Here is a 57671-nt window from a genome sequence, read left to right on the forward strand (position 1 = left end):
CAGCACAATGTCATAAGTGCCTGCTTTTAAACCTGTAGTCAAAGCAGTTGTTGAAACCGGTAATCCGCCTTTGGTTACGCTGTATGTATAAGGTGCTTTGCCTGAAGTCGCAGTAATGCTGATGCTTCCTGTAGAATCACCTTTACATTTTACATCAACTTTTGTAGTAGTCAATGTCAAAACTGTAGCCTTGGTGCTCACAATTATATCTGTCGAAAATGCCTGACACGCTGGTGTAGCTGAATCAGTTACCCTAAATCTATAAGTACCGGCAACTGAAGTCACATAAGGGTTTGATGATGTCCCATATGAACCGCCATTGAAAGAAACTGCATACGTATAAGCACCAGTTCCTCCACCTGCAGATAAATTAATAGTCGTATTTGGTGTACATGTCACGTCTACAGCTGGTGTAGCGATTAGCGCCAATTGAGGAGCCACCACATAAGGTGTAGAAGCCACACAGCCAAAACCATCTTTTAAATATAAAGTATAACTGCCCGGCGTCAAACTAAAAGTTGGACTGCTTACATAATTAGTACCATCTTTACTGTATGTTTTAGTCCCTGTTCCTGTTCCTGTAATAGTCACCGAAACTGCTGTTCCTGTATAACATTGTGACGCTGGTGTAACAATTGTCGGTATATTTTCTGAACCAATGGTAACCGTTTTTTTCACGAAACAGCCATTATTGTCTTTTACATAAACATCAATACTGCTTGTCAAAACAGCAGTATCAACTGTTGCGGAAGTACCGTATGCAGTACTTGGAACCGTTGACGGGCTTGCAGCATAAGCATAAGTATATCCTGGTGAACCTCCTGTTATACCAGTAAATGTTAAAGTCGAAACTGTTGTTTTACAATTAATTTTAGTTCCTGAAACTGTATAATTAATAACTGTCGCCGCACCTACTGTTACTGGATTTGAACTACTGCTGCATCCTGTTGTCAGGTCGGTAACTGTTAAAGTATAAGTATTAGCCCCTAAACCAGTAACTGTTACTGTATTTCCCGATTTAGAAATTTGAGATACAGGAACAGTCGGGCTTATTGTGTAGCTGTAATTACCTGCACCGCTTGCTCCTGTTACTGTAAATGTGGCCGTTCCATCATTGGCACCAAAACATTTTTCATTCGTTTTTCCTCCAGCAACTGTTATTGCTGCTGCTGCATTTATTTTTTTAGTTGCCTGTTTAGTACAGCCATTGGCGTCCTTAACCTCAAAAACATAATCCCCAGGCAGCAGTCCTGTAAATGTTCCGCTTGATGCACCGATTGTATTTATGGTAGGTCCTGAAACGATAGTGTAACTAAATGGTGAAACTCCACCAACAGAAGTCAAAGTAATACTTGTTGTTGTAGCCAGACAGGTAATAGTAGCTGGTGTTGAGAAATTAATTCCCGTTGGAGGATTTAATTTTTTAACGGTAATATTTTGAGAAACCGTTGTACAGCCATTGGCGTCTCTTACCTGATAAGCGATAACCTGATCTGAAGTGCCATTGTCATTTACAACATAAAAATTATCTGGTCCAAATGCTCCGCCATTAAAACTATACTCATAAGCTCCAGTTCCTCCTGCAGCCGTAACCGTAACCGTAGCTGTAGTGCTGCACGTAGTAGTAGCTGGTGCAGCTGCCGAAGCTGATAATCCAACCGCTGGCTCTAGAATAGTAACCGGTGTAGATGCCGAAGTACAGCCCAATGCATCAGTTATCACAATGTCATAAGTGCCTGCTTTTAAACCTGTAGTCAAAGCAGTTGTTGAAACCGGTAATCCGCCTTTGGTTACGCTGTATGTATAAGGTGCTTTACCTGAAGTCGCAGTAATGCTGATGCTTCCTGTTGCATCATCTTTACATTTTACATCAACTTTTGTAGTAGTCAATGTCAAAACTGTAGCCTTGGTGCTCACAATTATATCTGTCGAAAATGCCTGACACGCTGGTGTAGCTGAATCAGTTACCCTAAATCTATAAGTACCGGCAACTGAAGTCACATAAGGATTTGATGATGTCCCATATGAACCGCCATTGAAAGAAACTGCATACGTATAAGCACCAGTTCCTCCACCTGCAGATAAATTAATAGTCGTATTTGGTGTACATGTCACGTCTACAGCTGGTGTAGCGATTAGCGTCAATTGAGGGTAAACTGTAACAGCTGCTGCTGAAGCAGTACACTGATTACCATCTTTTACCCAAACGGTATAATTACCAGGAGCTACTGTAAAAGTATTTCCAGGCTGGAAAGTACCAGTTTCGCCATTGATCCCGTAAGTCAGTGTTCCTGTTCCTCCTGTACCAGTAGCGGTAATAGTGAAATTGCTTCCTGATGCTGTACATTGGTTGCTCACAACCGCAGTCACAGATGGTATAGCATCTTTGATAATAGTTACAGTTCTTTTTGCAGTACAGTCATTAGCATCTTTAACATATACATCCCAAACTAAATCAGCTCCTGAGTTAGTATCTACAATTAAAACTGCACCAGTCACATAAGCTGATGTTGGAACAGTAGAAGGGCTTTTTGCATAAGCATAACTATAATTAGTTGTTCCTCCTGTTACAGCAACTGTAATTTTTGATTCGTCATTCTTACAATTTACATTCGTTCCTGCAGCACTTGTGATACTTAATGCAACGGCCGGCTGGGTAAGATTTACAGTATAAGTAGCAGGACAAGAAGTTTTTCTGTCTGTTACTGTAATAGTATAAGCTCCTGCTGGCTGAGAAGCAGTAACATTAATAGTGGTAATTGTTTCGCTTACGTTATTTGCACTTTGAATAATTACATTGGATGCATTTTTAATCACATAATCATATCCTCTGTCTTTTACACCAGTAACTGTAAACTGAATTGAACCTTTGTCTCCAAAACATTTAATCGGGGTAAGTACACTGCCTCCGGCAGCAATATCTGGTAAACTTTTTACATTATAATCTAAATCGAAACTACAGCCGTTTTTATCAGTAGCTCTGAAAACATAATCCCCTGGTTTAAGATTTTTAAATTCTCCATCAGAAACTACAGCAGAGCTATAACCAGCAGGTCCTGAAACTATTTGATAACGGATAGGTGACAATCCTCCAATAGCCTGAAACTTAACGTGTGCTTCGTAAGCTGGACATTCCAGACCTGTCTCGAACATTACATTAATACCAGTAATAAGTGTTTTAGGCGCAATCACTGTCGATAATGGACCAAATTGACAGCCGTTTTTATCCTTGATATAAGCAGTTACAGTTTGTGCAGTAGTTGTAGAAAAAGTGTTGTCAGGTCCAAAACTAGAAGTCCCGTTAAAACTGTATTCATAAGGTCCTACACCACCAGAGCCATTCACGGTAACTACAGCCGGAACCGTACCAGTACCGCTACAGCCTAATTCTGTTGCACCAATAGTTCCTCCAACAACAGCTGGATTTACAATTGTTACATCAGTCACTGCTGATTCGCAGCCTTTGCTGTCAATAACCTTAATATTATAAAGACCAGCAGCTAAACCTGTAAATTGATTTGTAGTTTGAGTAGTATATGTTGCTGCAGTGTTTAATTTAATTGCATACGTATAAACAGCGGTAAAACCATTAGCAGCAGTTACTGTAATAGTACCGTCGTTTTTATTATTACAGGTAATATCTGTTTTATCTGCCGTTAATGTTGGCGTTGTTTTTGCAGAAACCACAATGGGAGTACTCACTGCAGGACAGCTTTTACTATCTTTAACTGTAAACACATAAGATCCTGCAAGTGCCGTTGTATATGGAAAAGAAGCTACAGCGGCAGGAGTGGCTCCATTACGTGAAACTGTATAAGTATAAGGAGTACCATAGCCTCCTGTTATTACAGGATTTCCAATAGAAGCATTAACCAAACAGGTTAAATCCTGAATCAGAGAAAGATTCAATGTTAACTGTGGCTCTATTTTAATGTTGTTAATAGTAAAAGTACAATTATTGCTATCAGTTACAACAATAGTATGTGTGCCCACTCCTACCGTGTTAAAAGTATTGCCAGTTTGTGAAGCGCCACCATTTAAGCTGTAGCTGAATGGATTTAATCCTCCTGAAACTGTAACTACTAATTTGGCTTGATTGGTCGTGTCATAACACAAATCAGATGTTGCATCTATACTCGCAGTAAAACCAGAAGGATCTACAACATTTACAGGTGCTCCAATAGGACTAACACATGAATTAGAATCTCTTGCAAATACAGTATAATTACCAGCAGGCACATCTGTAAATTGAGCATTATTTTGAAATACTCTCACTACCGCACCGCCAGTAGTATTTCTTAATTCATACCAATACCCTGTCAAAGTTCCTCCACCGCCTACTGCTGTTATTGTTGCTTTTGTAGTACATGTTGGTTGTTTAGTTATAGAAGCTGTTACCGTCACAACAGCTGGTGCTTTGATTTCCTGTTTTAAAGTATATTGACAGGTACCTGTAGCATCACTACGAACAATAATCGTATGAGTACCAACTCCAAATCCTGGTATTGTTAAAGAAGCAAGTGTTGTTGTTTGAAAAGCAGCGCCGTTTACAGAATACTGATACCCTGAAGCACCAAAGTTTTCAGCAGCAAGAGTGATTGTTCCATTGTTTCCACCAAAACAGCTTACATTAGAAAACGTAGGTAAAGAAGCTTTAAATGCTTTACCTGCCTCAATTTTTACAGGAATTGAACTTTCATTACCGCATGCTTTTGGGACCTGATAAACATGAATATCATCGATTGCTAAATCATTTCCGCTTTCCTCCTGCAAATTTGATAAAATCTGAAATTCTAAAGAAGTATTATTTCCTGGGTTTAATTTAAAGATTGTACCTCCAGCTAAATCTGTAGTCGAATGCCATTTTTCATCCCTTGGAATTTCAGGAAAATCTACAGGAGTTCCTACTACAGCTCCATTTTTCACTAACTGAACCGTTAACTGTGGTGAAGCCAAACCATTAGAACTTTTCAACAAATTAATCATGTATAAGGACACGTTAATTTCTTGATTCGGTAAAACGTCATTGATAGTCTTACTGTATAAAACTGCACCTTTTGGAATAAGTTTACCAATATTAACTGCTAAAAATCTTCCATCTGTAATTGTTGGTGTACTATTTAAAACTGCTGTATGGTCTTTAGGCAAAATCCATCTAAAATCTGGATCATGATCAGGTAATAATGCTTTTGTAACAACATAATCTCCATCGTTCAGCAGCCATGGATTCCAATCTTCTGGAGTACGTCTGCAATCAGCAAAAGCAAGTGTATTACCATCCTGTTTTTCCCAGCAGTATGCAGTATTAATCCCTGGTGATTTGGTATCATTTCCTCTTCCAAAATCCTCCTGTAGTAAATTACTAAAGCTGGATACTGTTTTAACATTATATTTTACAATAATCGTGTGATCTCCAGAAGGAACATTATTAAAGATATTGCTGGTGATAGGCGTATTTGCTACTGGCGGATTAGTTCCCGTTTTTAAATAATACTCATAAGTATAAGTAGTACCTCCAGTTGATGTTGGATTACTTACTATTACTGTTGCAGTAGCGGTCCCATCACAATTATAAACTGTATTTATGTTATCATCAATATCTGGATCGGCTGGTTTTGGATCAAGAGTAACTGTATAAGGAATTTTAAATATACAGCCTAGAGCATCTTTAACAGCTAAATTATAAGTTCCAGCTTTTACATATTTTTGAGTGACATTTTCCCATAAATTACCACCATCAAAACTATACTGGTATGGAACTGTTCCTCCCTCAACATTAGTTATACGCAAAAGCCCCGTAGGCTCCCCTCCTTGTAAAGGTCCACAGCCTGCCAATTCACCAACACCTGCTGAAGCGGTAACTCCCGAAGTAGGACCATTAATCGTAACATTTTTAACTGGATCTAAAGGGCATATAACTGTTTCAGTACCTGGCCAGTTATTAATTGGATACGTGACACTAAAACGAACCAAAACTTTATACTGTCCTGCATATAGATTTGCAAATTCAATGCCAGTAGCACTGCCTTCAACATAAGTCGCTCCATTATTTATACTGTACTCCACTTTATAGCCCGCACTGCTGCCATTAAGGTCAATATTGATTTTAGCCTTCTCATCGTAACAGTTCGTGTTAGTATTTGTTACAGTATAAGTTGGTTTAGGCAATAAATCAACTTGCTGAGTTATCGTTTTTTCGCAATTATTTAATCCTACTACTCTGATTGTATATAAGCCAGAAGCTGTAACTTCAATTTCATTAGAGGTCTGAAAAGTTGAAGAACCATTTACGAAATAATAAAAAGTATTGCCATAATTTCTATCTTGCTGCGTCTCAATTTTAATAATTCCCTTATTACAAGCTGTTAAAGGAACTTTTATAGAAGGAGTTGCTTTTATTTCTCCTGCGGGATCGTTTATCGCAACATCATAATTAGTATAAGTACAACCGTCAGCTGTAGTAACTGTATATTTATATCTTCCTGATTCTAAACCTGTAAAAGTATAATCTGCGTTAGCTGTGTTCTGAAGTCTATCAACTGACACACCATTTTTAAAAATCTCGTAAGTATATGGTCCTCGCACATCATTTGCAGCTACCTTAATCTTCCCCTTATCATTAAAACATACCGGATGAGTTACAAACTGATCTACAGTAAAGTTTCTTTGTCTGATTACAATGTCTTTTATTTCAAAAACACATGGGTTTGTGCTTACTCCTTTTTGTTTAATAAAAACAGTATAAGACCCTCCTGCATTTATAGTAAAACTATTGCTGTTTTGATATGGCACAGATGGAGTATTACCGTTTGCACTGCTAATACTATATTCATAATCTGCAATCGGAATACCGCCTACTGTAATATTTCCTTTTGTATTACAGATTATATCCGAATGCGTTTCAGTTGCCTTCAGCGTATTTTGATATACATTAAAGTAAAAACGGTTGAAACAGTTTCCGGGATAATTTAATGTGAGTCTATATTCTCCAGAACTATCACCAGTAAGAGTATATGTGGAGCCCTCGCCCATTTTTTCCCAATTGCAGCTAGTATCTTCGTTAGCACAATTCGGATCAGTTACTGCGGAACATTTTGGATCTGTTTTACTTAATCGTTCCCAAACAATGGTAGCTCCATCAGATATATTGGCAGTAAGTAATCGGGTTGCATCTGCGCCGCACAAAAAGAAATAGGGCAATTGTTTTCCAGCACCACCACTTATACAGGTAACAATTTTATCTGGAACATTTGGAAGCGAAAGTAAAGGATTAGTAGTAGTTGTACCAGCACGGGCAACTGTTACTACTTCAGTTATAGACAAACACGGTGCTACAGCAGTATTGTAAACATAATATTTGCCAGGATTCGTTACTGAAAGAGTTTGCTCAATACCAAGTATTGTTCCAGTCGTTACACCAAATTTATCAAATGCTGCCGTAGACCATTTATAAGAAGAGTATCCGTTGGAAGCCTTAATGATCACACTATTCCCACACAGTACTTCACTCTTAGTAAATTCACAGTTATCAACTCCTACTAAAAAATTAGTAGCTTGTGGCACGCCTAAATTACAAGCTGTAAAGGAAGATAAACTAGGATCATCTGTAATTTGAGCTTTATTATCTGTTCCTGTATAAGTAGCATAAGCAGAGTTCCTGATTATATTGGAACAAGCATCACTCAACTGATTACAGAAATCAACTACTTTAACTTTTAATTCTATTAGATAACGAGGATCACTTACTTCAACATACTGCTTTGGAATGGTAAAAACAATTGTACGGGTTGCAGCATTATAAGTGTGAGTTACATTATACGTAACACCTCCAACAGTAATAGGCGCTGGCAACGAAGTAATATCATCTGGATATTTAAAGTTGATATTAATAGGCAGAACATCTTTGATCGTAAAATTTTGCGCTGGGTCATTTCCTATATTTTGAAACCCAATCACATAATTTAACTGCTGACTTAAAGTAACATCTTTATCCCCCATATTGACACGAGTGGGAGATGAATTATCAAAAACTTCTTTAGTAAGTACAATTTTAGGTTCAATAACATCAACTGCGAAAGCATTAAAATAAAAATAATATACATCTAAGGTACTTTCCAGCCTTATGCTTGCACTTGTATCACCATTTTTTATTACCGTATTTCCCCCATTTGGAATATTCAAAATTCCCGCATCAAACCCTAAGGTATTTGAACTTTTTGGTAAACGATCTGTAAAAAGCTCTGGAGTATTTGTAGCTGTTTTGATGTAAGATACTGAACTATTAAAAAAATTATTAGCGGGTCTGATAACAGTTCCTGCACTATTTGTAGCACTAATAGTTGTACCGTTAATTTTCAAAAGATCACCTGGAACACTATTGTCTCCCTCAATTGAACTAAAAGCATACTTGGCATGAACAGATCCGCTCGGAATCGTTTTAAAACCAGATACTGGAATTGTTAAATTATTATTTTGATCAATCGAAGCAAAACCATCAAACGAAGTAATATATTTACTAGGCATTGTTGGATCCTCATAAACAACGAATAAAGACCAACCAGCCGACAATCCTTCAAAATTTGGTCTTGCTCCTGTTGCAGATGAAACATTCCCAACTGTATATACCCCTTGTGGATTCGTTGGGATGTATGAAGTCACATTCGCATACGATAAGTACGGTGTTGAACCATTGGCATTAGCAGTAGTGGCAGAATATATTGAAGTCCCGGTTATATCTACGTATGACCCATTTGGCACTTTAAATTTAACTGCAGTGGTCGAAGCTGTTCCTTTTACAACAGCGCTCCAATATAAACCAGCATAGACCACCTTATAACAAGTAGTCGTTGAAGGAACTGTTAAAGTCGCACTGCTGGAATTTGTAGTTGAATTATCTCCATCAATATCAACATTAACCATTGGATTAATATCTCTATTTTGAGTTCCTGTCGTAGTATAATCATTTGATACGTGTCTGCTCAAAATATTATTACCTATTAAAAGCATATCACCTTTAATAGTTTTGTCAAATCTCGTAGCAAATGGCTTTTGAATTTGACCAAAACTGTAATTACTATTTAATAAAAACAGAATAAATACAAAAGAAAAAACTCTAAAATTGGAAGCTAATAAAAAATTTCTACTAAATAAAACCCTTTTAACTGCAACAGTAAAGAGATTATCAATTGCATCAAACAATTTATTGAGGTTTGAAATAAATTTCTCTGATACAGTATTGCTGCTGCTAGATAACCAACCAACAATTTGAAATTGGAAAGTTCTTATAGGCAAAAGCTTCTTCTTTGAACAAAGTTCTATCACATTTACATTTCGCAGGTTCTTCCACTTTTTTAATAGTGAAACACACAAAAATGAAAAGTTTTGGAAGAAAACTTCTAATAGGGATAATAGCCAATAACTAAATTTAGAAAAAGTAGGTTTTTTCATGTATTCATATATTTAATTCTATTCGCTATTAATATATTCATTGTGAGGCTGTGAATAAATTAAAAACGAATAGAATATTTTAATAATGTTGTTTTTTAACTCAATTTTTATAAAAATCCTTTAAAAAAGTGATTTTCTGTAATGAAAATTTGAATTAACGTCAGTTAAAATTGTTTCATTAACAATTATTTTTTATGATTTATATTACAAATAGTGTCTTAAAAAAATCTAAATTAAACATTTTAAAACAATATCAAATAGAAATACTAATTATTTTAATTTAATTAAAAATGAACCCCGAATTATTTATCAATTCTAACAATAACCATCTTGCCATTATAAGGTTTATTTCCTTTAGCTGCTAAGGCTTCTGTTGCTTCCTGAATGTTATCAAACTTGTCAGTATATATAAAATATTTACTAGTATTTATATCATAAAAGAAATTCACATTCGACTGTCCGGAAGCAACTGTTTTAGTAACAAATGTATCTCTTTTCGACACATCGCTGTGAACTGCCAATATCATATAATAGCCAGGTTCAAGATTTTTATTGTTTTTAATAATCTGCATATTTGCCTGATTATCTCCAAAATCAAAGTCATCAGCTTTCAATGGAACACTGCTCACTTTAGTAGTTGCCTTAATTTGTTTTAAAGTAGCCATATCTTGAGCTAAACGATCTTGATCATTTGAAGAAACAGCACGCTTGATTCTACGTTTTTTCTCAATTTCCGTCTCCACTTTGATTTTCTCTAAATTACTAATTAAGGCAGCATTAGATTGTTCGGCCTTAACTTGCTCTGCTTTTAAAGCTTCAATAGTTTTTAAATAATTTTGGTTTATTAGATCATTTTTAGGAGTCTTTTTAAGTCTTTCATTATAAAGCCTATTGAACTCAGCTAAATTATTAGCTTGAGCTTTATTTATTTCAGCAATCTGCGCTCTAATAGATTCTAACTCGGCATTCTCACCTGCAGTACTCTTGAACTCAACTGTTGTATTTTTAACTATTCCTTTATCACTCAAATCATTTTCTTCACGCATCTCTTTCAATGCTTTTTCTTTACTAGCTACCGATGCATCCAAACGATTCAGCAATTGTTCCTGTCTTCTTTTTGAATCTTCAAGAATATTTGTCAAATTATCCATTGATTTGCCATATTCATCTTTAGGAGTAGCATCTGCTTTAGCTTTGGCAAGCGCTTCAATTGCTAGTTTCGCCGCGGCCGCTGCTTCAATTTTATCTTGTTCTGCCTGAGCATCTGCTTTAACTTTAGCTGCAGCTGCTAATTTAGCTGCAGTAGCTTCTGCTTCTGCTTTGGCTTTAGCATCAGCAATTAATTTGGCTGCAGCTGCATCGGCATCAGCCTTAGCTTTCGCAGCTGCTGCAACTTTAGCTGCTTCAGCATCCGCTTTGGCTTTGGCATCTGCAATTAACTTCGCAGCTGCTTCGGCATCGGCCTTAGCTTTTGCATCTGCCGCAAGTTTTGCTGCTTCAGCATCTGCTTTGGCTTTGGCATCGGCAATTAACTTGGCTGCAGCTTCGGCATCGGCCTTAGCTTTTGCATCTGCTGCAAGTTTTGCTGCTTCAGCATCCGCTTTGGCTTTGGCATCGGCAATTAACTTGGCTGCAGCTTCGGCATCGGCCTTAGCTTTCGCATCTGCTGCAAGTTTTGCTGCTTCAGCATCTGCTTTGGCTTTGGCATCGGCAATTAACTTGGCTGCAGCTTCGGCATCGGCCTTAGCTTTTGCATCTGCTGCAAGTTTTGCTGCTTCAGCATCTGCTTTGGCCTTAGCATCGGCAATTAACTTCGCTGCAGCTGCATCGGCATCAGCCTTAACTTTCGCATCTGCTGCAAGTTTTGCTGCTTCAGCATCTGCTTTGGCTTTGGCATCAGCAATTAATTTTGCTGCAGCTGCATCGGCATCAGCCTTAACTTTCGCATCTGCTGCAAGTTTTGCTGCTTCAGCATCTGCTTTGGCCTTAGCATCAGCAATTAACTTGGCTGCAGCTGCATCGGCATCAGCCTTAACTTTCGCATCTGCTGCAAGTTTTGCTGCTTCAGCATCTGCTTTGGCTTTGGCATCAGCAATTAATTTTGCTGCAGCTGCATCGGCATCAGCCTTAACTTTCGCATCTGCTGCAAGTTTTGCTGCTTCAGCATCTGCTTTGGCCTTAGCATCAGCAATTAACTTGGCTGCAGCTGCATCGGCATCAGCCTTAACTTTAGAATCTGCTGCAAGTTTTGCTGCTTCAGCATCTGCTTTTGCCTTAGCATCAGCAATTAACTTCGTTGCAGCTGCATCGGCATCAGCCTTAACTTTCGCATCTGCTGCAAGTTTTGCTGCCTGAGCATCTTCTTTAGCTTTGGCATCGGCAATTAACTTGGCAGCTGCTGCATCGGCATCGGCCTTAACTTTCGTATCTGCTGCAAGTTTTGCTGCCTGAGCATCTGCTTTGGCTTTTGCATCGGCAATTAACTTGGCTGCTGCTGCATCAGCATCAGCCTTAACTTTCGCATCTGCTGCAAGTTTTGCTGCTTGAGCATCTGCTTTGGCTTTATTATCTGCAGCAAGTTTTGCCGCAGCTGCCGCTTTCGCTTTATTTTCAAGAGCTAATTTTGCATCAGCATCAGCTTTTACTTTATCGGCTGCCAATTTCTCCTTAGAAACAGGTTCCGTTTTCTTAATAGCTAATGCCGCCGCATCTGCTTTGGCTTTCGCATCAGCATCTAATTTCTTTTTATTTAAAATAGCAGCATCAGATTTGGCCTTTGCCAAAGCTGCCGCATCCGCTTTTGCTTTAATAGCAGCATCTAACTTTGCCTTATTTGCAGCAGCAATCTTAGCTTGCTGAGCTGCTTTGGCATCAGCGGCTGTTTTTGTAGCTGCTTTTGGAGTAGCCGCTACTTTCTTCTGCACTGGTGCCGGTTCGATTAAAGCACCTTCTTCTTCATCATCTCCGTAATCAAAATTTCGGCTCTTGATTTTATAAGCCAATACAATTATATGAGAAGCACCTAGCTGTGATATATCTCCTAGACCCATACCATACGAATATTCAAGTGCAATTTTTGGTGTAATATTAAGTCCAAAACCAGCTGTTGCTCCTAAAACAGAATTATATCCTGCTTGAGCCCAAACACCTTGGGGAATGGTAAACATAGCCGATCCAGAGAAAACTGTTTCTTCCTTATTTACTTCCGTTTTAATTAAACCTGAAAATTTACTTTTATCAAAAAAACCATAAGAATCAAGGAAACCCGTATACATTACGTGACCTGCGATTCCTTTATTCGGGTCATCTTTCATAATTCCGGAACCGAAATTATAAGTAACTAGATTATTAAATGCTACACCGAAGTCAAGAAAAGCAGTCCCATAGTTAATACCCGGACTGATTGTTAATAAAGTATTTGAAGGAATATTGTCTAAAGAAGGGTCTGGGAAATTTGAAACTACTTTACCAGAATTTAAACCACTTTTATAAGCGCTTAAATTAATACCGAAAGTCAAGTTATTATCTTCCTGTAGAAGAACATTATGAGCAAAATTAGCCACTAAACCAGTAGTGCTAAGTACACCTTGAGTCTGCTGAAAAACACCTAAACCAACTCCTTCATTTTCTTTGAATCGGCCAGAATAACTCAGCAAATAGGTTTTTGGAGCGTCCTCAAATCCTGCCCATTGGGTTTTGTTAAACAAAGTTATGTAAGCACTCTGCTGTCTTACAAAACTAAAAGTAGGATTAATAACAAACGAATTAAATTTTAAAGAGTTTCCTGGCGGTATAACATAAGATACGACACCGTCTTCTTTTTGTGCATAGAAAACATGGGTAAAACAGCAAAGAAAGAAAACGCTTAGTAAAATTTTTTTCATATTATTTCAGAAGAGTTATCGAACCCTTTTTGGCTGAATCGCCATTTGGAGTAATTATGTAATAAAAAACAGGATTAAAATTCTTGAACTCAATAGTAGCTTGAGGCCAGCCATTATAATTATCATAGTTGTCTGTTTCAAAAACGATCTCACCTAAAGAACTTAAGATAGCAACATGAGTATTTGTATTATTATAAACATCAGGAATAATCCAAGTATCATTTTGTCCGTCATTATTTGGCGAAACTACATTAGGTATTTTTGGAACATTGTAATCAATTACTGTACTATAATTAACTTTAAAAGACATTTCACAGCCGGAAATATTGACTTTATAATTACCTGAGACAGTTATGTCCAGACTACTCTGTGTAGCACCATTAATAGCATTATTATTTAGATACCATTGGTATGTGGGATTTGAAAAAGTACTAGTTGTAGTTACATTTAACGTTTCACCTTGTTCAATCGAAACAGTCTCACCTTCAGCAATAACATTTCCATTTGCACTAACAGATCCAGCAGATTTCAAATCTATTGTTGCGGTGTCATTACACCCTCCAAAATCTATAGTACAGCTATAAACTCCAGCAATATTAGTTTGATAAGTCTGGCTTGTAGCATTGGGTATTATGCTGCCGTCTTTACTCCAAATATAAGTATTACCAGCAGAAGCAGTCAACGTGGTCATATCGGAGTCTAAACAAAAAGGATTTCCTAAACTAGATGTGATTGAAACTCCACCAGCGCCACCAGAAGAACTTGTTACAGTAACACCCTGAGATCTAAAATTCTCATCAGTACAAGGCCCATAATTTAATTCTGCATAATATGATCCGCTTGTATTCACTACTATTGAACTACCTGTTTGTCCTGGGATTAAAACATCATTTTTGTACCAATTATATTTTAACTGCGAAAAATTAGCCGGAGATGAACCAGGATCTGCTGGCGTAGGATTGTATACTGCTAAAACAACACTTCCTCCGCTGCAAAAATTAATAGAAGATTTTTTATCAGCAATATAAAAAGATTTATTATAAGCCTTAAAATATGCTGGTAAAGATTTATCACTAGGTGTCCCAAATATTGTAAAACTGGAGCTTGTCTGACCCGTCGTAGTACACTTTACTCTCAATTGATATTTATCAGATCCTATTAAATCTGTAGGAACAGCAAAAGTTAATGTTTTATCTGTTGACGTATCTGGAGGAGTTCCAGCTAAAGGCTCCAAAGGAATTGTAGCTGTAGTAGTTGTAAATACTCCAGATGGATTAGATAACTCAACAACAAAAGTTTCATTTCCATTAAAACCAGTAAGTTTAAATTGCGCCTGATATTCATTAAATACTTTATTTGGATCAGTAGGATGCGGACCGCCTGCACATATAGAGTAGAAAGGTAACTTTTGAGGCGTAATAGTCTGCGCAGACAATATTGCCATTGAGGGCAGCAACACCAGCATTAAAAAAAACAAAAATGAATTAAAGGAAAATAAAAAAGTAGTTTTTCTATTCATAGGTTGATATTTATTGCATTTCATGGGGAGAAATGTCCAATTCGCTACACTTTAATAACGAGTCAACCAATAATTGGACATGTTCATTTCTTTTAATAGGATTTGGGAAACAAATGAAATAAACTCATTAAAGTAATAAAAATGAAAGCCAAACCAAAACTAAGGTTTAACTTTCATTTTTTATATTAATTCAAATACGAACTTTTATTTTGTAGAAGCAGTAATCTTAGTAAGAGCTAATCTAAAGTCAGGTCTCCTAGGATTTGCAAAATCATTAAATGTTTCAATATTTGAAGTTTTTGAATAAACAATAAAGAAAAGACTATTTCCATAATAATTTTCAAGATCCTCATTATTCAATGAACCTTCAGAAAATATATTTCCAATACAATTATTTATATACATTTCTTCAATTCTGATTTTAGCCAGATTTTTAGTATTGATCTCAATTTTAGAATCCAATACAACAGCTGGTTTAAAACCTGAAACTACACTTTTTTTAAGTACTAAAGTAGTATTTTCGGCAACATATACTGCTTCTTTTACTAAACCTGCTTTAATATCAGCTTCAATATTATCACTATCATTAGCCAAAGTAAGGTTGGAAGCTACAACAGAAGTCTGTTTTTTTGTAAAATCGATATTTTCTTTTTTAATATATGAAGAGATATCTAAACAACGAGAACCACTAGGATCACTTATATATGAAGATCGAATTGCTAATGAATTATCAATTTTAGCTTGTGTTCCCAATGAGAATCTAAAATCTGTGCCATTACACTTATAAGAAACTAATTTACTCATTATTGGTTCGCCTCCAAAAACTTCAAAAGCATCACCAGACGCATAACTCACCATTATATTTTCTAAGATTGTTTTATTACCAATCCCTCCAAGCAAAATAGCATTAAAATTGTCTGCACCTCTGGCTTTTTTACCAGCATATTCAACTCGAACAAATTTTAAAACTCCAGATGAACCTCCTGCGTTATCACCGCCGAACGTTGTCAATGATGGATCTAAATCGTCGTAATTATAAGAAGTATATAATCCAAATTTATTAATAGGAGCATCACCAAGAATTACAATTCCTCCCCAATCACCTGCTTTTTTAATACTTTTATTTGAGGTAAAAACTATAGGATCTGTCTCTGATCCTTCAGCTATAATTTTAGCCCCCTTTGTAATTATTAAAGTTCCTCTAGAATCAGAGTCCCCAATAATTATAGTACCTGGATCAATTGTAAGTACAGCATTATTAGTAACATATACATTTCCTTGGATAATGTAGACGTCTTTTTTAGTAAGCCTTGTATCTGACGAAATACTACCTGCAAGGATTTGAGTTGCCTCGCCATAATCAGCTTTTGCCGGTTTAAATTCAGTCCAGTTGTTCAACCAATTGCTTGGTCCAAAAATTCCTCTTTCTTGTTGAGCACTTACGTTACTAACAAGTGCAAGAAAAACCCATATAAATAGTAATTTAGTTTTCATAGGTTTGGGGATGTATTAAATTTTATTCTCAATGTAGGTGAGAGTTGAATACTCATAAAAGAGTTTAAGTGCGAACTTAGAAAAAATTAATTCTCTAAATATTTTTATTGTGCTTCTAGTTCTTTTAATGCTTTTAATGTCTGCTCATAAAATAAAATTGCAGAAACAAGCTGGCCTTTGTCACAGAATGGCAACATTTTTCTTAAATAATCAACAGAAATATCTAAGTAAGTTCCTGTTGCATCTTTTTCTAAATCTAAAGCTTTTTTATTGTCAGAAGTTTCAGGAATACCAAGATCTGCCATAGTTACCCCAGGCTTAGTTGCCATACCGATTTTCGGCATTATTCTTACAATAACCTTCATGCGCTCTATGTATAATTCTACCAATTCTCCTTTAGACATAGCCTTTAATGTTTTATCATCATTATACGTACGAATAGAAGCATTTGTACTGATAATACTTTGAGGCATATTTGGTTTTGCTTGTGCTATACATTTTGAAGAACTTAATGCTAACATGAAAATACTGAAACAAATAATTTTACCTTTCATAACTTGGGGTTTATTAATTAACTGAAACAAAACTATACAATTAACATTGAATTTGCAAGCCCCAAAAAACAAAATAGAAACAAATAAAAATTGAAACTATAGAAATATTATACATTACACCCATTAAATCAGCACTTTATACAATCATTTGTAATGTTAAAAAAAAACAAAAATATTAAAAAAATTAACTGATTAATAACTTAATACTTGTTAAATATTTTGTAAAAATTACAAAAACTATTATTCAGACATAAGTTACACAAAAGTTATTAACATTAAATAGTTGAAAAAAATCTAAATTCAAGACCCGAAAATTGATTCTAAAAAGTTGACTATTTAAAAATTCAAAGATTAAAGTTTACAGCATAAAATTTTTGAAACTATCATTTTCTTATATCTTTGCCGAATGCAATTCTCTAAAATTTTAGGTCAAGAATACATTAAAAATCATTTAATAAAAAGTGTCGACTTAGGCAGAATTCCTCATGCTCAATTGTTTATAGGCCCCGAAGGCAGCGGTACTTTAGCAACTGCAATAGCCTATGCGCAATATGTATTGTGTAATTCTCAGCAAGGTCTCAATGAATCCTGCGCAATTAAATTTGAAAAAATTTCTCATCCTGATTTACATTTTATATACCCGACAGTAACGACAGAAGAAGTAAAACAAAAACCAAAAAGTATTGATTTCATCACAGATTGGCGACAATTTATTTTAGAAAATCCTTACGGCGGATTATTTGATTGGTATGCCAAATTAGGTGTTCAAAATAAACAGGGAGAAATTCGTGTGGACGATGCACAAGAAATTTTAAAATCCCTTTCTCTAAAATCATATGAAGGCGGTCATAAAATTATGATCATCTGGATGGCAGATAAAATGAATATTGCTGCATCCAATAAACTGTTAAAATTACTAGAAGAACCACCTGAGAAAACAATTTTTCTTCTGATTACTGAAAACGAAGAAGACATTATTCAAACGATCAGATCTCGATGCCAAATCACCCATTTTAATCGATTAAGCGAGCAGATAATTGCAAATGCGCTTATTGAAAAAGAGCAAATAGAACCTAAAGCTGCGTTAAAAATTGCACATCAGTCACAGGGCAATTTTAATAAAGCACTCCAACTATTAAAAGAGGATGACGAAGCAACTCCTTTTGAACAGTGGTTTGTCACTTGGGTTCGGGCTGCATTCAAAGCGAAAGGAAATGCTGCCGCCATACAGGACTTAATTGAATGGAGTGAACAGATAGCGGCATTAGGAAGAGAAACTCAAAAAAAGTTTCTTCAGTTCTGCATCGAGATGTTCCGTCAGGCATTACTGCTCAATTATGAAGCCAAGGATCTTGTATACATAGAAACCAAAGTAGAGAAATTCAAACTGGCTAACTTTGCTCCTTTTGTAAATGGCAATAACATTAATGATATATTCAAAGAAATATCTGATGCGATGTACCATATAGAACGAAATGGTAATGCCAAAATAATTTTAACCGATTTATCCATAAAGCTTACACGTTTAATTCATAAAAAATAAACCCCATGAATAATATTGCCTCAATCTTATTATTAGTTTTTTTAGCAATTACTTTTCTTCAATCTTCACAAGATAAATTATTTCATTGGAAAGACAATTTAGACTGGTTAAAAGAACACTTTAAAAATACCCCATTAAAAAATCAAGTACCATTAGCTTTAGTTAATGTATTAATATTAGAATTAATTTCTGGGATTTTATGTACTGTAGGTTCCATAGAACTAGCATTAAACAGCGGAAGAATTTATGGATTATATGGAGCCATTTTTTCCAGCATAACTCTAATCATGTTGCTATTTGGACAGCGCTTGGCAAAAGATTACGATGGAGCCAGAACAATTGTTTTGTATTTTATCCCATCAGTAATGGCGGTGTACTGGCTAAACTAGATCAATATTTATGGCAATTCAATTGCTGTCGAAAACAAAAAAAAACACAATCACAAAACTAAATATGACGGCAAAACATCCTTCTGAATCCTTAACAATTTTAACCGATCTGGTTTTACCGAGCGAAACCAATCCTTTGAACAACTTATTTGGAGGAGAACTATTAGCCAGAATGGATCGTGCTGCAAGTATTGCTGCAGGAAGACATTCGCGCCGCATAGGAGTAACAGCTTCTGTCAATCACGTTGCTTTCAACAAATCTATTCCCCTTGGAAGTGTTGTCATTATCGAAGCCAAAGTATCACGAGCTTTTAAGAGTTCCATGGAAATTTATCTTGATGTTTGGGTTGAAGACCGTCAGTCTGGAAACAGAACAAAGGCCAACGAAGCAATTTATACTTTTGTGGCAGTAGACGATACTGGCAGACCTGTTGATGTTCCGCCAATTGAACCAGAAACTGAACTTGAAAAACTGCGGTATGATGCTGCTTTGAGAAGAAAACAATTAAGCTTAGTACTCGCTGGAAAAATGAATCCCAACGAAGCCACTGAGTTGAAAGCTTTGTTTACTCAATAAAAAACGTTTATTGCGACTTCAAAAAAAAGGAGTATTTTTACGAACACTAAATTAAATCTATACCAGTATTTTTGATTAAAATATTTGGCAAATCATATAAACAGAAGAAAAATGAAAGAAAAAGCTAGTTCAGAAAAAGTTGGTTCAGAAAAAGAAGCTAAATTAAAAGCATTACAACTTACTCTTGACAAATTAGACAAAACCTACGGAAAAGGAACTGTAATGAAAATGGGCGATAAAGCCATTGAGGAAGTAGAAACAATTTCATCTGGTTCATTAGGAGTGGATTTAGCATTAGGAGTAGGCGGTTACCCAAAAGGACGAATTATAGAAATATACGGACCAGAATCATCTGGTAAAACGACTTTAACATTACATGCAATTGCTGAAGCTCAAAAAGCAGGAGGAATTGCAGCTTTTATAGATGCTGAACATGCTTTCGACAGAAATTATGCTGAAAAATTAGGTGTTGATATCGAAAACCTAATCATTTCCCAGCCGGACAACGGAGAACAAGCCTTGGAAATTGCAGAAAACCTAATCCGTTCTGGAGCTATTGACATCGTAGTTATTGACTCGGTTGCGGCATTGACACCAAAAAGCGAAATTGAAGGTGAAATGGGAGATTCAAAAATGGGTCTTCATGCACGTTTGATGTCTCAAGCTTTGAGAAAATTGACAGGAACTATCAGCAAAACAAATTGTACCGTGTTTTTCATCAACCAATTAAGAGAGAAAATTGGAGTAATGTTTGGAAACCCTGAAACGACTACCGGTGGTAATGCCTTAAAGTTTTATGCTTCGGTACGTTTGGACATTCGCCGTTCTACTCAAATCAAAGACGGAGAAAATGTTTTGGGTAACCGTACAAAAGTGAAAATCGTAAAAAATAAAGTTGCACCGCCTTTCAAAGTAGCTGAATTTGATATCATGTACGGTGAAGGTGTTTCGAAAACAGGTGAAATACTAGACCTTGCTGTTGAATTTGAAATTATCAAAAAATCAGGTTCTTGGTTTAGCTATGGTGAAACTAAATTAGGCCAAGGCCGTGATGCTGTTAAATCATTGATTAAAGACAATCCTGAATTGGCAGATGAACTGGAAGAAAAAATCAAAACTCAGATTAAAGAGTTAGCCAACGAATAAAACTTAAAGTCCGCAGCCGCGGACTTTTTTTTTTAGAATTATTTTTAAGAAAATCTATAATTTACAATCTTTGTATAATAAGCCGAGGGCGAGAAATTAAATTTAAAAATTTCATTACAAAACTTATTTTCAATTCATTAAGAATAAAATTATATTTACATTAAAAATTAATTGGATGGAAAATTTAAAAGTAAAATGCCAGTTTATCACCTTACTACTTCTGATCAGTTTCAGCAGTTATTCACAATTCAGCGGTTGGAAAGATAAATTATCAGAAGCAGGAGCAGCACTTGGCGCAAAGACTTTAGGACTTGATAAAATCTTGAAAAAACCTGCAGCAATCAGCACCTCATTCGAAGATGTAAATAAAACCAATTCTAAACTTCCAGACTTTTTCCTGGTAAACAATCTTCAGCCATTATACCTTCTTCCTAAAGCACCGACAGGAGGCTACATATTATGTGACGGTTTTTATGAAATGACCAATAAAAGTTATTGCTTACATGCAGGAACTTTTGCTCCCTCAAAAGGAGATGGTTATATGTACGCACCAACTCTTGGTCCTAAACAAGAAATCGTAACTTCGATACTAAAAAATGCCGAAAAACACCCTGAAATAAATCAGCATGATATCCAGATACTTTTATGGACTATTATTGCGAGAACCCGTTTTGCTGATTACTCGGGCCAAGTAAAACTAACTGCAATTGCTTTACTAAGCACTCTTGAACTAACTCATCTTGAAGGCGGCGTGCTTGGAGTACTGCCTGAAAGTGTAATGAATAAAGCAAAATCTACTCTGCCAGAAAATATACAAGCTATTTTTCAAGCCGAAAATCAAATTCGCCAGCTTGTAGCTTCCGGTAATTACACATATGCCGAAATGGAAAAATATGCAATTCTGGCGGGCATGGCACCAGAGAGAACTGACGTTCCTAGCGGCATTTGGACTTTACACCCAGATGGTTATTATATCCGCTATTTCCCGTCGGGTTATTCTATTACTAAAGTTCAAATCTATGTTCCTAGAGAAATTATAGCTGCTGGTAAAACTGTAATATATGATGCAACAAATGATATTGCATGTCCAGCAAATACAGGTTCACAGCGACTGGCTCAAACAAATGAACCATTGAATCCTGATTATAAAGTTAAAATAAAGATCAATTGCAAATAAAACTAAAAAAGGCTGCAATAGCAGCCTTTTTTTATTCGAATTTAGAAGCGTCTTTCTCTTTAAACGCCATTAATTCATCTAAAATTATTTTTCGGACCTTTTCACGAAGTTCTTTTCTGTCTAACGGTTCGCCAGCTACGGAAACGGTTTCAACCGGCGATAAAATTTTTGCTCTCATCAAACCAGGACTTCCGCTATAAAAGGTATAGGATAATCTCTTTTTATTATCTGGAAAAATAAGGGGAACGATCGGCAGATGATGATCGGCTGCCAAACGGAAAGCTCCGTCTTTGAATGCATCTAATAAAATAGACTCATCATGCGGCACACCGCCTTCGGGGAAAATACAAATACTAAGACCTCTGTTTATTCTTTTCTGAGCCTGATCGAAAACTTCCATTCTGCTTTTAGAACAGCTTCTGTCTACTAAAATACTGGTTCTTTTATAGAAAAAACCAAACAGCGGAATTTTTGCCAGTGACATTTTTCCAACGAATACAAAAGGATTATCTACAACTGCAAGCATCAGCATAATATCAGTCATCGATGTATGATTGGCAACAAACATGTAACTTTTTTTAGGATCCAATTTTTGGACTTTTTCTACTTTATAATAGAAACCCATTCCAAAAAGAACACACTTGGCCCAAATACGGGACATTTTAAAAAAATATGGATAGCCGCTTTCGGTCAATATAGAAGCTACCAAAAAAGGAAGCATAATTAGTATAGGAATAAGCATTACAATGTAAAACCATACCCGCCAAACGGACCACAATATTTTTTTTATTCTTTTCATGTGTTGTTATAATTGTTCTATTTTGTCACATGTAATTCGCATATTACCGTCGGAATTGCCGACAAGATGACAATAATGCTCATTTCATACCGCCAAAAATAGGGAAACTTGTGGAAAATTTAGCAAAAGAATTAACTTTGCGTAAAAATAACATCCTTCATTATAATCATACGAGATTTAAAAAAATAAAAATGGCAAAAATACTTACAGGCGTTCAAAGTACAGGTACACCTCATTTGGGCAACTTATTAGGCGCAATTATTCCTGCAATCGAACTATCCAATAAACCAGAAAACGAATCATTTCTTTTTATAGCCGATTTGCATTCTATTACGCAGATTAAAAATGGTGAAACATTAAGAAGCAATACCTACAGCACTGCCTGCGCATGGTTGGCCTGCGGGTTGGATATCGATAAAGTTGTTTTTTACCGCCAGTCAGATGTGGCACAGACTGCAGAACTGTCTTGGTATCTAAGCTGTTTCTTCCCTTTTCAGCGTTTAACATTGGCACACTCTTTCAAAGACAAGTCGGATCGTTTGGAAGATGTCAATGCAGGATTATTTACATATCCGATGCTTATGGCCGCAGATATCTTATTATATGATGCAGAATTTGTTCCTGTTGGAAAAGACCAGTTACAGCATCTAGAAATCACCCGTGATGTTGCGTCCCGATTCAACCACCAAATGGGAGAAACCTTTGTCATCCCAGAAGCAAAAATTCAGGAAGACAGTATGCTGATTCCAGGAACAAACGGCGGAAAAATGAGTAAGTCAGCAAATAACTTTATTAATATTTTCTTGGATGATAAAGCACTGCGTAAACAGATCATGAGTATTGAAACAGATAGCACACCGCTTGAAGAACCAAAAAATCCAGATATCTGCAACTGCTTTACCTTATATAAGCTGCTTGCAGATGAAACTCAAATCGAAGCCATGAGAGCCAACTATCTTGGCGGTAATTACGGTTATGGCCATGCCAAACAAGCATTGTTTGAATTGATTCTGGAAAAATTCAAAACCGAAAGAGAAAAATACAACTACTATATTAATAACCTTCCCGAAGTAGATGCTCTATTGAAAAAAGGCGCTGCAAAAGCGGGTCTTGTCGCTGATGGCGTTTTAGCAAGAGTTCGAGAAGTTTTAGGCTTTGAGGTTTAAACAGCATTTCAAAAATAACACGAATTTCACTAATTGGCACGAATAGATTTGTGCTAATTAGTGAAATTCGTGTTTTATACTATATAGGTAAGTTTTTCTCAAACGCAGACCCAAAAGAAATAAACGAATCCGTACCTCCTACTCCTTCTATAATATGAATTTGTTCGTAGATAATTTTACGAAGTTCTTCATTATTGGCTGCAACAATTTTGATAAACAAAGCATATTTGCCCGAAACCCAATGACATTCTACAATCTCGGGAATTAATTTTAATTGTTCCGCTATTGAATATGAAAAACGGGCTTCTTTGGTCGTGATTCCTGTGTAAGTAATTGTTTCAAAACCATAGGTTTTAGCATTTAATTTTACCGAGAAACCAGCAATTAATCCCGATTCCTGAAGTTTTTTTACACGTAGATGCACAAGCGAATTGGACACTTTTAATTCCTTGGCTAGTTCAGAAAAAGGAATTCTTCCATTCTCACTCAATTTTCTTATGATTTCCTGATCTAAATAATCAGTATTTTCATTGTTTTTGGAGTTTAACATCGCTTACTTTTTTATTGGAAAATATAAAATTGACAATTCTAAAACATAAAACACTTTTAAATATGTCAAAATTACATATTTATTTCTCACAAAAGTCTAATTATAAATAATCGAAACACAAATATGTCATTTTATTCTATTTTTATCTAGTTTTGAGTCATAATAACAATTAAAAAATTCAGACAGAAATGGACAAAAATCAACTGCTTTCGAAACTTTGGGAACAATATGCAGCAATAACCCCATCTGCAAAAAAAATACATACTTTATTAGCAGATAAAGGTGAAACAATCCAAAATGATCATATTGCGATCCGTACTTTTAATGACCCTCGCATTAATATCGCTGTTTTGGAAAAACCTTTCTTAGCAGTTGGTTACGAAGCACGAGGTGAATATATTTTTGAATCCAAAAAACTGTTCGCGCAGCATTACGAACATACCACTGACAGCAGTGCACCGAGAATTTTTATCTCTGAACTGGAATTAGAAAAATGTTCTGATGAATTACAGCAAACCGTTAAAAACATTTTAGACGATTGTGATCAGAACGAATTTAGCAACCCAGAATTAGTACTAAGCGGTTCTATTTGGAAATCCAATTCTCATGCAATTTATACATCACTGCTGGAGGAATCCGAATATGCGGCCTGGATGTACGTATATGGTTTCCGTGCAAATCACTTTACTATTAATCTCAATGCATTGCAGCATTTTGAAAAATTGGAAGAGCTGAACAGCTTTTTAGAAGAAAACGGCTGGAAACTGAATGCTTCGGGAGGAAAAATTAAAGGAACTCCTGAACAGTTATTAGAACAATCAAGTACTTTGGCAGATTTATATTCAGTAAATTTTGAAGAAGGTCTATTTGAAATCCCATCCTGCTATTATGAATTTGCTTTGAGATACGCTATGGCGGATGGAAATTTATATCAAGGTTTTGTAGCTTCATCAGCCGATAAAATTTTTGAAAGTACAGATGTGAAACTACAGAAATAAAACGCACCAAAAATCTTCAATAACTTGTCAGATTTGCCGTTTATAGGGCTGGATTATGACAAGTTATTGTCTTTTTTAAAAATAATTGCGATTAAATTATGAAAACACCAGCCGAAAAACACTTTTTAAAATAAATAAAACAAAATTTAAAATTGCTTTTCGAGGATTAAATTTAATAATACTCGGTCAAAAAGACTATTTATAACAATAACCTCAATTATCGTTAAACGCGCCAGTATTATACCAATATATTTTCAGAATAGCAATGGAGGTTTTATCTTTGTGCAAAAAATTTACAAATATTTTTTATTTGTGACAAACACTAAAAAGATGACAGAAAATCAGGAAACATTTATATTCGATTTTGACAGTACGTTTATGAAAGTCGAGGCACTAGATGTATTATGCGAAGTAATTTACCAAGATAGTGCCGCTGGAACTCAAATTTTAAGCGAAATTCAAAGATTAACCGATCTTGGAATGGAAGGTAAATTGTCATTGAAAGAATCTTTGACTCAAAGAATTCAATTATTGCAGGCCAACAGAGATCATATTGGAACTGTAATTGAGGAGCTGAAAAAGAAGGTTACAGCATCTGTAATCCGAAACAGAACTTTCTTCAAACAGCACTCCGAAAATATTTATATCATTTCAAACGGTTTTAAGGAAATCATCATTCCAATCGTTTCAGAATACGGAATCAAACCAGAGCACGTTTTGGCCAATACTTTCAAATTTGACCATGACGGAAAAATTATTGGTTTTGATGAAAAAGACGAATTGTGCGAAAACCAAGGAAAAGTAAAAAAAATCAAATCATTGAATCTTAAAGGTGAGGCGATTATGATTGGTGACGGATATACTGATTATGAAACTCTTGAGGGCGGTGCTGTTTCTAAATTTTTCGCCTTTACAGAAAACGTAAGCCGTAAAATTGTAGTTGAAAAGGCCAGCCAGATAGCGCCGTCATTAGACGAAATCCTTTATGAACTGTCTTATAAAGCCTCTGTTTCTTATCCAAAAAATAGAATCAAAGTTTTATTGTTAGAAAATATACACCAAGATGCTGTTAAAATCTTTGAACATGAAGGTTACAGCGTTGAAACTATGAAAGGTTCGCTGAATGAAGACGAACTAATCGAAAAAATAAAAGGAGTTTCTATTCTTGGAATCCGTTCAAAAACAAACCTTACAGCCAAAGTTTTGGAACATGCCAATAAACTGCATGCTGTTGGAACATTCTGTATTGGAACCAACCAAGTAGATTTGAATGCTTGCAGCATGAAAGGAATTTCAGTTTTCAACGCACCATACAGCAATACTAGATCGGTTGTGGAATTGGCTTTAGGACAAATCATTATGCTGGTTCGTAATACTTTCGAAAAAAGTATAATGATGCACCAAGGTAAATGGGACAAATCAGCTACTAACAGTGTTGAAATTCGTGGAAAGAAATTAGGTTTGGTTGGATACGGAAGTATCGGATCACAACTTTCTATCGTAGCCGAAGCATTGGGAATGAAAGTATATTTCTATGATGCAGTTGACAGACTGGCTCTTGGAAATGCTAAAAAATGTTCTTCATTAAAAGAATTATTGGCACTTTCAGATGTGGTTTCTTTACACGTAGACGGACGCGCAAGCAACAAAAACATAATCGATGCTGATGCTTTCGAAGCAATGAAACCAGGCGTTATCTTCCTGAACCTTTCAAGAGGTCATGTTGTAGATATTCCTGCATTGGTTGCTAATTTGAAAAATGGTAAAATTCACGGAGCTGCAGTCGATGTTTTCCCTGAAGAACCGAAAAACAACGACGAGCCTTTCGTTTCTGAATTAATCGGAATGAAAAACGTAATCCTGACACCGCACATCGGAGGCAGTACTGAAGAAGCGCAGGAAGATATTGGACATTATGTAGCTAATAAAATTATCAATTACATCAATACTGGTACGACTTACGGAAGTGTGAATCTTCCTGAAATTCAGCTTCCTGAATTGCAAAGTGCACACCGTATCATGCATATCCATGAGAATGTAAAAGGTATTTTGGCACAAATCAACAATATCCTTTTAGAATATGACAACAATATTTTGGGTCAATATTTAAAAACAAATGAAACTCTTGGTTATGTGATTACCGATATCGATAATTTCCATAACCCAGATTTGGAGAAAAAATTAAAAGCGATTCCAAATACTATTAGGTATAGAATTCTGTACTAAAGATTTCAGATTGTCGATTAACGATTTTTGATTTTATGAATTCTAAAGTTTAAAATCCAAATAAAAAAAACTTTGCGCCTTTGCGTCTTTGCGAGAATATAGCTCGCAAAGACGCTAAGGCGCAAAGTTGCTAAAAACAAAAAGATTATCCATTTGATTTAAAGTTTCAGATTCCATAAATCTAAAATCATAAATCATAAATCTAAAAATAAGATGAACCTTGAAAGTCTTGAAAAGCAATTAGCTGGAAAATTATTGTACGACCACACGATGCGTACGCTTTATTCCACTGATGCGAGTGCTTACAAAGAAATGCCGTTGGCAGTAGCCATTCCAAAAACGAAAGAAGATATTCAAAAAATTATCGCTTTTGCCCGCGAAAACAAAAGCAGTGTAATTCCGCGTGCCGCCGGAACTTCGCTTGCCGGACAAGTTGTTGGAAACGGAATTGTGGTTGATATTTCGCAGGAATTCACCAAAATCCTTTCGGTTGATCCAGTTGAAAAATCGGCTTGGGTAGAGCCAGGGGTGATTCGCGACGAGCTGAATTTACATTTAAAATCCTATAAATTATTCTTTGGACCTGAAACCTCAACCAGTAACCGTTGTATGATTGGCGGAATGGTAGGTAACAATGCCTGTGGCGCGAGATCTGTGATTTATGGTTCTACACGCGAGCATTTATTGGAAATCAAAGGATTTTTGGCTGATGGAAATGAAGTTACTTTTGGCGCTTTGACCAATGCCCAATTCGAAGACAAATGCAACGGAATCAATGTGGTCAGCCCTTTGGAACAAGCTATTTATGTTCAGACCAAAGAATTATTATCATCGCCTGCAAACAGAGCTTTATTCGACGAAAATTACCCGAAGAAAACCATTCCGAGAAGAAATACAGGATACGCCTTGGATTTATTGGCCGACAGCCAGCCTTTTGGCGATCCGACCGAAAAATTTAATTTCTGTAAATTAATCGCAGGTTCAGAAGGAACTTTGTTCTTCTCGACAGCTATTAAACTGAATTTGGTTGACGCATTAAAACCATTTGCAGGTTTGGTTTGCGTACATCACAACAGCATCAACGAATCGCTGAAAGCTAATTTGGAAGCCTTGAAATTCAAGCCTGACAGTGTTGAGTTGATCGACCGTTATATCTTGGAATGTACCAAAGAAAATATCGAACAAAGCAAAAACAGATTCTTTGTTGAAGGTGATCCACAGGCAATTTTGGTTGTCGAATTTTTAAGAGATTCGAAAGAAGAAATTATCGAAGCTGCCAAAGAAATGGAAGCCTTGATGCGTTCCAAAAATCTTGGTTACCACTTCCCTATTGTTTGGGGTGAAGACACCAATAAAGTATGGAACCTGAGAAAAGCAGGTTTGGGATTGTTGTCTAATATTCCAGGCGATGCCAAAGCGGTTGCCGTTATTGAAGACACGGCGGTTGATGTAAACGATTTACCAGATTTTATCGAAGATTTTAATGCAGTTCTGAGAGAGCGCAACCTCAGCTGTGTGCATTATGCTCACGCTGCCACGGGAGAATTGCACCTTCGCCCTATCATTGACTTAAAAACCAAAGAAGGAACAGCGCTATTTAGAACCATCGCTACCGACATTGCTCATTTGGTTAAAAAATATAAAGGTTCATTGAGTGGAGAACACGGAGACGGAAGACTTCGTGGCGAATTTATTCCGCTGATGTTGGGAGACGAAATCTACCAAATGTTTATCCAAGTAAAAAATACTTGGGATCCTTGGGGAATTTTTAATCCAGGAAAAGTGGTAAATACACCTCCGATGGATACTAACCTGAGATATAATCCAGGTCAGGATACTCCAATGCCGGAAACCTATTTTGATTTCTCCGAGCACAACGGAATCGTGCGTGCTGCCGAAATGTGTAACGGATCCGGTGACTGTCGTAAAACCGAGAAAAGCGGTGGTACCATGTGCCCAAGTTATATGGCAACACGTGATGAAAAACATACCACTCGTGCGAGAGCCAACATTCTGAGAGAAACCATCACTAATTCGACCAAAGAAAACAAATTTGATGATGAAGGTTTACTCGAAGTATTAGATTTATGCTTAAGCTGTAAAGGATGTAAATCCGAATGTCCTTCAAATGTGGATATGGCGAAGCTAAAAGCCGAAACCTTACAGCAATACCACGATAAAAACGGAGTGAAATTCCGTTCCAAGCTTATTGGAAATACACCAAAAGTGAATCAAATATTTGCTTCATTGCCTTGGCTATATAATTTTGGAACCAAAGGATTCATTGGAAACATTGTGAAAAGTGCAACCGGTTTTGCTACTGAAAGATCACTGCCACAAATGCACAAAGTCACTTTTGCCAAATGGATAAAAAATTACAAGCAAATCGGAAATTTCACCCAAGGTAAAATCTATCTATACAACGACGAATTCATGAATTTCTATGATGTAGAAATTGGTCAAACGGCTGTAAAATTATTCAACCGTTTGGGTTATGAAGTGGTTGTTCCCCAAATCGGAATCAGTGGAAGAACGTATCTTTCAAAAGGAATGCTGAAAGAAGCGCGTGAAATTGCCGAAAAGAATACTCAGGCTTTCGCCAAAGAAATACCGGCAAATGCGATTTTGGTTGGAATTGAACCTTCGGCAATATTATCGTTCCGTGATGAATATCCGGATTTATGCCGTGGTGATTTAAAAGAGAAAGCCAAAGCGCAATCAGGCAGAGCAATGCTTATAGAAGAATTTTTAGCCAAAGAATTAGACGAAAACCGAATCACATCTGATTCATTTACCGAAACCACCGAAAGAGTTCGTATGCATGGTCACTGTTTCCAAAAAGCTTTATCATCATTGGTACCGCTCAAAAAAATCCTGATGCTGCCTAAAAACTACACCGTTCTGAATATCCCAAGCGGATGCTGCGGTATGGCGGGTTCTTTTGGATATGAAAAAGAGCATTACGATATTTCGATGAAAGTTGGAGAATTGGTTTTATTCCCAACCATCCGCGCCGAAGAAGAAGCGACCTTGATTTCTGCCTCCGGAACGAGCTGCAGGCACCAAATTAGGGACGGAACCAGCCGAAAAGCATTTCACCCTGTTGAAATACTTTATAAGGCTTTAAAATAGAGATATTCGATTTTAGAATTTTGAAAAGCGATTTTAGATTGCAGATTTTGTAAATCTTATATAGAAATTCCAATCTGCCAAAATATAACCATGTCACAAATACAAAACACAAAGCTCACGGTTTCAAACGTGGGCTTTGTGTTTTAAAATGCAAATCTAAAAGATCAAAAAATCTTTAGTTCTTATAATTTTACTTAGCTATTGCTTCTTCCAACTGTTGTATTAATACTTCTCTTTTCATCGGATATTTTGTTTTGGAAAGCTCGTAACTACCATCTTTACTTACCACGATATAGGTAGGAAACCCAGTCCCTTTGGTTTTACTCATAATATCTTGTGTCAAACCTTTATTGGCAAGAATGTGATAACCTTCCATACTTTGAGATGAAATGATTTTTTTCCAGTTTTCATAATTGTTACTATCAAGATTGGCAACATACAGGAATTCCACATCTTTACCCTTGAAATGCTCATGTAAAGCTTGGCTGTGCTCGGCTATCTCTTTTCGGCAAGGTGCACACCAAGTTCCCCACATGTCAATTAAAACGGTTTTCCCTTTAAACTGGCTGATGACTTCCTCAAAGGTCTTCAACTGATCTCCTTTGTCAACAAAAATCATTTTATTACTCAAGGTTTTTTTATTGTTTTCAATGATTGCATTAATCTTGGGTTCAAATTGAGCAATATAGTTACTATTAGGAAACTGCTTCTTGAAATTCTCAAAGATTTGTGGCAAATTTTCATTGATTTCCTCATCAAGAGAACTTTTAAAAAACACCACATAAGCATATTCAGCTGATTTTCCTGTATAATATTTTTGGATAATTTTCTCTGTTAATATATTTGTCATGTCATCCATAAAAAGTTTAAGCCCTTCTTCAACTGAAACATCACTATACCATTCTTTTAAAAAAGCCTCTGGATTTTTGTTATAACTTTCTTGCCAAAGCTCATACTTGGTACGCAATATAATTTCCCAAATAAAATTCAGATAAAATGGAGCGTTCATTGCTTCATCATTGCTCATTTTAATTTTCGAAAATAATTCCTCTCGGCGTTGTTTCCATTTATCAAAATTACGGGCATAAGCCTTTTGATTAGTATATTTATTATTTTGTTCAAATGAGTAGAAAGTTTGAGGAGCAAAATATTCCAGATTAACTTGCCATGCTTTTATAAATTCTTTCGAAGGTTTGTAGGTTTTGATATATGTATCCAATATTGTTTTATTGTTTAATGCAATGTTTTTGATTTCCTCATAGACCCTATCTGGAAGAGTATCCCCACTAAATTTTTCAGTATTAAACTTTGACAAAGAATTTTGTAACTGTTCATCTTCTGTAAGGGTGCCTAGTACTTTAACATTTTCTGGTGTATACATGACAAACTGGGCGAAAGCTGAAAAAGAAAATATAAAAAAGAAAAGCACGAAAAAAATATCCCGAAAAAATAAAAAAGATAGTATTTTGTTTTGTTTCATGGCAGTATTAGTTGTTTAAGAGATGTATCAATCAAATCTATACAATAAATTCTTACATACTTTTGTATTTATGAAATTTTTAAGAAAGTAATTTAGAAAAAATCAAGAAGTATTAATAATCTAATGATTGTGATCACAATCGTAACTCTCGATGACTCGATGGCTGGATATATGTCACCGCAACAATATTTACAACCCTGTGGAAATACTTTATAAGGCTTTATAATTAGAAATTCAGAATACAGATTTTAGATTGCAGATGTTTTTAAGGAGCATCTGCTATTTTTTTTATACTATGTTTTCAAAAAATCTTTTTAAACTGCTCTGAAAGAAAAACTTGAAGTAAATTTAATTACAGCCAAGCCATAAATATTTTATATTTGATAAAAAAATCCTATGAAAAAATATAGTTTTCTATTATTAATTGTGATTCTTTCTTCTTTCACAACTCCAAAAGCAACAATTACGCTTTCAGGTAAAATTACAAATACCGAAGACGGAAAGATTTGGATCAAAGGCGAGTCATTTGAAAAAGAAATCAGTTTAAAACCCGACGGAACTTTTTCTGAAAAACTGCCTATTAATTACGAGGGAATTTATTCCATTGAAACTTCAAAAAATCGTATGCCTATATATTTTTCAAAAGATTCAAAAATTAACTTAACTGCTGATGAGTCCAACTTTAATACTACCCTAAAATACACTGGTAATGGAAGTGTCGAGAATCAATATATTGCTGGAAAAACAATTATTACTTCGCAACTATCAGAGGAAGAATTATACAAATTGAATGAAGAAGAATTTTTAAAAAAAGCCAAGGAAATCAAAAGTTCTGTTGAACTTTTATATCAAAAAACTAAATTTTCAAATGCCGATTTTAAACAAAGAGAATCTTTTAATTTTCATTTTTTAGAGCAAAAACATTTCCTGTTTTATAAAAAACTTCATAATTATTACGCTCGTGCATATGATTTTAAGCTTTCTGAAAAATTTCCAAAATTTGACGAAAAAATGGACTTAGACAATGAATCTAATTTTTTATTTTCAACAGAATATCAAGATATTGTAATGACAAAATTCTTCGATAATATCAAAGGTGATGAAGGAAGTTTTTTTGTTTCAGCAAAAAATGCAATTCCTGAAATTAAGGCACTAAAAAGTCAAAGTATTAAAAACAGATTGATTCAAAATGGAATCAATGATATTAACATTGAAAATGCAAATTATAAAAACACATACAACGACTTCATTTCTATTACAAATGATCCAAAAATTAAGGAAATCCTAACTACCAATTACAATAATACCATAGCGGTAGAACCAGGCAAACCATCACCAGTTTTTAATTACGAGAATCAAAAAGGAGGAACAACATCCTTAGAAAGCCTGAAAGGGAAATATGTTTATATAGATGTTTGGGCTACTTGGTGCGGACCTTGCCGTCAAGAAATACCATCTCTGGAAAAAGTTGAAGAACAATTTCAAGGAAAAAATATTGTTTTTGTAAGCATCTCCATTGATAATAGTCAAGACAGGGAAAAATGGAGCAATCTTATAACCAAGAACAAAATGAGCGGAGTTCAGTTATTAGCTGATAAAGAATGGGATTCAAAATTTATAAGAGATTATAACATTAGAGGAATCCCGAGATTTATCTTAATTGATACTAATGGCAATATTGTAAATGCACAAGCTCCCAATCCTTCAAATCCTAAACTAGTAGAATTATTGGGCGGTCTGCAATTATAATTTCTCAATAACGCAGATATACTTATTCGTGACAATATCACAAATTTACTAACCTACCCGTAAAAGACAAAACACAAAGTAAATTTGATTACAAAAAAAGCTACAAGAATCAATTGCTTCTTGTAGCTTTTTTTAAATTATCACTAATAATTTATGGTCACGGTTTTCGAAACAGTTATCGTTGTCAACTAAAATCTCCTCACCTCGATCACTTTTGCCTTTAATATTGATTTCCCTCTTTCTGTTCTTGTTCTATATAATATTGCTGCAGAATATAAAAAGCTTTCTTTTTATTCCCATGCTCATCAATCAGTCCTTTACGATTAAAACCATTTTGATAGTCAGGATTATTTCTTTTCGGAGATTTAAAATCAATAAGAATCCAAGGACTTACACCAACGTAGTTTTTTGGGAATCTGTTTTTAAACATATCAATCTGTTCCTTATAAAACCACTCTTGGTACTCTTCGCTAAAACGGCTTTCTTTGCTGTCATTAAAACCAGTTTTTGCTTCCGCTCCGGTTTCACTAATAAAGAAAGGTTTCTTATACTTGCTTCCCCATTCTGCAGTTTTGCATCCATCCGGTGTTGAACCATACCAGCCTAGATATTCGTTTAATGAGACAATATCAGTATATTCACCCAGCGGATCATCAACATAATTAACGCCAGCGTTATACCTCACTTCCAATGCTGCAGAGACAAGCCTTGTAGGATCCAGTTCTTTTGCATTTTTTACCAGCGTGCTCATAAACAGATTTCTCTTTTCACTCACTGGCGTTTCATTTCCAACAGACCAAATAAATACTGATGCCCTGTTTCTGTCTCTTGCAACCATTTCTTTTAATTGTCGCTGTGCTTTTTTAAGCACTTCGGAATTTCCAAAATCAATCGTCCAATAAACAGGAATTTCATCCCATACCAGAACTCCAAGCGAATCTGCTGCACGAACCATATTTTCATTATGAGGATAATGCGAAAGACGCACCATATTGCCATGCAGCTCTTTTACATAACCAAAGAGTTTTAACGCATCTTTCATGCTGTGCGCGCGGCGTACTTCGGGAATTACTTCTTCATGCAGACAGATTCCTCTTAGAAAAAGATCTTTGCCATTAAGCAAAAGCCTTTCTCCCTCAACTTTTATAGTGCGGAAACCTATTTTGTCGATCAAATCAACATTTTTATATTTCAGATTTACATTGTATAATTTTGGATTTTTTGTTGACCATAAACTCAAATTCTTTGCATTAAAAGCTATTGCAACTGAATCGCCGCTCACCTTAAACTCTTTGTTTATTTTCAATTCTGGAATTTCGATAAGAATTTTATCATTGGCAGCTGCTTCGTTAAGTTTAACCCATCCTTTAATCTGCCACATATTGCTTTTTGTAGATACAGCAATATCCGTTTTCTCATCCAGCTGAATATGATACTGTTTTACAAACTGCTTTGGCAAAATAAGCAGTTTTACATCTCTGGTGATACCGCCGTAGTTCCACCAATCGGTATTTGTTGTAGGGATTTCATCAATAAAGCGCTTGTTGTCAATCATAACAACAAGGTTATTGTTTGCCTCTTTTAACAATTCTGACGGAACTTTAAAATTAAAAGGAGTAAATCCGCCTTTATGCATTCCAAGCTTTTTTCCATTGAGATATACGGTGGTTTTATAATTTACAGCACCAAAATAAATGTACGCATCCTCTGTAGCACTTATTTCAGGTTTATCAAAAGATTTATGATACCATACAACACCTTCATAATATTTTAATGCTTCTACCTGCGAATTCCAATCACCCGGAACCTGAATGCTGTATTTATCACTGTACCCATGCTCTGTCCAGTCACTTTTCTTTGTGAATGCCGGCACGTTCCAATAAGCACCTGGATCATTTTCATTTCTTTCTTTTAACCGATAATCATAACCTCCAGTTTCATAAGGATCGACTATATAATGCCATGTTCCGTTTAACGAAACTGATTTTCTGCTTTCCGTATTGATTATAAGGTTTTCCTGTGCTGTTAGGCCGCAGAGCGTAAATAAATAAAGCAGTGTTGAAAGTTTAATTCTCATTGAATAAGTATTTTTTGGTTGAAGGAATACAAATAAATTATAACGTTTTTACAATTCATTTTATAAATGTAATAAAAACACTTATTTTTTGCAAAACTTTTGTTCATTCTCTGCGATAAAGGGAATTTTAAAGTAAATTATTCTAAGAATACTAAAAATAAAAGTTACCTTGTCGTATTCTAAAATATAAAATTCTGTAAAGCTTCGTTATATAATACAAATCCAAGCCCAATGAAAAAAATAATCGCAGCAATCAATATGACACTAGACGGGTTTTGCGATCATACTGCCGTAATTGCCGATGAAGAATTACATCAGCATTATACTGAGTTATTAAAAAACGCAGATACTCTTCTTTACGGAAGAATAACCTATCAGCTTATGGAATACTGGCGTCCATTTACAGAAAATCCAACCGGCAATCAATCAATGGACGACTTTGCTGCTGTAATGGACAATACACCGAAAATAGTTTTTTCGCATACGCTAAAAAGTGTCGATTGGAAAAGCGCAAAGTTAGCAGCTCGAACACTTGAAGAGGAAGTCTTGGAACTCAAAAAATCCAATAATGACAATGGAAAAGACATCTATGTTGGCAGTCCAAGCTTGATTGTGGCTTTGACAAAACTTAATTTGATAGACGAATACCAAATTTGTGTCCATCCAGTTATAGCGGGAAGCGGTTTACCATTATTTAAAGACATCAGTGACAGAATTGTTCTTAAACTCCAAAAAACAAAAACTTTGGGCGCCGGCGCGGTAATTCTTTACTATGAACCAATTAGTACAAAAAACTGAACAATGGTAACAATTGATTACCTCCGAGAATTAGCGCTTTCATTTTCCGAAGCAACGGAAGAACCGCATTTTGAGAAAACATCTTTCAGAATAAAGAAAAAAATCTTTGCTACTTATGATGAAAAGCTCAAAAGAGCCTGCATTAAATTATCAGAAATTGATCAAAACGTTTTTTCGTCGGCAGATAAAACCATTATTTATCCAGTTGACAATAAATGGGGAAAACAAGGCTGGACTTTGATTGAGATGGAAAAAGTGCATAAAGATTTATTTACCGATGCATTGACAACAGCTTATTGCGAAACAGCTCCAAAAAATCTTGCTGAACTCCTAAGGTCAAATAAAGAGTAACAAAATAAATAATTATCATCATTACAAAAAATGACTCCAAGAATAGTAATATTAAACGAGAAAAAATTAATTGGAAAACGGCTTGTCATGAGTTTTACAGACTATAAACCAAGCCAGCTCTGGAAAAGTTTCATGCCAAGGCGAAAAGAAATCAGCAACAATGTTTCTAATGATTTAATTTCAATAACGGTTTATAAACCCGATCATTTCTTAAATTTTAGTCCAACAAACAAATTTGAAAAATGGGCAGCCGTTGAAGTCACCAGCTTTGATAATTTACCTGATGAAATGGAAACATTCACTTTGGCTGGCGGGCTTTATGCCGTTTTTAATTATAAAGGTTTAAATACTGATGATACTGTTTACCGCCATATTTATGGCGAATGGATTCCAAATTCAGATTACGGCTTGGATGACAGACCGCATTTTGAAATTTTGGGAGACAAATACAAAAACAGCGATCCGGAATCTGAAGAAGAAATCTGGATTCCGATAAAACAGAAACAATAACCTATCAGCTCATAATTTACTAACCTTCCATATTTGAAAATTTGACCCATATTCAATCATTACCTGCAGACTTACGATCCGTTATTGGAACAGAAAACATTGATTTTTCTATCATTGCGAAAAGAAAACAACCGCTAAAAAACTCTTGGGGTCTAATTATATTTGGAACCATCTGGTCGGCTTTCATCAGTATTTTTGTAATTGCCTTTTTGGGTCCGCTATTAAAAGGCGAAGAAGTTCATTTTAAAGTAAATGATGAGCCGACTACTGGCAGCTGGGAAAATTTTGAACCATTACTTGTCCCAACTTTATTTATTGGTCTTTTTGTTATAATTGGAATTGCTATTTTATGCAGCGGATTATATTCTTTCTTTCAAAAAGGCGGAAATTTTGTAGGCACCGAAAACAGACTTATTCACTACCGAAAAGGAACTATTAAAACCTATGATTGGGAGCAATTCTCAGGTAATATGGAAATAAATAGTCAAAAAGAAGACATTTCAATGGAACTCCGAACTGGTAAAATGGTAAGCAGAAAAAACAAACCAGATGAATATGTCCCAGATATCCTTTATATTTCGGGGGTTCCAAATGTTTTAGAAATTGAAAAAATATGCAGAAACAGAATTAAGGAAAATGATCCCATTCCTGCAGTTACATCAAATACATAAGAACTTAAATGGCCTCAAACATTTTCCCCGGCAAAGGTCTAATCACTCCCTTTAATTCCATATTAAGAAGCAACCCCGAAATCCTGTAAATAGGAAAATCACAATGCAGCGCTATAATGTCCATCTGTTCTTTCCCTGTTTTTAAAAGGTAATCGTAGACTTTTTGCTCGTCGTCTTCAAGAGTGACAAACAATTGTTTTTGAATAGGTGCAGTCTCCTTACCGATATCCCAATTCAAAATATAAATAAGATCGGCAGCTGTGGTAAGTACATTTGCCTTTTGGGTCTTAATCAAATTATTGCAGCCTTGGCTGAATTTATCAGTAGTACGGCCAGGAACTGCAAAAACATCACGGTTGTAATCATTGGCCATATTTGCAGTAATAAGCGAACCTCCTTTATCTGCAGATTCTATCACAATCGTTGCTTCGCTGATTCCAGCCACAATGCGGTTTCTGCGTACAAAGTTTTCTTTGTCTGGATTAGAATTACTCCAGAACTCCGTCATGAAACCTCCGTTCTGCTCCATTTTGGCCACATATTTTTTGTGAGGTTTCGGATAAATTTGATTCAAGCCATGTGCGACAACACCAATAGTCTGCAAGCCATGATCCATTGCCAGCTGGTGCGCTACTATATCAACGCCGTAAGCAAAACCGCTTACAATTATGGGATCCAAAGGAACTAAATCCTCAATTAATTTTTTGCAGAATTCGGTTCCATATGAGGTAATCTGTCGGGTTCCTACAATGCTAATTATTCTCCGGTTTTTCAAATTAATGTTTCCGGAAGAAAATAATAAAACCGGGCTATCAATACAGTGTTTTAGACGATCCGGATAGTTTCTGTCCTGAAAAGAAAGCACCTCAACATTATTCCTTTGAATAAAATCCAGTTCTTGTTTTGCTTTTTCAAAAACGCTTTTGTCTTTAAAATTTTTCAATAAAACACTTCCTACTCCATCAATGACGGCAAGCTGTTGCTGCTTGGCATTCAAAACATTTTCGGCGGTTCCAAAATGAGTTAGCAGTTTTTTAGCCATAATATCGCCAACTCCTTCTATCCGCAGTAAAGCTAACAAGTGATATATATTTTCTTCTGACATATCTTACAATTATACGATAAATATTTGAAAACGAAATAACCTAAAAGCTCCAGACATTACTCTTTTGCAAAAAAAACAGTCAAAAAAAATAAATTAAGAATAATCATTTACTAAAAATAAAATCATAATTCATTGATAATGTATAAAATGCAGATTGTTAATAAAAATTGTGAATAAAATTTTGATAACTATTACCGTTGCATAACTTTGTTAACATGAAAATAGAACTTTACATCGCGCAGCTTTTATACCGTTATCAATGTGTAACCGTTCCTGGTTTTGGAGCTTTCTTAGCCGAAATTCAGTCAGCTCATCTGCTGGATAACTCGCATTCTTTTTTCCCACCCAAAAAGTCGATTTCATTTAATTCGCATATAAAAAATAATGATGGCTTATTGGCCAATCATATTGCCCAAGCCGAAAAAACATCATATGATTATGCGGTAAGCGCAATCGAATATGAGATTTTAAATTGGAAAAAATCATTACAGGAAAACAGAACTTTTTTGATCAAAAACATAGGAACTTTTAGTCTGAATGCTGAAAATAATATTCTTTTCACACCAAACGAACAAACCAATTACAATGCAAAATCTTTTGGATTGACTTCGTTTGTTTCTCCAGCCATAAAAAGAGAAGCCGAAATTCAAAAACCTGAATTTACAGCTGAATTTAAAATTGCACCAGCTGAAGAAGAAAAACCTGTTTTCAATTTCATCCCTGAAACTGCCGAGACCAGAAAAACAAGTCCGTATTTAAAATATGCTGCTGTTTTTGTAATTGGATTGGCTGCTACAGGATCTGTCGGATATCCTTTGTACCAAAATCAGATCGCCTCCGAAACTGTTTTGGTAGAGACAGCTGTCCAGAAAAAGGTTCAGTCAAAAATACAAGAAGCTACTTTCTTTATTCAAACACCAATACCTGCTGTTACTCTTTCTTTAAAATCAGAAAAGAAAGAAGCTGTAAAACTTCCTTATCATATCATGGCCGGCGCTTTTAGAAGTGAAGCAAATGCACAAAAAAGATACAGAGAATTAGTTGCAAAAGGTTATGATGCCAGAGTATTGGGCATTAATAAAAATGGACTTTATCCTGTATTATACGGAAGTTATACAACTTTCGCAGAAGCAGAAAAAGAGAAAAATGAAATCATTCAAATCGATAATCCCCAAGCTTGGATTCTGATCCAGTCGCTGTAGAAATTTCATCTAGTTAAAATATATAAATCACGAATAAAACCAGCAAAGTTTGTTCGTGATTTTTTGTTTTCTATAAACTCTGGTGCATTCCTTCGCTTAAGCAGATTTTAATGCTGTTATTGGTCTGTTTTTTCAAAAAGCAAAGCATTACACAGGAATCAACATAAACACTCTTTAAACAAAAGAAAAAGTGCTTTTGTCTCTGGAGCAAATACACTCTCATAGCAGCGTATTTTAAAGCCCTAAGTAAATTTTCCTTTAGAATCAAATTAATACAATTTAAACTACTGAAATATATACAGTTATAAAATTTTGGCTAAATTTGATAAGAGAATACCATATAGTTTTCATTTATTATTTTAAATAAAAAAATTATGAAAAAAGCTGTTTACACCATACTGACGGTTTCCTTATTTTACTCTCACGTTAATGCGCAAAAAGACGAATCTAACAAAACCATGGAAATAACTGGTCATGTGATGATGGACAGCGGTTATGATTTTGGAAAAATGGATCCGGAATGGTTTGATATGATGAGACCAACAAAAATTCTGGATAATGAGGGAAACGAGTTTCAAAACCAGGGTAATGTTTTCTTTGGGGTTCGCCAGTCGACTTTAAGCTTTAAAAATTATTTTGATACTTCATTAGGCACAGTAAAAACGGTTTTTGAATTTGATCTCGTCGGTTCGGGTAAAGATGCTGGAGCAACAGCTTTTCACTTGCGTCATGCTTATATAAAATTTGGTAAATTTATAATAGGCCAAACCAACAGTGTGTTTGCAGATATGGAAGTATACCCAAACCTGATCGATTTTATGGGACCAAATGGCGCTGTCTTCACTCGAAATATACAAATTAGATATACACCAATTTCAACCGATACACAAACCTTTGCTATAGCATTAGAACGTCCGGGAGCCACTGGAGATAAGGGAGAATATGGTGAAGACTTTGTTTATGCATCAGTGCTTGATGATGTCGCATTCCGTTTTGCAGTGCCGGATCTTAGTGCCGAATACCGATATACTGATTCATGGGGCTATTTAGAACTGGCCGGAATTGTGCGAAGCATAAGATGGGAAGATAACAATAACGATGCATATGATATTCATGGAAGCACGACCGGATGGGGATTCACATTAAGTACCAAATTACAAATAACAAAGAGTATAATATTTAGAGGGGCATTTACAAAAGGGGCCGGAATACAAAATTACATGAATGATGCTGATGCTGATGTTGGAACTAAAAGGCAATATGACAATCCTCTTACCCCGATTGATGGTGAGGCAATACCACTTATTGCATTGGCTTCCTTTTTTGATATAAATTGGAACAAAAAATTAAGCACAGCTTTTGGCTATTCTATTATGGATAACACCACTACTGATGCGCAGTTATCGACGGCTTATAAAACTGGTGAATATGCAAGTATTAATTTGCTGTATTCGCCGGTGAATAATTTAATATTGGGGCCAGAACTGCAATGGGGCAAACGCCAAAACAATGATTTTGCCGGTGACCCTGTTTTCGGTCTTTCGGCAGCTAAAGGAAACGTTGGGGAAGATATTAAAATTCAATTTTCTGTTCGTTATTCTTTTAATAATACCTTTTACAAGAATCATTAACATAATCACAAACAAACTGATTAATCAGTCAAACATTTAATTTGCTAATCTTGAATCATTTTCCACAGCATTTCAAAAGTGTCTTCTGTTAATTCGTCAGTACGTTCGCTCTCAATAGTATTATTCAATAAATAATAATACAAACCGTTTATCTGAGCATTAAATAAAGAAAAAACGAGCGCTGCCGGCATTGGTTTTAAAACAACTAAATCAATACCATTTTTTATCAAAACATAAAGCGGATGTTCTTCCTGTTTTAAAGTTTTAGAAATTGCTGACTTAGCGAAAGGAGAATTATTAAATTGCTGCATGTATTGAAATGCAGCTGGGTTTTCCAAATTCCAGCGCAATGATGCAACGAAAAGTGATTTGAAAGCATTTTTAGAAACAGAATTTGATGCAATCCCTTCGATTATAAAATCATCCATTTTCTTCATTATGCTATTATATATGCTAACAATAAGAATCTCTTTCGTAGCAAAATAATTAAACAGCGTTCCGTTTGCAACGCCAGATTCACTAGCTATTCTGCTTGTTGCTGTTCCATGGAATCCATTCTCAACAAACAGTTTAAGTGCCGTACTTATAATTAATTCTTCTTTTTTCATATATTCTAACTGACTAATCAGTCGTAAAAATACATGTTATTAATTAGAAAATAAAATATCTTTAAGGAAAATTTATAAATCTAGAATTCTTTTGCCTAAGCTAAAAGCGGATTTAAATTAAAACTGTTCAAGCACATCAATCCGCCTTTCCAAAATCGAGAAATTTATTCAGCAAAAGAAGAGCTGATCCAATGCTGCTGCCTAAAATCAGTACTTTCTCATAACTATCTTTATTAAGATACATCAATAAAACCAAAAGGCTGATTGCAACAATCAAAATCGGCAGTTTAAACCTGTCAAAAGTTCCATTTTTACTTTCATCAACAAATTGTTTGACAAATTCGGGATCTTTCAGGCTCTTGGACAATAGATATACACGGAAACTGTAGCTCATCACTTTTAGCCTGCCCGTTAGCTTATCGTGGTCAATTAAACCCAAATCCATAAGCTGCATCAGAATATTTTTGTTTTTATAATTTAAAAAATGATCCTGTGCAAAATCATAAAGTACATTCTGCATTTCTTTAGTTGGAATTGAATCCCAGATTTCTGAATAGATTTTATCAAAATTCCGAAGATTAGAATTTAAAATGAATTCCATTTTTAAATCAAATGATATTTCATTATAAACATCACTTTTAAAAACATCCTCCAGCACCACACTCCTATCTGGCCAAATACTATCTATCTCATCTTTTTTGTTCAAATCTTTTTGAATCATATTTTTTATGTCTTCATCATTAACCATTGCAATAAAAACATAATCATTGCTATAAGGATTTTTTTTACCCGGATAATAGCCTTCGTATGAAGCCTGCATGAGATCAAAAAAGAAAAACCGCTGACAGTAGTAGTTCAACATAGAATAAGCTAAAATCACAATTAGAGTAAAACACAAAAAGAAATAAAATATGTGCAGCCCATTGCTAAAAAAAACAGTGTTTGTCTTGATATAACTATTTTTATACAACTGCTTTAATTTGAACTTATTGACTTCGCTCATAGTAGGCAGCTGAAAACCAAAGTTTAATTTATGTATCACTCCTTCGTTGTTCTTACTCAAATCGAATGCCCACATTGATCTGCAGTCACAGCCATATGTATTGATAACTTTATGATTAGCTGCTGTGCTACCCGACTGTGAAGATGAACAATAATACCGCGCATAATCATTTATTTCATTAGAATAAAAAGCGCAAACTAGTATAAAAGGAAATAATACAAAGTAATTAAGCAGCCCAGAAGTCAGAAACTTCAAATAAACCTTTCGCTGCACTCCTTGGTTTTTTGCGACAGCATTTATTATCTCGGCGCTGCTGTCAGTATCCCAGGTTCTCCAATTTCTATAATAGAGTATCAGCCCGATATGAGATCCTATAACCAGGATAAAAGATAAATACATTAGATCATTATATAACAATAGCAGCGGTAAAACAATGCCTAGTAAAAACACTAACACATAGAGTTTTATGAACGGGCTTTCAAGTTTGTTAGAACGGATATTCAAAAGAACTACGTGCACAAAAGTCATGTTGATACCAATCAATAAGCAAAAATACAGTACTGTGATTGGTGAGGAGAAGAAAAAAACCACAACAACAGCCAAGAAGCAGATAATATTCGCAGTAAACATATTTTGATATTCCTCCTTCCTGCTGCTGTCAGGAAACAGATGGTAAAAATGATGTTTAGAAAATAAACTCAACCGGCCATTATAAAACAGAGACGAGTACAATAAAATAAGCAGAACGATACTAAAACCATACAAAATGGTAATTAAGAAAGCGTTATTGAAAGTAAACAGACTCAAATAATCCAGATACGACAAATTTCGCATCCCCAGAATATAAACAGGGAGATCTGCAGAGATACTCAGTCTTTTGGCAAATACCTGATAGGAATTCCCCTGATAATCCATCCTAAAGTTTTCTATATTGCAGCCCGCTAAAATACAGGCTAATACAAGATTATTATGAGATCCTGAAAGTACATTTTGGTATAAATTTTTATCGGGGTTATTCTGCATTAAAACAAAACCTTCACTATCAACAAGCATATAATCAGTGTCTGGCGGCAGCTGTATTTGTTTCGAGAAATATTCCCGAAAAGCAATTCCTTTTATAGCCGTTTTTTCTGAACCTTCCGCTTCATTTTTCTTGGTATCTTTTTGGGCATAAATCCACTGATATTGATTTGACTCCCTCGAAAAAACTCCAGTCAATATCGTGTCAATCTCTTTGTTTTGAAGCAGTTTAAAATAATTTCGATCATTATATTTTCTTGCAAAATTGATATTGTCTTTGGTGAAGCTTGTCGTCAGGAGACCATCTTTATCCATCCAAAAATAAGAATCCAAATACCGTATCTGAATCGGTCTTACATTCTTCTTGAAAAAATTGACCTTCGGTTTTCTTTCTTGTGAGATGGAACTGCTGTCCGCAACATCCTGCCCATCAATAAGACTGACTTCTGAATCATTTTCTATATGTAGTTCTTTAAACGGAGAATTAGAATCACTTGTGTCAATTTCAACGAGCATTTTTTTCAGATTCTGTAAGGTATCTATCTGACCTTTAAATGAATTGTCAATATGCTCTACTAATTGTTTTAAATCAGATTTATTTCTGTTAGTGATGCTCTTTTGCCAATAACCAACCATTCCGTAAATAACAAACAAAGAAATTAGCGCACCAATCGAAAATGCTACTGTTATCAAATCCATCTGCGAAAGCCTCTCTTTATCGCTGCTCACAATTGGCTTAATGAAACAGATGCTCAAAAACAATACTCCCAATAATAACAGGCTGAATATTAAAAGGTTTGGCTTTATAAACTGCACATTCGATTTAAAATAAGAAGAACTGATTCCTGCGGCGACGAACAAAGTAAAACTAGAATCAGGTATTTTAATCTGACCGGTATAATATCGCTTATTTGACTTTTCGAATGCAATGAAACCACTATTTCTATTTTTGATACGAAGACTGTCTTCATCATTTAGACTGATATTTTGAGAGATAAGAATATCTTTGGCTAAGCATTCGCCTTTACTGCCAGCATTTACCGGACAGATAAAAAAGGATTTAAAATTTGAGGAATTATCAAGTCTTTTTATAAATTCATCCAAATCAAATTGAACGGTATCTGTCACGGCAGCATAAATTTCGGGGCTTCCCATTTTTTTAAAAACGATCTTTCTTGTCAATTGGAGTTTTTTCCTAACCGAATCCAGCCGTTTCAGATTTATAATTTCGATTTTATCAATAAAAACCAAATTATTACGTAATTCAGGGTGATGATCCGCTATTATACTGTCACGTTTTCCAGAACTGATTTCTTTGAGCTTATCATCAAAAAAACCTTTTAACTGGACTTCGATTCCTTTGAACACGGCCAAATTATTTGCATCTTCTTTTATTTCATTATTTGGTACAATAATCAATAAATACAAAGCTGTTAATATACCGATGACCACAGCTGTTATAATTGAGTAATTATGAGATTTTAGCTTATCAAAAAAAGGGGTAAAAAGACTCATATGTTTTACATTTTAGGTACTTGTATATGATAATCTAATAGTCATTTTCAGCAAACCAAATAGCAGTTTAAGCTGTACGTAAATATGTCTTTTACGATTGTCTGTCCTGATAAATTACAGAACTAAAAAATGCAATAAAGTCAATTTATGAATAATAAGCAGGAAGCTGCTAAAGAGCAGCTTAGATTGGGGAATCTCCTGATACTGTGGCTAAATTAAGAAAAATATTGTTACAGAATTAAAAATACATCCATAAACAATTCATTTTAAGATATTTAAGTATTACGATAAACAAAAAATTCCTTTATTGAAAAAACAGCTTACTGAAGAATTAAAATAAGAAGAGTGTAAAACAAAATAATACAGCTTTCCTAAAACCTATTGATCGTACAATACTGCTAAACAAATATTTTTTACACTTAATCAGATTATGATGCTTGTCATCTGATTTATTTTTATTGAAAACCAAGTTAGTGTAGGTTTGTATTAATCTTATTATCAGAAAGATAAAAGACAATTTTGTAATTAATATCGAATTAAAATCAAAAAATGATGAAAAACAATCCAATTTCCAACAAAGAATATATTTACCTAGCCTATTCGTATGCCAGCATCTCAACATTTCTATTATTGACAATTAGCAGAGTTACTGAAACGCTGGAAAAAGCGCTGCATTTTAATCCAATAGTTTCTGTAGTAATTGTTTTAAACATGATTACGTTTATTACTACGTATGTAAATAGAAAAAACATTCTTTAATTCTCAAAGAAATTAAGTTAATTACATCATTTGTATCTGGAAATTCATCTTTCCATTAAACCAATTCCCAAACCTATTAGGGCTTTGGTGAGATCTTTAATTTAGTAAATAAAGTTTGGTTTTTCGTTAAAGCCGTTTTCTCGTAGTATTTTGCTAAAATGCTAATGTTAAACAAAATAGGATAGAATCTTTCTTTTCAACCTTTAGAATTTCAGTTGGAGATTTTTTTAGCTAATAATTCTTCTATAACTTTTTCAATAAATAAAGGTGTTTGCTCCGTATATCCTTGGAGATAAAGTTTAGTTACTCCCTCTTTGTCAATTATTACACTTTGAGGCATAAACCCTTGAAATATCTTATTTGTACTTTCATTTCCAAGTACTTGATTATATCTAAATTCGTGTTTTTCCAAAAATTTAGTAACTCTTTCTCTATTGTCATTTGTAATTGCTAAAAAAAGTACATTATTGTTCGATTTATATTTTTCAGCAATTTTGTTTAACTCTGGAATTTCCTTTACACAAGGAGCGCATCCGGTGGACCACCAGTTAATTATTACAATCTTATCTTTAAAATCTTTTGTCGAAATAGTTTTTTCAGAAATAGAATTCATAGTTATTTCTGGAAATTTTTTCCCTTCTTGTATCGGTTTTTCAACTTTTTTAATTGATGCTGTATGACTAGAAATTCCATTGTTGAGCCACAAATATTCAACTTTATTGGTCGATGGTTTGTACAATATCCGAAGAGAAACACTTAATGGAGAAATAGGATCAAAAGGATTAAACTCAAAAGTTAAGTCATCAGTTAGAAAGTTTAGTGAATCTTTTGATTTTAGTGAAATTTCTCTAGTAAACTGTTGTCCCTTAAAAGCTGATGATATCCAATAATCCGTTTTATTATTTTTTATCATTGAGCCAAAAAAGATATGGAGAGAATCTGATCCAGTTTTTAATTTACTGAATTTCAATTCATAATCACTATTTTCTTTTTTAAAGTTTTCTAATTCTTTTGGGCAGTCAGAAGTTAACTCACTTGTCAAATATTCGCCTTTTACATTGAAAGCGTAAACTGATGCTATTATTAAAATTAAATATATTTTTTTCATATTATAAATTATCTGTTTTTTTGGCTAAAACAATCTTTCCATTAAGCCTAATGCCCAAATCCGTTGTAGCTGTTAGCAAACGTTTTTTTAGCCCTAATTTTCACTTCCAAAAAACATTTATTTTGCTGAATTGTTCTTCGTTATTGCCTTGATTTTCATATTTATATAAATTATCCCAATATATTTTTCCACCTATTTTAACGAATACTTTATAATATCCTTTTGCAAGAGTTCCTATGCTCATTTTAAAACTGTTTGAAGATTGTCCACTAAGAGAAAATTTTGAATTTGAGTTAATAGATGGTTCGCTATACAAATTTGTATTCAAAACATTGCTGAAGTTTACATCTTGATGAATTTTTTCTGCATTTGCTGATACAAACCAAACATCTGTAACATTTTCTTCTGCTAGAATATAAACCGATTCGTTTGCAGGATTAGGATAAAGTAAAAACTTATTATTTACTAAAACATTTGGGTTTCCGAGTTTTAATCCTTTATCGTTTGTGTCTTGTCTAAAATTAACTCCTGTGACTAAATTTATTGAACTCTTATCAGTTTGAACATCAACTTCATCTTTATTACAGCTTATTGCCAAAATAGAGATAAGGAGAAAAAGTCTTTTTTTCATATTAATTTTGCTATATTTCTGTTTTACAGTTTATTGTGGTAAAATGTTTGCTAACGTTCTGGGACTACAGCTGCTTTGCAACTAAATAAAGCCCATTCTTCGGATTTGCCAAATCATTCAAATACAAAACCATATTCCCATTAAGCCTATTGCCCAAATCCGTTGTAATGGCTGTTGGCAATAGTTTTTTAATTTTCAATTTTTACGATTACCTTTTTTTCAAAATTTCTATTGTCGGATGTCCTACAACTAAAAGTTACTTCATAATCATCCGAGGTAAATACACTTTCTTTTTTGAATTCGGGACTAAATAAAAATACCTTATTAGCACCTTCGTTACGACCTTCATAAATTTTTATTTGATTTTTTATATCGTCAATTTCAAATAAATTTTGATTTGCATTTATAGTCAGATTTTTATAAATAAAAGGATGGTCAAATTTTAGTGAATAAGTGTCTTCTAGTAAGTAATTGTCAATAGATTCACCTTTTGTAAAGGCATAACATTTTTCAGATAACCCAAAATCTAGACTTGCTATAGACTGGTATCTATATCCAATTGTAAAAACTATATCATCTTTTAATATATCCGTTTTTGTAAAGTAATTATAATTTTTTTCTTTATCTGTTTCACTCACCTTTGCTCCATTAAATTCAATATCTGAAATGTAATAATGGTCAGGCGAACAACTCTGATTTACGACAATTAAAAAAAGATAAATTCCTATTATTTTGAGTGCTTTTCTCATAGTTTAAAATATTTGTTTTGAGTTTTTTTGCAAAATTACTGCCAACCTTCTGGGACTACAGGAGGTTTGGGACTAAATTAAGCCCATTCTTCGGATTTGCCAAATCATCCAAATACAAGACCATTTTTCAATTAAGCCAATTGCCCAAATCCGTTGTAGTAGGTGTTAGGCGTTCGCTTTTTTATTTTTTAAATCAATTTTGCTTATTAAATTTATCTTGCATTTTTATAAACTCTTTTTTTGAAAATTTAAATTTTGAACTTGAAAATGGACTTAATTGATTAAGCATAAAATTTTTAACTGGTTCGCTTCTAACTACGTCATAATAATACCCTTTGACTAAAACATTATCATTTTTGTGTCTATTCAATATTTTTCGAATATTGATGTATTCTTTTTCAACTAAAGTTTTAAAAGCAATACATCGTAACACAGGAACTTCACATTCAGTTAGTTTTATTAATTCTATTTCATTTAGATTGTTACGAAAAGATTCATATTCTTCATTTTGTTTTTGCTCTCTATTAATTGCAATATTGGTCAGTCTAAAATCCCAAATTATTTTCTCTAGCCTTTCATCTTTTATTATTTCCTTCAAAGTAATAGTTGGTTGAAATTCTTCTTGTTTTTCCTCTTTCTTTGAACAATTAAAAAATAACAAAACTATTATTGCGAATAAAATTCTTTTCATTTTAGTAATTAGATTTAAATCAAAACTTATTAATCGTGATTTCAAAAATGATGCATAACCTTCTGGCTCTATAGCGGGTTTGGGACTAAATTAAGCCCATTCTTCGGATTTGCCAAATCATCCAAATACAAGACCATTTTTCCATTAAACCAAATGCCCAAATCCGTTGTAGTGGCTATTTATTATTCATCAATATCTTCAAATATAATTTCGTCCTTGCTTTTTTTAATTGTTACGACTTGATACGTTGGCGCATTATCTTTTCCGTTAGGTTGAAATGTTTTTCGAACGTATTTATCTTTGGTTTCATAATTTTGGATAACCTTTTGTCCGAAATGTCTATCTGTCAATTCTGTGATTTCAGGAATAGATTTTTCATCAACAATAGAATTGCTATTATTTCCAATTTCCATCATGATTTTCGTCTTATCTGCTTCCGAAATTTTTAGAATAAAAGTGTGATAATAATCTCCAATACCAGAAATTGATTTGTTTTCTGAAATTTCAAAATCGTCATTCAAAATTATGTTTTGCTTTTCAAGCAAATTCCTAGCATCTTTTTTTGAAAATAGTTTGTCTTCGAAAAACATACTAAAAACTATATAAATAAAAAACAGTCCAACAATTGAAGAAAGGATTATTCCTGTAAATTTTTGGCCGTTTTTTTTGGGAATGGAATATAAAATATAAATGAGCCAGGCACAAAAAGCTATAGGAATTAGAACTGCCAAAAATAAAATTATCTTTAAAACTATTTCATCCATTTTTCTAGAGTGATTTTTGAAGTTCTGTGCTGTTAAATAGACACTAACGTTCTGGCACTACAGCGGGTTTGGGACTAAATTAAGCCCATTCTTCGGATTTGCCAAATCATTCCAAATACAAAACCATTTTTCCATTGAGCCAATTGCCCAAATCCGTTGTAGTAGCTGTTAGCAACAGTTATTTTAGGCCAATTCAATAGATTTTTTCTTCGCGTGATTCCGCAATTCTTGAAAATAAGCTTCAGTTTCTTTTGAATAATCAGAGTCAATAAATAAGCTTTTGGCTGAAATGCCATATACAATATCCAATTCTTCTAAGATTGATTTTTTAAAATTTTTGTCTATTTCCTTAGATGCTACAAAAATATAGTCTTGCTTTTCTTCATTTTTTTTATTGTATTCATCTATGTGTTTTCTTTGTTCTCTTATGTATTTATTAAAGGTTAATAATTCATTATCATCGGAATGAAATTTCCACGGAAAGAAGGTAAAACATCCATCCTGAACTCTAAGTCGTGGATTTCTGATTAAGGGTTCTACGACATAAATATTATCGATTTCTAATCTTTGTGAATATTGCTCTATTTTTTGAGGAGATAAAGGTCTGTTATACTCTCCTAAATCTATACTATTTGAATTAAAGTTGTTAAAAATACTTTTTTCAACAAGTGTAAGTCGGCCGTTTTCGTTTAAATTCTCGTTCTTAGGATCGTAACATGCGAAAAACAACCCAACTAAAATATCATATGTCCAATCTATTAAACGTGTTGGTACTCCAAAATGTTGAGCAACAATTAATTGGTTTAAAGGATCATAGCTGTGGACATATGGTGATTTGTCTTCGAAAAATAATTGCCCCATTGTTACTGCTTCGAATAATGTAGCTTGTCGGAATTCAATAGATTCTCTAAATAATGAAGGTAATATGTCCCATTTTGAATTGGTTTGACCTCTGAAAATTAATTGACCTCTTTCAAAATCACAAAAGTGAATTGAATTAATGGCATCACTTACTTTTCGTATTAAACTATCTTCGTTCATTATGTGATAATTGTTGCTAACTTTTATATACCCGCTATAAACTAGCGTGAATATACCCACATAGCGGTGTATATGCGCTACTGGGTAGCACTTTTTTACAAATATAACTGATTTATCTCACATATAATCATCATTGTTTTTTTATAAATTCCCGCAGGGTTTCAAGCTGGATTTCTAGTTTTTCAATTATCGCTTCCTTCTCGGCAAGCTGTTCTTTCAGCGCTTTTTCGCGAATGGTTTCAAATCGATACGGCAGGTATTCGCCCAGCTGCGCTATGAAATTGTGTTTCAGCACCAGACTCAGCTTCCACAAAACGGCAAACTGCAGAGTGTCTCTTTTGTAATAATCATTCAATCCCGTGGGATTTATGCCTAGCGAACGGGCCAGATCAGCTTTCTTGATTTTGTTCTGGATAATATGGTAGTGAATAAAATTACCTATCAGCGGGTATGTCTTACCGAGGTCTAGCGAATATTTTTTGATGTTATCTTTCATGCTTTGTTTACTATAAATTGATTTTTGTTTGAAAAACAGGTGTTTTGTACCTCTATTGCAGGCTGTTTCTACCTCTGTTATTGGTGTTTTATACCTCTCTTATTGGCTGTTTCTACCTCTACTATTGGTGTTTTGTACCTCTATTACAGGCTGTTTCTACCTCTATTATTGGTGTTTTGTACCTGTCTTATTGGTATTTAATACCTCTATTACAGGCTGTTTCTACCTCTGCTATTGGTGTTTAGCACTATTTTTTGAGTATCTCACCGCCAAAGAGCGGCATACTGCACGACGGCGGCAGCCAAAAAAAACCGCCTCTTCTGCATTGAAAAGAGACGATTCATAACTAATATCCTGATGGTAGTTTATGGTATTTCTGTTGGCACCGGTGGTACTGTCACACTATTGCCGGCACTGCTGGCAAAACGTTTTTTGAGCTGATCCACAATACTGTCTGCACCGGGAACTCCGGCATCGGCAGCGCCGCCAAAGGCTTTATACAAAGCTAGTGCCGATCCATAGGATTCGCTTCCCGCCAGCATTTTAGTATCTTCAATGCGCTCACAGAGCTGGTTAGCCAGTGCCCCGATTTCGTCCATTTGGGAAAAAAGAGTAAGATCATTTTTCATGTTGGCCACCGAGAGATAGGTCGGAACAAGCGTTGGGTTGCTTACACCCGCATTGATGGCATCCTCAGTAAAAGCTTTGTTGCTCACATCAATAGCGTTTAATGATTTTCGCTCATCGGCAGTCAGTCCCACCAGAAAAGGAAGGTTGGTCAGGATGGTTTGAAACGCAGCTTTGACAGCTGTAACCTGTGCCGCCGTTGCAGTAACGTTAAGACGGTTGTTGAGTAAATTTGACATAAATAGTTGTTTTAATGGTTATTACATTGTTATTTGTAATCCAAAACTAAACTATTCTTACTTTTTTACATAGCTTTTTTCTTTCTAAAAAGAAGAATTTTGTTAAATTTATAAGGAAAAAACTACTGCAGTTTATGAAATGAAGATAGCAAAGAACCCATTGGTTTAAAAAATAGAACGCGGATTAAACGGATTCACGCAGATATTATTTATCTAAAGCTATTTTACATAAAGAGACTAATCCTTTGGTCTGAAAATAGAACGCGGATCACGCGGATTAAACGGATTTACGCAGATACCATTTATCTAAAGTTATTTTACATAAAAAAATCCGTGCCAATCCGTTTAATCCGCGTCATCCGCGTTCCATAATAACAGCAGATACTATTTATCTCAAAACATTTTTACATAAAAAATCAGTGGCAATCCGCGTCATCCGCGTTCTATTATAACTGCTAAAGATTAAGACTCGCCTTAAACATCCTGAGTTCTTCCCAGGAGAATTTATCACCGTATTTTTCTTTTAACGGAGAAACCGATTCTTCTTTGTATCCTTCAAAGGCATCACTGAGTGCGAGTACTCTCTCTTCGGGCAGGACTTCGCTGATGGTTATAGTTCTCGACTGAATGAGTTTTGTGAGATGAGTCATTATCGTTTCCTGATTGTACTTTCGGATGATGGCAATTTCCTGAATAGTCTTTTTTTCCAGCCAAAGTTCATACGTAAGATCGACCGTCGATTTTTTTGGTTCCTTGCTGCCGGTTTTTTTCGTACCATAACGTTCGGCATCCTTTTCATCTTCAATCAGGGTGATGTTCAGTTTTTTGAAATCTTCAAAAACCCTTTCCATCTTGATGGTTTTGTACTGTTTGATTTCGGGCGAGGTTAATTTTTCCTTAGAAATCGCTTCACCGCTTACCAATGTAGCCACCATCAGTTTGGCTTTCATAAGCTGCAGGACGGCCTTAGTCTGTAAATCTTCCAGAACAACCAGTTCGTCATAAAAGGCTTTGGCTTTCTTGAGGCGCTTTACTTCTTCAATTTTCCACAGAATTTCATAGACCAGCTGATCCATCGGAGCCATGAAGTAATTGAAAGCAGCATTGATCCGCTCCGAAATATGATTGAATTCCAGCTGTTCGCTGTGGAACAATTTGTCCAGCTGCAACAAAAACCGTGATGATGGGTCCAGCAGCTGCCAGATGACTCCCGCCTGATTTTGGGCCCAGACAGCATGCTTCGATTTGGCTGAATTTTCGGCATCCTCGTTATAACTGAACTGGTGGTTGCGCCATTCCTGCGCCAATATATTCCAGTCGAAACTGTTTTTCAGATAGTTAAGAATAAAGTTTTTGGTTTCTCTCTTTAAGGCATTCGCCAAAATTTCCTCCGATGCTTTATTCTCGGCATAATCCATCACATCCTGGTCGTTTGAAATCCCATTCATACGCAGCGGAGAAAGCAAAATAAGCCCGTTTAAGGAACGCAAACGCGATAACGCAACATAGGCCTGCCCAGGCAGAAAAACTTGCGATACATCGAGCGCAGCTTTGTCAAAAGTTAGTCCCTGGCTTTTGTGAACCGTAATCGCCCACGCCAACTTGATGGGATAATGCACAAAAGTTCCCAAAACTTCCTCTTCTATTTCCTTAGTCAGCTCATTAACAGTATATCTGATGTTTTGCCATTCATACCGGTCAACTTCTATCGTTTTATCCTCGTCAGGAAAGTGAACCCAGATTTCTTTGGAAGTCATATTTTTTACCACACCCATTTTTCCGTTGAAATAGTTTTTCTCCTGAGAAAGGTCGTTTTTAACAAACATGATCTGTGCGCCTTCCTTCAGCACCAGATTGGGATCAACAGGATATATCTTCTCTGGAAAATCACCAGTAATTACCGGCAGAAAAGTAGTCTGCTTTCCCTCTAGATCTTCCAGCGACTGGGTATTCATAACATCGGCCTTGGCATTGTGAGTGGTCAGCGTGATGTAACCTTTGTTAGCCTTCAGGTCAAAATCTGGTTTTACAAATTCATTCAGCATCTGGATATCCACGGGAGTTATCTCGTTATTACGCAGATTATTCAAAACCGAAATGAAACGGTCATCTGTCTGGCGATAAATTTTGGACAGTTCTATATACAAAGGCGGATACCGCTGTATAACATGGGCATGAAAAAAGAATTTCCCTTTGTAATACGTGCGCAGCGTACGCCATTCCTCATCCCGGATAATTGGCGGCAGCTGCAGTAAGTCGCCAATAAACAATACCTGCACACCCCCAAACGGACGGGAATTTTTCCTCACGGACTGCATCATGAAATCCATAGCATCGAGCAAATCTGCACGTAACATACTGACTTCGTCAATGATAAGCAGCTGCATGTTCTGAATAACGGCGCGTTTCTGTCCGCTCATTTTAAAATGCCTGCGCAGGGTGGCTTTGGTTTCAAACTTAGTAGTGTCCGAAAACTGCGGGGCTGAATTATCCGGTATAAAACCGCCAAAAGGCAGCTGAAACATAGAATGTATCGTAACACCGCCAGCATTAAGAGCGGCAATTCCAGTTGGTGCCACTACCACCGTATTCTTGTGCGTAGTAGCAATAATTTCTTTTAAAAGCGTGGTTTTACCCGTTCCTGCCTTCCCAGTAAGGAATACAGACTGCTGTGTCTGGTTAATAAAACGCAGCGCATAAGAAGCGGCTTCTGAAATTGATTGCATGGAGCGTAAATTTAAACGAATAAAAAAACCTTCAACTATAATAAGATGAAGGTTTTATGAATTTATTAGAACCGAAAATTACTTTTTATCTTCTTCAGTTTTAGTTCCTGATTTATATTTATCATTCAATAATTTGATGATGTCTTTTGTAATGTCATAAGAATCCTTAGCATACAAAACAGTAGCAGCATCACCGGTACCGTAGATATAGTCATATCCTTTTTCTTTACCGTAATCTTTGATGAATTTTTTAACTCCTTTTACAAGAGAATCCATTTCTTTACCGCTTTCCTGCTGCAATTGCATCTGAAGACCTTGCTGTGCTTGAGCTAACTGCTGCTCTCTGCGCTGTAATTCAGCTCCTTTCTTTTGAGCCCATTCTTGACCGTTAGCCTGAGCATTTTGCTGAAAACTAGAAGCTTCCTGCTTAAATCTTGAGATTTCAGCTTCTAATTGTCTACCTTTTTCTGCTGCCTGTCCTTTATATTTTGCTTCTAAGTCTTTAGTTTCATTGTATTCTTTCATCAGCTCTGCTGTATCCACATAAGCCGTTTTAAAATCCTTTACTTCTGGAGCTTTTTTATCACAAGAAATAAGTGATATTGAGATGGCGATAAATAATAATACTTTCTTCATTTTAGTGTATTTCTAGTTTTTTTAGGTATGGGTGACAAAAATATAAAAAAATAGATAGGATTGATAAAAACTTTCACAAAAGCACAAAATAATATCCATCGATTTTAATTATAAATACATTTAATTTTAATAAATTTTAATTATAAACATTAATTAATGACCTATTCAAAAATAGTACAGATTTGAAATTAAAAAAATTACGGTCAATAATTTTTTCATTAAACCACAAAACTGCCATTTAAATTCCAGCAAAGATTAATAATTTTAATACAATTAAATCCTTCTGTTGTAATCACAACTGCACAGTAAACATAATAAATCTAGCCAGCATCTGAAATTAAAATACTGCTTTTAACATTAATTTAGCCTAGTCAAAAAAAAGAGATAAATTACTATTGAGCAGTTTATAAACTCCCGCCAGACCACGGTTTAGCTATTTTTACTTATTGTGTATAATGTAAATATGGGAAGAAAATTCCATATTTTTCTTTGCTTTCCAATTTGACTTTAGTCCAATAAAAAAAGCTTTCAAATAATTCATTTTTCCGTTTTTGTATTTTTCAGAAAGCAAGCTTACGTAAAACGAATCAAATTTCATTGGCAATACTTTTTCAAGTTTCATATTTTCTTTAGCAAAAAGTAATTCGATTGCCTTTTTCGAAAAATGCCAAAAGTGAATCGGCACATCATATGCCGCCCAGAAATTTCCGTAATGCTTTGCATCAAAAGATTTGAAATTAGGAACTGCGACAATCAAAGTACCTGTAGGCTTTAATAATCGCTTCAATTCTTTAATTTGTTCTTCAAGATTTGGAACGTGTTCCAAAACATGCCACATCGAAATAATATCAAAAGAGTGACTTTCCAGTTCGGATGTATTTTC

Annotated in this window: 40 protein-coding genes (1 of these 40 only partly in view); 17 read left to right on the forward strand and 23 right to left on the reverse strand. The window is 34.9% G+C overall.

The window, feature by feature from the left end; genetic code table 11:
- The 5 genes from C8P67_RS22110 to C8P67_RS09725 form a co-directional block, all read right to left on the reverse strand.
- Positions 1 to 9006: beta strand repeat-containing protein (locus C8P67_RS22110; RefSeq protein WP_170141442.1), on the reverse strand; the 9006-nt coding region annotated here is incomplete at its 3' end.
- A 743-nt stretch (positions 9007 to 9749) separates the two neighbouring features.
- Positions 9750 to 13331, reverse strand: a complete 3582-nt coding sequence (locus C8P67_RS09710; RefSeq protein WP_115812808.1) for a PorP/SprF family type IX secretion system membrane protein — start codon at positions 13329 to 13331, stop codon at positions 9750 to 9752.
- Between the two features lies 1 nt (position 13332).
- Positions 13333 to 14850 carry a T9SS type B sorting domain-containing protein gene (locus tag C8P67_RS09715; RefSeq protein ID WP_170141443.1) on the reverse strand — a complete coding sequence of 506 codons (1518 nt, stop codon included), beginning with the start codon at positions 14848 to 14850 and terminating at the stop codon, positions 13333 to 13335.
- A 204-nt stretch (positions 14851 to 15054) separates the two neighbouring features.
- The gene (locus C8P67_RS09720; RefSeq protein ID WP_115812812.1) at positions 15055 to 16344 is read right to left on the reverse strand and encodes a hypothetical protein; all 1290 of its coding nucleotides are present in this window, start codon (positions 16342 to 16344) and stop codon (positions 15055 to 15057) included.
- 104 nt (positions 16345 to 16448) lie between these two features.
- Positions 16449 to 16898 carry a hypothetical protein gene (locus C8P67_RS09725; protein ID WP_115812814.1) on the reverse strand — a complete coding sequence of 150 codons (450 nt, stop codon included), beginning with the start codon at positions 16896 to 16898 and terminating at the stop codon, positions 16449 to 16451.
- 406 nt (positions 16899 to 17304) lie between these two features.
- Between C8P67_RS09725 and C8P67_RS09730 the strand changes: the two genes are divergently transcribed.
- The 5 genes from C8P67_RS09730 (at position 17305) to C8P67_RS09750 (ending at position 21730) form a co-directional block, all read left to right on the forward strand.
- The gene (locus C8P67_RS09730; RefSeq protein WP_115812816.1) at positions 17305 to 18441 is read left to right on the forward strand and encodes a DNA polymerase III subunit; all 1137 of its coding nucleotides are present in this window, start codon (positions 17305 to 17307) and stop codon (positions 18439 to 18441) included.
- 5 nt (positions 18442 to 18446) lie between these two features.
- Entirely contained in the window at positions 18447 to 18830 is a 384-nt protein-coding gene (locus C8P67_RS09735; protein WP_115812818.1) for a DoxX family protein, read from the forward strand.
- Positions 18831 to 18894: 64 nt separating this feature from the next.
- Positions 18895 to 19407, forward strand: coding sequence for an acyl-CoA thioesterase (locus C8P67_RS09740; protein WP_115813293.1), 513 nt, complete (start codon positions 18895 to 18897; stop codon positions 19405 to 19407).
- Positions 19408 to 19518: 111 nt separating this feature from the next.
- Positions 19519 to 20553 carry a recombinase RecA gene (gene recA / locus C8P67_RS09745; protein WP_115812820.1) on the forward strand — a complete coding sequence of 345 codons (1035 nt, stop codon included), beginning with the start codon at positions 19519 to 19521 and terminating at the stop codon, positions 20551 to 20553.
- A 175-nt stretch (positions 20554 to 20728) separates the two neighbouring features.
- Positions 20729 to 21730: a hypothetical protein gene (locus tag C8P67_RS09750; RefSeq protein ID WP_115812822.1), complete on the forward strand. Its 1002-nt coding sequence runs from the start codon at positions 20729 to 20731 to the stop codon at positions 21728 to 21730.
- A 31-nt stretch (positions 21731 to 21761) separates the two neighbouring features.
- Here C8P67_RS09750 and C8P67_RS09755 read toward each other — a convergent pair whose 3' ends face one another.
- A complete protein-coding gene (locus tag C8P67_RS09755; protein ID WP_115812824.1) occupies positions 21762 to 22529 on the reverse strand; it encodes a lysophospholipid acyltransferase family protein in 768 nt (255 codons plus the stop codon).
- Positions 22530 to 22720: 191 nt separating this feature from the next.
- On the opposite strand from C8P67_RS09755, the gene trpS reads away from it, so the two are divergent.
- Complete coding sequence (trpS, locus tag C8P67_RS09760; RefSeq protein WP_115813294.1) at positions 22721 to 23695, forward strand: tryptophan--tRNA ligase; 975 nt, start codon at positions 22721 to 22723, stop codon at positions 23693 to 23695.
- A gap of 79 nt (positions 23696 to 23774) precedes the next feature.
- Here trpS and C8P67_RS09765 read toward each other — a convergent pair whose 3' ends face one another.
- Entirely contained in the window at positions 23775 to 24245 is a 471-nt protein-coding gene (locus C8P67_RS09765; protein ID WP_115812826.1) for an Lrp/AsnC family transcriptional regulator, read from the reverse strand.
- 188 nt (positions 24246 to 24433) lie between these two features.
- On the opposite strand from C8P67_RS09765, the gene C8P67_RS09770 reads away from it, so the two are divergent.
- The 3 genes from C8P67_RS09770 to C8P67_RS09780 all read left to right on the forward strand — a co-directional run bounded on the left by C8P67_RS09770 (position 24434) and on the right by C8P67_RS09780 (position 30601).
- A complete protein-coding gene (locus C8P67_RS09770; protein WP_115812828.1) occupies positions 24434 to 25243 on the forward strand; it encodes a DUF1338 domain-containing protein in 810 nt (269 codons plus the stop codon).
- 330 nt (positions 25244 to 25573) lie between these two features.
- The gene (gene serA, locus C8P67_RS09775; RefSeq protein ID WP_115812830.1) at positions 25574 to 27469 is read left to right on the forward strand and encodes a phosphoglycerate dehydrogenase; all 1896 of its coding nucleotides are present in this window, start codon (positions 25574 to 25576) and stop codon (positions 27467 to 27469) included.
- Between the two features lie 213 nt (positions 27470 to 27682).
- On the forward strand, positions 27683 to 30601 hold the full coding sequence (locus C8P67_RS09780) for an FAD-binding and (Fe-S)-binding domain-containing protein (RefSeq protein ID WP_115812832.1): 2919 nt from the start codon (positions 27683 to 27685) through the stop codon (positions 30599 to 30601).
- Between the two features lie 190 nt (positions 30602 to 30791).
- On the opposite strand, the gene C8P67_RS09785 is transcribed toward C8P67_RS09780, so the two are convergent.
- A complete protein-coding gene (locus C8P67_RS09785) occupies positions 30792 to 31982 on the reverse strand; it encodes a TlpA family protein disulfide reductase (protein WP_170141444.1) in 1191 nt (396 codons plus the stop codon).
- A gap of 495 nt (positions 31983 to 32477) precedes the next feature.
- Between C8P67_RS09785 and C8P67_RS09790 the strand changes: the two genes are divergently transcribed.
- Positions 32478 to 33830: a TlpA family protein disulfide reductase gene (locus tag C8P67_RS09790; protein WP_115812836.1), complete on the forward strand. Its 1353-nt coding sequence runs from the start codon at positions 32478 to 32480 to the stop codon at positions 33828 to 33830.
- A gap of 220 nt (positions 33831 to 34050) precedes the next feature.
- Here C8P67_RS09790 and C8P67_RS09795 read toward each other — a convergent pair whose 3' ends face one another.
- A complete protein-coding gene (locus tag C8P67_RS09795; RefSeq protein WP_115812838.1) occupies positions 34051 to 35907 on the reverse strand; it encodes a glycoside hydrolase family 2 protein in 1857 nt (618 codons plus the stop codon).
- A gap of 231 nt (positions 35908 to 36138) precedes the next feature.
- Here C8P67_RS09795 and C8P67_RS09800 point away from each other — a divergent pair, with 231 nt between their 5' ends.
- The 4 genes from C8P67_RS09800 to C8P67_RS09815 are packed head-to-tail and all read left to right on the forward strand — an operon-like array spanning position 36139 to position 38237.
- A complete protein-coding gene (locus C8P67_RS09800) occupies positions 36139 to 36705 on the forward strand; it encodes a dihydrofolate reductase family protein (RefSeq protein ID WP_115812840.1) in 567 nt (188 codons plus the stop codon).
- A 3-nt stretch (positions 36706 to 36708) separates the two neighbouring features.
- A complete protein-coding gene (locus C8P67_RS09805) occupies positions 36709 to 37056 on the forward strand; it encodes an MmcQ/YjbR family DNA-binding protein (RefSeq protein WP_115812842.1) in 348 nt (115 codons plus the stop codon).
- Positions 37057 to 37086: 30 nt separating this feature from the next.
- A complete protein-coding gene (locus C8P67_RS09810; RefSeq protein ID WP_115812844.1) occupies positions 37087 to 37566 on the forward strand; it encodes a GyrI-like domain-containing protein in 480 nt (159 codons plus the stop codon).
- Positions 37567 to 37607: 41 nt separating this feature from the next.
- Positions 37608 to 38237 (forward strand): hypothetical protein, encoded by a 630-nt coding sequence (locus C8P67_RS09815; RefSeq protein ID WP_115812846.1) that lies wholly within the window; start codon positions 37608 to 37610, stop codon positions 38235 to 38237.
- A 4-nt stretch (positions 38238 to 38241) separates the two neighbouring features.
- On the opposite strand, the gene dprA is transcribed toward C8P67_RS09815, so the two are convergent.
- A complete protein-coding gene (dprA, locus tag C8P67_RS09820; RefSeq protein ID WP_115812848.1) occupies positions 38242 to 39342 on the reverse strand; it encodes a DNA-processing protein DprA in 1101 nt (366 codons plus the stop codon).
- A gap of 215 nt (positions 39343 to 39557) precedes the next feature.
- Between dprA and C8P67_RS09825 the strand changes: the two genes are divergently transcribed.
- Both C8P67_RS09825 and C8P67_RS09830 read left to right on the forward strand, forming a co-directional pair.
- Positions 39558 to 40544, forward strand: a complete 987-nt coding sequence (locus tag C8P67_RS09825; RefSeq protein ID WP_115812850.1) for an HU domain-containing protein — start codon at positions 39558 to 39560, stop codon at positions 40542 to 40544.
- A 374-nt stretch (positions 40545 to 40918) separates the two neighbouring features.
- Entirely contained in the window at positions 40919 to 42175 is a 1257-nt protein-coding gene (locus C8P67_RS09830) for a DcaP family trimeric outer membrane transporter (protein ID WP_115812852.1), read from the forward strand.
- A 44-nt stretch (positions 42176 to 42219) separates the two neighbouring features.
- Here the strand turns inward: C8P67_RS09830 and C8P67_RS09835 are convergent, their stop codons facing one another.
- Together C8P67_RS09835 and C8P67_RS09840 are read right to left on the reverse strand one after the other, a co-directional pair.
- The gene (locus tag C8P67_RS09835; RefSeq protein WP_115812854.1) at positions 42220 to 42783 is read right to left on the reverse strand and encodes a TetR/AcrR family transcriptional regulator; all 564 of its coding nucleotides are present in this window, start codon (positions 42781 to 42783) and stop codon (positions 42220 to 42222) included.
- A gap of 136 nt (positions 42784 to 42919) precedes the next feature.
- Positions 42920 to 46321, reverse strand: coding sequence for a cache domain-containing protein (locus C8P67_RS09840; protein ID WP_115812856.1), 3402 nt, complete (start codon positions 46319 to 46321; stop codon positions 42920 to 42922).
- A gap of 552 nt (positions 46322 to 46873) precedes the next feature.
- Here C8P67_RS09840 and C8P67_RS09845 point away from each other — a divergent pair.
- Complete coding sequence (locus C8P67_RS09845) at positions 46874 to 47080, forward strand: hypothetical protein (protein ID WP_211319904.1); 207 nt, start codon at positions 46874 to 46876, stop codon at positions 47078 to 47080.
- Positions 47081 to 47291: 211 nt separating this feature from the next.
- Here C8P67_RS09845 and C8P67_RS09850 read toward each other — a convergent pair whose 3' ends face one another.
- The 11 genes from C8P67_RS09850 to C8P67_RS09900 form a co-directional block, all read right to left on the reverse strand.
- Complete coding sequence (locus tag C8P67_RS09850; RefSeq protein ID WP_115812860.1) at positions 47292 to 48188, reverse strand: TlpA family protein disulfide reductase; 897 nt, start codon at positions 48186 to 48188, stop codon at positions 47292 to 47294.
- Between the two features lie 100 nt (positions 48189 to 48288).
- Positions 48289 to 48819: a hypothetical protein gene (locus C8P67_RS09855; protein ID WP_115812862.1), complete on the reverse strand. Its 531-nt coding sequence runs from the start codon at positions 48817 to 48819 to the stop codon at positions 48289 to 48291.
- 188 nt (positions 48820 to 49007) lie between these two features.
- Entirely contained in the window at positions 49008 to 49568 is a 561-nt protein-coding gene (locus C8P67_RS09860; RefSeq protein ID WP_115812864.1) for a hypothetical protein, read from the reverse strand.
- Positions 49569 to 49761: 193 nt separating this feature from the next.
- Entirely contained in the window at positions 49762 to 50259 is a 498-nt protein-coding gene (locus C8P67_RS09865) for a hypothetical protein (RefSeq protein WP_115812866.1), read from the reverse strand.
- Between the two features lie 182 nt (positions 50260 to 50441).
- Entirely contained in the window at positions 50442 to 51023 is a 582-nt protein-coding gene (locus C8P67_RS09870; RefSeq protein ID WP_115812868.1) for a hypothetical protein, read from the reverse strand.
- Between the two features lie 183 nt (positions 51024 to 51206).
- The gene (locus tag C8P67_RS09875) at positions 51207 to 52064 is read right to left on the reverse strand and encodes an FRG domain-containing protein (protein WP_115812870.1); all 858 of its coding nucleotides are present in this window, start codon (positions 52062 to 52064) and stop codon (positions 51207 to 51209) included.
- A 130-nt stretch (positions 52065 to 52194) separates the two neighbouring features.
- Positions 52195 to 52560: a helix-turn-helix domain-containing protein gene (locus C8P67_RS09880; RefSeq protein WP_115812872.1), complete on the reverse strand. Its 366-nt coding sequence runs from the start codon at positions 52558 to 52560 to the stop codon at positions 52195 to 52197.
- Between the two features lie 365 nt (positions 52561 to 52925).
- Positions 52926 to 53426, reverse strand: a complete 501-nt coding sequence (locus tag C8P67_RS09885; protein WP_115812874.1) for a hypothetical protein — start codon at positions 53424 to 53426, stop codon at positions 52926 to 52928.
- A 455-nt stretch (positions 53427 to 53881) separates the two neighbouring features.
- Positions 53882 to 56152, reverse strand: coding sequence for a helix-turn-helix domain-containing protein (locus C8P67_RS09890; protein WP_115812876.1), 2271 nt, complete (start codon positions 56150 to 56152; stop codon positions 53882 to 53884).
- 78 nt (positions 56153 to 56230) lie between these two features.
- A complete protein-coding gene (locus C8P67_RS09895; protein ID WP_115812878.1) occupies positions 56231 to 56788 on the reverse strand; it encodes an OmpH family outer membrane protein in 558 nt (185 codons plus the stop codon).
- A 439-nt stretch (positions 56789 to 57227) separates the two neighbouring features.
- Positions 57228 to 57671: the 3' portion of a class I SAM-dependent methyltransferase gene (locus tag C8P67_RS09900; protein ID WP_115812880.1), read on the reverse strand. The gene runs 405 nt beyond the window's last position; 444 of the gene's 849 nt are visible here — the last part of the coding sequence; the start codon falls outside the window, past its right edge; the stop codon is at positions 57228 to 57230.

This window comes from Flavobacterium aquicola, from assembly GCF_003385115.1.
In the GTDB taxonomy this organism is placed as follows: domain Bacteria; phylum Bacteroidota; class Bacteroidia; order Flavobacteriales; family Flavobacteriaceae; genus Flavobacterium; species Flavobacterium aquicola.

Excerpts from the sequence above, each read along its gene's own strand:
- C8P67_RS09890 (WP_115812876.1), bottom strand. The coding sequence starts at position 56,152 with ATGCAATCAATTTCAGAAGCCGCTTCTTATGCGCTGCGTTTTATTAAC.
- C8P67_RS09865 (WP_115812866.1), bottom strand. The coding sequence starts at position 50,259 with ATGAAAAGAATTTTATTCGCAATAATAGTTTTGTTATTTTTTAATTGT.
- C8P67_RS09805 (WP_115812842.1), top strand. The coding sequence starts at position 36,709 with ATGGTAACAATTGATTACCTCCGAGAATTAGCGCTTTCATTTTCCGAA.
- C8P67_RS09880 (WP_115812872.1), bottom strand. The coding sequence starts at position 52,560 with ATGAAAGATAACATCAAAAAATATTCGCTAGACCTCGGTAAGACATAC.
- C8P67_RS09810 (WP_115812844.1), top strand. The coding sequence starts at position 37,087 with ATGACTCCAAGAATAGTAATATTAAACGAGAAAAAATTAATTGGAAAA.
- C8P67_RS09825 (WP_115812850.1), top strand. The coding sequence starts at position 39,558 with ATGAAAATAGAACTTTACATCGCGCAGCTTTTATACCGTTATCAATGT.
- C8P67_RS09750 (WP_115812822.1), top strand. The coding sequence starts at position 20,729 with ATGGAAAATTTAAAAGTAAAATGCCAGTTTATCACCTTACTACTTCTG.
- C8P67_RS09735 (WP_115812818.1), top strand. The coding sequence starts at position 18,447 with ATGAATAATATTGCCTCAATCTTATTATTAGTTTTTTTAGCAATTACT.
- C8P67_RS09780 (WP_115812832.1), top strand. The coding sequence starts at position 27,683 with ATGAACCTTGAAAGTCTTGAAAAGCAATTAGCTGGAAAATTATTGTAC.
- C8P67_RS09830 (WP_115812852.1), top strand. The coding sequence starts at position 40,919 with ATGAAAAAAGCTGTTTACACCATACTGACGGTTTCCTTATTTTACTCT.
- C8P67_RS09790 (WP_115812836.1), top strand. The coding sequence starts at position 32,478 with ATGAAAAAATATAGTTTTCTATTATTAATTGTGATTCTTTCTTCTTTC.
- C8P67_RS09835 (WP_115812854.1), bottom strand. The coding sequence starts at position 42,783 with ATGAAAAAAGAAGAATTAATTATAAGTACGGCACTTAAACTGTTTGTT.
- C8P67_RS09715 (WP_170141443.1), bottom strand. The coding sequence starts at position 14,850 with ATGAATAGAAAAACTACTTTTTTATTTTCCTTTAATTCATTTTTGTTT.
- C8P67_RS09870 (WP_115812868.1), bottom strand. The coding sequence starts at position 51,023 with ATGGATGAAATAGTTTTAAAGATAATTTTATTTTTGGCAGTTCTAATT.
- C8P67_RS09770 (WP_115812828.1), top strand. The coding sequence starts at position 24,434 with ATGGACAAAAATCAACTGCTTTCGAAACTTTGGGAACAATATGCAGCA.
- C8P67_RS09895 (WP_115812878.1), bottom strand. The coding sequence starts at position 56,788 with ATGAAGAAAGTATTATTATTTATCGCCATCTCAATATCACTTATTTCT.
- C8P67_RS09855 (WP_115812862.1), bottom strand. The coding sequence starts at position 48,819 with ATGAAAAAAAGACTTTTTCTCCTTATCTCTATTTTGGCAATAAGCTGT.
- C8P67_RS09755 (WP_115812824.1), bottom strand. The coding sequence starts at position 22,529 with ATGAAAAGAATAAAAAAAATATTGTGGTCCGTTTGGCGGGTATGGTTT.
- recA (WP_115812820.1), top strand. The coding sequence starts at position 19,519 with ATGAAAGAAAAAGCTAGTTCAGAAAAAGTTGGTTCAGAAAAAGAAGCT.
- C8P67_RS09740 (WP_115813293.1), top strand. The coding sequence starts at position 18,895 with ATGACGGCAAAACATCCTTCTGAATCCTTAACAATTTTAACCGATCTG.
- C8P67_RS09845 (WP_211319904.1), top strand. The coding sequence starts at position 46,874 with ATGAAAAACAATCCAATTTCCAACAAAGAATATATTTACCTAGCCTAT.
- serA (WP_115812830.1), top strand. The coding sequence starts at position 25,574 with ATGACAGAAAATCAGGAAACATTTATATTCGATTTTGACAGTACGTTT.
- C8P67_RS09800 (WP_115812840.1), top strand. The coding sequence starts at position 36,139 with ATGAAAAAAATAATCGCAGCAATCAATATGACACTAGACGGGTTTTGC.
- C8P67_RS09725 (WP_115812814.1), bottom strand. The coding sequence starts at position 16,898 with ATGAAAGGTAAAATTATTTGTTTCAGTATTTTCATGTTAGCATTAAGT.
- C8P67_RS09840 (WP_115812856.1), bottom strand. The coding sequence starts at position 46,321 with ATGAGTCTTTTTACCCCTTTTTTTGATAAGCTAAAATCTCATAATTAC.
- C8P67_RS09765 (WP_115812826.1), bottom strand. The coding sequence starts at position 24,245 with ATGTTAAACTCCAAAAACAATGAAAATACTGATTATTTAGATCAGGAA.
- C8P67_RS09720 (WP_115812812.1), bottom strand. The coding sequence starts at position 16,344 with ATGAAAACTAAATTACTATTTATATGGGTTTTTCTTGCACTTGTTAGT.
- dprA (WP_115812848.1), bottom strand. The coding sequence starts at position 39,342 with ATGTCAGAAGAAAATATATATCACTTGTTAGCTTTACTGCGGATAGAA.
- C8P67_RS09710 (WP_115812808.1), bottom strand. The coding sequence starts at position 13,331 with ATGAAAAAAATTTTACTAAGCGTTTTCTTTCTTTGCTGTTTTACCCAT.
- C8P67_RS09795 (WP_115812838.1), bottom strand. The coding sequence starts at position 35,907 with ATGAGAATTAAACTTTCAACACTGCTTTATTTATTTACGCTCTGCGGC.
- C8P67_RS09885 (WP_115812874.1), bottom strand. The coding sequence starts at position 53,426 with ATGTCAAATTTACTCAACAACCGTCTTAACGTTACTGCAACGGCGGCA.
- C8P67_RS09730 (WP_115812816.1), top strand. The coding sequence starts at position 17,305 with ATGCAATTCTCTAAAATTTTAGGTCAAGAATACATTAAAAATCATTTA.
- C8P67_RS09860 (WP_115812864.1), bottom strand. The coding sequence starts at position 49,568 with ATGAGAAAAGCACTCAAAATAATAGGAATTTATCTTTTTTTAATTGTC.
- C8P67_RS09785 (WP_170141444.1), bottom strand. The coding sequence starts at position 31,982 with ATGTATACACCAGAAAATGTTAAAGTACTAGGCACCCTTACAGAAGAT.
- C8P67_RS09875 (WP_115812870.1), bottom strand. The coding sequence starts at position 52,064 with ATGAACGAAGATAGTTTAATACGAAAAGTAAGTGATGCCATTAATTCA.
- C8P67_RS09850 (WP_115812860.1), bottom strand. The coding sequence starts at position 48,188 with ATGAAAAAAATATATTTAATTTTAATAATAGCATCAGTTTACGCTTTC.
- trpS (WP_115813294.1), top strand. The coding sequence starts at position 22,721 with ATGGCAAAAATACTTACAGGCGTTCAAAGTACAGGTACACCTCATTTG.